Source organism: Microbacterium sp. Bi98 (assembly GCF_918698045.1).
Taxonomy (GTDB): domain Bacteria; phylum Actinomycetota; class Actinomycetes; order Actinomycetales; family Microbacteriaceae; genus Microbacterium.
Window position 1 is genome coordinate 115,343 of record NZ_CAKKLK010000004.1, and the last position, 54,693, is coordinate 170,035.

Consider the following 54,693-nt stretch of genomic DNA (forward strand, 5'->3'; position numbering starts at 1 on the left):
GAGCGCCGGCTAGCTGCTGATCGGCGAGGGGATCGATGCCCAGTGCTTCGGTGGGCGCGACGAACGAGCCGACCAGGATCGTACTGGCCATCATGAGAAACACCCCGAAGAATGCGTGGAGCGCGGCTTCGGCAAAGACGTCCAGTGCACGGGCACCATGACCCAACCTGACCGGCAGCGGATCGGAGGACAGGATGGGGATGGTGAAGAGCACGCCGGCGAGGAGGAATCCGACCTCGAGTGCGACGTGACCCCCGGGGAGAGCGAGGATGGCATCGGCAGCACCCGCAAGGTAGATGCCGTAGAACGCGAACAGGTAGAGCGGGACAGTGGCCCACGGACTGAGTATCCATTTCGCGGCCGGGCTTCGAAGAGCACCGTGGGCCGCTGTGAGGACTAACCGTCCCGCTCCATGATGCGGTGTCGCTCGCAGAAGAAGGGTGCCGGGAGAGCCCAGGACGAGGAGCGGCGGCACCATCATCATCAGAGTGAGCTGCTGGAACATGAAAACGGACACCAGCGCCTGGCCGTAGGTTTCAACGCCTAGACCAGTGACCGCCGCGAGGAGAACACACCCGAGAAGGAAGCTGACCGTTCGCCACACGGGCCACCGACGCCCGCGCGTCCACAACCGGATCGCTCCGACCAGATACAGCACAGCGAGGATCCCCGCGACTATCGGTAACACCGGAAGCGGGATGTCCGCCGGTGCGAGGAACGCCTGCAAAGATGGGGGACTTTCGAGGATCTGGCCGCTCACACGCATGGTCGTGACAAGAAGATCGCGCTGTTCACTTCCGGATCACCTTGATCGTCGCCCCCGCTGCCAGGAACGCCACGGCCGCGATGGGCTGTGCTGTGGTCCACACGACACCGGAGAAGGGGAAGGGCATTACCGGGTTCCAGAGCACGGCGATCGCGAGGAAGACCGGGATCCACCACCAGTGGCGTGCCTGCAGCGCAAACCACGCGACGATCAGCCCGAAAATTGAGGCGATGAAGAGGACGAGGGGCGCCCAATTCGCCTGGAAGAGCGCCGGGGCGAGGAACAGGATCGCGGCGGCGACGAGGCTGGGGGCCAGGGCGTTCCGCTGGTAAGTGGAGGGAACACGTTCTTTGGGACTCATGGGTGAACCGTTTCTTCGGCGGGTACAGGGTCGACGGGATCGGGGCGGGACGAGGGGTCTGGCCGGCGACGGCTTATGCGCAGACCCGCGACGATGAGGAACACGGCACCGATGCCGAGAGCGACATCGGCGAGGTTGCCGATGAACAGGTTCCCGTAGGCAAGGAAATCGGTGACGTGCCCGATCCCGAACGCGGGCGGCGAGAATAAGCGATCGATGAGGTTCCCGATCGCACCGCCCACGATGAAACCGAAACCAACCGCCGACCACACGTTGCGGGCTCGGGTAGCGGCACCGATGAGGGCCGCGGTGACAGCGAGCCCGACGACGGTGATGACCCATGTGGAGCCTTCCCCGAGCGAGAAGATCGCCCCGGGGTTGAAGGCCAGTTGAAGACCGAGCCAGTCACCGATCAGCGGTATACGCGCATCCTGTCGCAACGTGTTCAGAGCAAGAGTCTTGGTGCCTTGATCGATCAGGATAACGATGGCGGCGACGATGAGCACCACGGCCGACCGGCGGACTCGATCACGCATCGGCGTCTTCCCCCGCGGCCGCGGCATCCTCAGCAACTTCGGCGCGATCCCGCTGGTGACGGCGGCGCCCGGCCATCATCACGCCCACAACCCCGACCCCCAGGATGATAGCCAAACCGGAGAGGAAGAATAGGGGCAGCATTTCGAAGGCACCGCCTCCGGATGGTGTGCCGCCGTACGTTTGTGCCGGCGATGCGGTTTCCGTTTCTTCGCTGCTCTGTGGTGAGGCTTCAGGGGTGGGGCTTGCGGTGGTTGTGCCGGATCCCGTGTCCGTCGCGGGTCTGACGGTGTACACGTACTCTCCGCTGATCGGATGCCCATCGGCGGAGACGGTCTTCCATCGGACAGTGAAGACACCGGTCGCGGCGTCCGGGGAGAGGTGCTGCGTGATAACGTCATCGGTCGCCTGGGGGGCGTCGACTGCGACGTTTGCTCCGGTTTCATCGACCACGTCGATGACTGTTGCGCCGTCACCATCCGGAAGCAGCCCGGTGAACATCAGAGAGATCTCGTCGGGAGAGCCGTCGACGGCCGAGTCGGCGTCGGGGTACGCCGAGACGAACTCGTCGTGAGCGGCGGCCGGGGCTGTGGTCCCCAGCACGACGGATGCCGACACCATCAGGGCGGCGGCGGCGAGGGCTGTGATACGTGCCGAGAGGCGTTTATGCATGGGTGTCGTGCTCTCCGGGGTGGGATTCGGGTTCGATCTGGAAGGTGGAGTGTTCGATGCTCACGGCGAAGTGCTCGTTGACGCATTGCTGAAGTGATGTCAGCAATGCGGCGGAAGCTTCCATCGTGACGGTGTCATCGACCACGACATGGGCGGTGAGCGTGGGGAGGTCGGTCGAGACTTGGGTCGCGTGAAGGTCGTGCACCGCGACCACGTGCGGAAGGGCAAGGATGTGGCGGCGGACATCCTCGAGGTCGAGGCCGGCGGGTGTGGACTCCAACAGCACCCGACCGGATGCTCGCAACAGGATAAGAGTGCGGGGAATGATGAGCAGCGCGATCAAGACGCCCGCGACGGCGTCCGCCTGATACCAACCGAAAACGGCGATGAGGATGGCGCTGGCGATGACGCCGACGGAACCGAGGGCATCGTTGACGACCTCGAGGAACGCGGCGCGCATGTTGAGATTGCGTCCGCGGCCGCTGAACAATACGAGCATGGAGGCGATGTTGGCGACGAGACCGACGATGCCGAAGAACAGCAGACTCCCCGATGCGATCTCAGGGGGCTCGAACAGCCGCCGTACGCCTTCCACGAGCGCGAAGATGCCCACCCCGAGCAGCAAAGTTGCTTGAGCGAGCGCACCGAGAACCTCCGTGCGTCGAAGACCGAAGGTGTACTTGGGAGTCGGGGGACGATTCATCAGATGCGCAGCGGTGACGGCCATCGCCAACCCGACGACATCGGTGAGCATGTGCGCCGCATCAACAAGCAGTGCGAGGCTGCCTGTGATGATTGCGCCGATCACTTCGACGATGAAGACCGAAGAGGTGATCGCGAACGCGATGACCAGGCGATTGCGGGGAGTGGCGTCACCGATACCGTGACTGTGCCCTGTGTCTGTCATGGTGCTCCTTTACGGCCGTCCAACGATGTGCCGGGCGACGATCGCCGCATCACGACCCGCCCCAGCGAGGGTGCCCGCATCTGCCCGGGAGTAACGCGGCATGCCAACAGTGAACAGTCCCGGGATGCGTGCATTGACGTGCAAAGGCTGCCCGGGCGGCTCCGAATCGGGCAGCCATGCGTCCGCCGGCCTGTACCCGGTCGCAAGGATCACGGAATGCGGCTTCACGGACGCCCCATCGGCGAACATCACGGTGTCTCCGTGTACCTCCGTCACGGCGGCGGCATGAGTGACGTCTGTCGAAGCTACGCGGGGGCGTGACTCAGACATCGGACCCCGACGTCGCAGCCTCGACCAGATGGGCCGCTCCGACACCTCTGAGGATTCCGCTCGAGTGGAGAGGGTGACGTCGTGGGAGGAAGCGAGCTCTTCTGCAATCTCCACTCCGCTGAATCCACCGCCAACGATCAACACGCGGCCGGGAGGTATCTGGGCGGGATAGAGGTACTGGCTGGAATGCAGCACAACACCGGGTACTGCCAGTTCCAGGCGCCAGCCCGGCACGCGCGGCACCGCGGCAGCTCCCGTTGCACAGACCACATTTCGGGTTTGCACTTCCCCGGCGGAGGTCGACAGATGCAGTGTGGATCCGTCGCCCAACCGGGTGATTCCAAGAGCACGAGTGCCCCACACGGTCTTCACACCGAGGGCGTTCTCCACCGAAGACAGGTAATCGGACATCTCATCCTTACTCGGATAACGGTCTCCATCGCCCGGGAAAGGAAACCCGCGGACGACACTGTGGCGGGCCGCGCTGCGTAGCTTCATCGACTGCCACCGTGTGGCCCAGCTTCGTCGACCGGGAGGTGCAGAATCGATGATCACGAAGTCCTTCTGCGGCTCAAGCCCGGAGGACCTGAGTGCGGCGGCTGTCGCCAACCCGGAGTGCCCGGCGCCGACGATGATGACGCGACGGTGCGATAGCGAACGCGCCATCATTCAGCACCGTTCACCGCGGCTTCAATGGTGTCCTCCAGGTCATTCCACGTCTCCAGCACGACAGGCTCCCCATCGATGAAGAACGAGGGGGTACTGCTGACACCGAGCTGCTCACCCTCGTCTAGATCGAACTGGACCCGTTCTGCAGTCGCCGGATCAGCGACCGCATCATCGAACGCGGCCATATCCAATCCGAGTTCCTCCGCAAATCCCCGGAACAGGTCCGCACGAGACTCTTGAGCCTCACCCCATTGAGACTGCGTCTCGAACAGGCGGTGATACATCTCTTCCAGCCGTCCCTGCTGCGCTGCGGCTTCGGCAGCGATCGCGGCATTCTTCGAGTTGAGATGACCCGGCAACGGGAAGTAGCGGATCACGTACGTGATCTCGCCATCGAACTTGCCACGGAGATCCTCGACGAGGGGATAAAAAGCACCGCAGGCCTCGCACTCGAAATCGAGGAACTCGACCACCGTCACCGCCCCATCTCCTCCGTCATCGAGGACATGCGAGTTCTCACGGACGACCTGTGGACCATCAGCGGCCCCCGTCTCGGGTGCGGCAGCTCGACTCTGATTGACAAGGACGAACACCAGCGCAACGATCAGCAACACCACGGCGAGAGCCACGGTGACAAGTACCGCTTTCATAGAAGATTTCATAGACACTCCAGACACACACAACGAACGAGGACGACCAGGGGAGCGCCATCGAAGAGATGGCGCCGCCAGATCAGGTTCGCGACAGAGAAAGCTGTGTGAGAGAAGGAGGCAATACGAACAGGCGCCCCGTCATGGCCGCCAGTGATGGTGCGCGCGGCAAACGTTCACGAACGCGAGAAGAGGGGACGTGACGGCGGAAGATCCGCGTGACGATGAGCACCAAGAAGCAGCAGAGGATACCCAAGAGGCACCCGGCGACGCCGATCATGATGTCGTTCGCGGTATCCCCAGCCACGACATGTTCCGCAGTTGCGCCGACACCGCTTTCACCCGAACCCGCCGCGACAGGGCCAGCAGAAGACGTACCTAGTGACGACGAGGATGTCGTGCTCAGATACGCAGTCGCATCCGTCGCGTCACGATGGCCGCCCGGCCACGCTCCGACGATGAGAAGAAGTGCCAATCCGAGGGCCGTAATGATCTTCGTTATCATGAACTCGTCGGCGCGGCTAACGCATTTGTGAGCGCGACCGTGGACGACCATGACCTCAGGATGATACCAGCCCCACCAATCAAGTCTTCTTGCGAACCCGTGAGCCACGCGCCCGTTCTACGGGCGAAGCGAGAAAGCCTTGGGACGTCGTCCGCTGAGCCAGCCCATCACCCATCAACTGGACCAGTTCCAACTAACCGCCACCACACCCAACCCGCCCCGATCATGCCCGGAACGATCACCAGCCATCCCAAGTAGAAGTTCTCGGCAGGGCGGCCATACGCGTTACTCCAGAGTGCGATGAGACCGCCGTGCAGCAAGTACAGGGACAACGCCACCTGACCGCACGCGCACAGGGGAACAAAGACAGCACCCCAAAAACGCTCTGCATGCTCCCGCCTCACCGTAGCCCCCAGCACAACGCAGACGTAGACGGCGAACACCAAGCCAATATCCCTCAGAGAGTCCAGGTAGTCCCCCGATAACACCGTGCCGAAGCGCTGCCCGAAACCCCAGGCAAGATACGCCAACAGCGCCACAGCCGCCATGATCCACAACAAGCGATCGCGTTTCAAGCCGTGACGGATCAACAGGGCACCGATGAGGAACACCGGCAACAGGTTGACCACCCGATACTGAGGGCCCAGGAACATCCAGGTCGTGACCTCACGCACGGGCGGCGGCGCGGTGTAGACCCAAATCCAGGTGCGTGCGACGCTCAGCAATGGCTGACTGGCCAGGACAAGGACCGCTGTCGCGGCGATCACGACCGAGCTGCGCAGGAGTAGAAGGGGCGCGCCGAGGATGATGAGCAGCCCGAGATAGCTCAGGATGACCGCCAGCCAGGAGCCCCACGTGGCCATCCACACACCCAGGACGATGAGGAACAGGCCACGCAGAGCCTGTTGCAGCAACGTCACCCCCGCAGCGCCGCCGCGTCTCCACACAAGCTCCGCCGACATGCCCATGACGAGTGCGAAGAGCGGCGACGCGACACTACTGAAGTTCGCCGTGACGAATTGCACCGCCCACGGTGCGTTCGGCACGAACGGAGCAGCGTGCGCGATGAGCATCGCGACAATCGCGAACCCGCGGAGCGCGTCCGGAACCAGAAGACGGCTCATGTCAGAGACGCGTCGAGCTCGCCTGTGCATTCTGGGCGGCAGCGTTCTTTCGGGCTCGAAGACCATGCCCTGAGGGCATTGGCTTGACCGCATAGGAAATAGGTCAGCGGAGACTGTATAGTTCAGGTTATGCTGACCATTGCTTCTCGTCTCGACGTCATGAACCGGCTCGGCCGCGCCATGGCTGATCCTACGCGTTCTCGGATTCTCATGACTCTGCTCGGTGGCCCGAGCTACCCCGCAGTCCTGTCCCGTGAGCTAGAGCTGACGCGCTCCAACGTGTCGAACCATCTCACCTGCCTGCGTGACTGCGGGATCGTTGTCGCCGAGCCTGAGGGCCGGCAAACCCGCTACGAGATCGCCGACCCTCATCTCGCCGCGGCCCTCCTCGCGCTTGTGGATGTGACGCTGGCTGTGGACGAGCACGCGCCGTGTGTGGACTCGGCCTGCACGGTGCCGGGCTGCTGCGGAGCAGGGGCTGACGCGTGAGCGCGGCGTGCGGCTGCGAGCACGAGTCCGCCGCCCCGGCGGGAGAGGAACACGAAGAGGCTGAGCGGCCGTGGTGGAGGGACCGCGGGATCATGGTGCCGGTCCTTTCCGGCGTTGCGTTCCTCGTCGGCCTGATCCTCGAGTGGTCCGGCCTCGAGATTCCGGCGCTCGTGCTGTTCTGGGCCGGTCTGCTGCTGGGTGCGTCGACGTTCACGCCTGGCGCGATACGAAAGCTGTTCAAGGGCAAGCTCGGCATCGGACTGCTGATGACCATCAGCGCCATCGGTGCAGTCGTCCTCGGATACGTCGAGGAGGCCGCGGCTCTGGCGTTCCTGTACTCGATCGCTGAGGCGCTCGAAGACAAGGCGATGGACCGGGCCCGCGGGGGGCTACGGGCGCTCCTGAAGCTCGTCCCGGAAACAGCGACCGTGCTGCAGGGCGGCAACGCTGTGCAGGTGCAAGCGAGAGAGCTTATGGTCGGTCAGGTCATGGTGGTCCGCCCGGGCGAGCGGATCGCAACGGATGGGATCGTCCGCTCCGGTCGCTCCAGCCTGGACACCTCGGCGATCACTGGGGAGTCGATCCCGGTCGAGGTCCAGCCTGGCGATGTTGTGTCGGCCGGCGCGATCAACAGCGCCGGCGCGCTGGAGGTCGAAACGACGGCTGCGGGCACCGACAACTCGCTCACCACGATCGTCGAACTGGTAGAGAAAGCACAGACCGAGAAGGGCGAGCGTGCTCGTCTCGCGGACAGGATCGCCCGCCCGCTGGTGCCCGGCGTGCTGATCCTCGCAGCGCTTGTCGCGATCATCGGTTCGCTGCTGGGCGACCCCGAGGTGTGGATCACCCGCGCGCTCGTCGTGCTCGTCGCGGCCTCCCCGTGTGCGCTGGCGATCTCGGTGCCGCTGACGGTCGTCGCTGCGATCGGTGCGGCGAGCAAGTTCGGTGTGATCATCAAGTCCGGCGCCGTTTTCGAGCGCTTCGGGACGGTCCGGCACGTCGCCGTCGACAAGACCGGAACCCTCACCCGCAACGAGCCCGTGGTCACCGCCGTGCTCACCACGAACGGTGTAACCGAGGTCCAGGCGTTGGCGTGGGCGGCTGCCCTGGAGCAGCACAGCACACATCCTCTTGCCTCAGCAATCACCGCCGCAGCCTCGGGGACACCGGCAGCTGCAGATGTGACCGAGCAGGCCGGCCACGGTATTGACGGCACCGTCGACGGATCGAGAATCACCGTCGGCAGTCCCCGCTGGCTGGACGCCGGCGACCTCGTCGAGCGGGTCGCAACGCTGGAAGAGCAGGGCATGACCGTCGTCATCGTGCACCGCGACGGGTCACCGGTCGCCGCGATCGGCGTCCGTGACGAGCTGCGCCCTGAAGTCTCTGACGTAGTCCGGACACTCACCGGCCAGGGCGTCGGCGTGACGATGCTCACCGGCGACAACGCCCGGACCGCTCGTGCTCTGGCTGCGCAGGCCGGGATCAGCGCCGTGCGAGCGGAGCTGCGCCCGGAGGACAAGGCGACCGCGATCGCAGAACTGTCGAAGGCAGGACCGGTCGCGATGATCGGCGACGGCATCAACGATGCCCCGGCCCTCGCTAGCGCAGACGTCGGCATCGCGATGGGCGCGACAGGCTCCGACGCAGCGATCGAATCCGCCGACGTGGCCTTCACCGGCCATGATCTGCGCCTCATCCCGCGGGCGTTCGATCACGCCCGGCGCGGTCGACGGATCATCAACCAGAACATCATCCTGTCGCTGCTGATCATCACCGCCCTGCTCCCGCTCGCGCTCTTCGGCGTCCTGGGGCTCGCGGCTGTCGTCCTGGTCCACGAGGTCGCGGAGGTCATCGTGATCCTCAACGGCCTGCGTGCCGCCCGCACGCCACGACTGGAAAGCTGATGCTCGCCACCATCGGTTCAGCGATCGGCCTTTTTGCGGCGACGAACATCGACGACATCGTCGTGCTCACCGTGCTGTTCCTCGCCTCCAGTCGAGGGAATCCCCGCCCGTGGCAGATCATCGCAGGCCAGTATCTCGGGTTCATCACCCTGGTCGTGATCAGTGTGATAGCCGCGCTCGGGCTCACGATCGTTCCGGACGAATGGGTCGGGTTCCTGGGTCTGATCCCGCTCGGCATCGGCGTGTGGACGCTCATTCGCGGCTTGCGCCGCAACGGCGACAATGACGACGACGACTCCAAGATCACCGCGGTCGGACTATGGGGCGTCGCAGGGATCACGATCGCCAACGGGGCCGACAATATCTCCCTCTACACGCCAATCTTCCGCACCAGCACCCCAGTCGACGTCGCGATCATGATCGTCGTGTTCCTCATCCTCGTCGCGGTCTGGTGTGCGGCCGGTCGGCTCATCGGCACCAACAAGGCAGTCACCGAAGCGCTGGAGCGCGTCGAGCACTGGCTGGTACCGGCAGTGTTCATCGGCCTGGGCCTGTTCATCCTGATCGAATCTGGGGTCATCGTCCGTCTGATCGAGGTCCTCGCATGACCTCCTCCCGGACAGAGGCTCGCCCGCCCGCTGCGCGCAAGCTGTCGTCGGCACGGCGGTGGCAGCTCACTGGTGGAACGCTCCTGATCGCCGTGGTTGTCGTGCTGATTGATCAGGGAACCAAGGTGTTGGCCGAAGCGACCCTCACCGAGCGCGAGCGCATCCCGCTGATCGGTGACCTCCTGGGTTTGCAGCTCGCCTATAACCCCGGAGCGGCATTCTCGTTCGGGGAAGGCTTCACCTGGGTATTCGCGCTGCTCGCTGTCGCCGCCACCGTCACAGCGATCGTGTTCGCGTTCCAAGTGCAACGCCCGGCGTGGGCGATCGTGATCGGCGCTCTCGGTGGCGCTGCCGCCTCACACGCAGGCGACCGCCTCTTCCGCGACCCCGGATTCGCCCGTGGACACGTCGTGGACTTCCTCGCCTACGGGAACTGGTTCATCGGCAACCTCGCCGACATCGTGATCTTCGCCGCAGCGATCACCGGAGCAGTTTTCATGATCCGCGCAGACGAGGAGAGCACCGAGTGAGATCTCTCGTGCGGTGGTGGGACACTCATCAACTCGCCCTCTACATCGGCGCAATCGCCGTGGGGGCGGCCATCGGGCTGATAACGCCGCAGGCCGCTCCGAGCCTCGAGCACTCGATCGAACCCGCACTGATGTTGCTGTTGTTCGCCACTTTCCTCGGCGTCCCGCTTATCGAGGTGAAGCGCGCGTTCCGTGACATCAGGTTTCTGGGCACGGTGCTGGTGGCGAACTTTGTCATTGTGCCGATGCTCGCCTGGGGTCTCTCCCGTTTCGTAGTCGACGACCGGGGACTGCTCCTCGGGGTGTTGTTCGTCCTGCTGACCCCGTGCATCGATTACGTCATCGTGTTCGCTGGTCTCGCGGGTGGTGCTGGCGCGCGACTGCTCGCAGCCGCACCGCTGCTGATGTTGGTCCAGATCCTGCTGCTCCCGGTGTTCCTGTTCCTCTTCGCCGGCGGCGCTGTGCTCGGTGTGGTTGACATCGGCCCATTCATCCGGGCATTCCTGTTGCTGATCGTGGTCCCACTCTCTGCAGCAGCGGTTGTGCAGGCTCTTGCGCGTCGTTATCGGGGAGGGCGGTTTATCGAGAAGATCATGGCGGGTGCGATGGTGCCGCTGATGATGGTGACCCTCGCCGTAGTCATCGGTTCCCAGATCGCCGCCGTTGGATCGCAGATCACCGCGCTCCTGCGTGTAATGCCGCTGTACATCGCATTCGTCGTCCTCGCCGTCGCGATCGGGAAGCTCGCCAGCCGCGTCGCACAACTAGACGTTTCCGCCACCCGCGCGGTGATGTTCTCCACCGCGACGCGCAACTCGCTCGTCGTCCTACCGCTCGCTCTCGCCCTTCCCGCCTCGATGAGCATGGCCCCGCTCGCGATAGTCACGCAAACCCTTGTCGAGCTGGTCGCGATGCTCGTCCTCGTCCGCGTGGTCCCCCTTCTCGCGCGCGAACCACGGCCGAGCCTCGCCTAGCCGCAGCACTGAACTATAAATCGGAGCGGTCGTCCCATCGAAAACGATCGTTTCCGGCGGCTTGGAGGATCGCCCTGGTCAACGTCACGACACGCCGAGGATCGACCCGCCGTAACCCCCTGCCGAAACGCAATAGCACCGAAACCGGTGGTGTAGCGTTTCCGGCTGGCCAATCCGAGCGGGTTCGGCCGAACCTGAAGGCCCACGTCAGTCGCGAGCGTTGAACACCTGGAAGGCGACGCCATCCTCGTGCTGCCAGTGGGAGGCGATGCCGAGCGAGCGCTTCGTCAGCTCATGCCGGAAGGCCTCGATGTCGTCTTCCGTGAAGATCCACGCGTGCTGGGACGAGCGGGCACGGTACTGGGCGAAGGCGCGGATGTTGATCCTGCAGGCGAACGATGAGAAGTCGACGCTGCGGGGGAGAGCTCGCCCGGCTTCGCGATCGACCTGCCTGGGCGAACCGCGGTGGTCGCCGTACTCGGTGCCGGCGCGCATCATCTCGGCGACCATGTCCAGGCCCTTCAGGTGCTCCGGCGTCGGGTACGTGGGTCGCTGCGCGGCCATGAGGGCGTCGTACTCATCACAAAGACGCCGCTGGTCGACGCTGTAGATAGTCCTGAGATCCGAGAACGCGCGCTCGTTGTCGTTGATGACCTGACGCAGAGCAACCAACTCGCCGGTGTCGTGCGGGGTCGTGCTGTAGATGAGAACCATCGGTGTTCTCCTCGAGGTCGTGTGTGGGGTGAGCGTCGAGCGCAGGTCAGTCGATCTCGCCTGCCTTCAGCGCGCGCTTGATCGCTTTCATCGACCGCCAAGGGCGACCCTTCAGCGCGTCGTCCTGCGTGATGACGAGAGCTCGGATGTGCCGGGCGGTCTTCTTGTCGATCGGTTTCTGTTCAGGCATGGGGCCACTTATTCGGGGTCAGGGTCGGTCGTGACGAGCGGGGTGGAGGCTCGCTGAGCAACTGAGGTTTGTGAGGTTGTAAACACGTAAACCCCGGAATCACGCGGATCGACGAGGACTCCGCATAGAGAGGTTTCTGGGGTTGCGGTCGCCAGCCGCAGTGGCTGTCTGACCGGATCCGTCGCGCGGGGGATGACCGCGGGCACGCCGAGTCCGTAGCGTGAAGCGCATGGATATCGCTTCGATGATCATGGGCGGCTCGATCGTTTCGATCGGGTGGATCGCGTTCTGGCCGTGGGCGCAGCTGAAACGGCTTCGCGAGCTCGAGGGAACTGCAGCCGCAGGTCCGGACCCGGATTAGACCTCGTTCAGAGGCAATGCGCGCTCGGATCCGCTCGATTGCTGGGGGTCTCCGTCGAAGTGCCCAGCAACCGAGCGCAGGGGAGCGCACGAAATCCGCGAGATTCCGCGGAAGTCGGATCGGGGGTCATAGGCAGTGCCGACCCGCCGGGGCTTATGACCCCGCGCTGGCGCGCGGCTAGCCTCGAGCGGTCATCCGGCGGATCTGCTCGGCGTATCCGTCGAGGACGTCGAAGATCCCGCGGTGCTGCCAGACGCGGTTGCGTCCTTGGCCGGTCGTCTCGGTGAGCACCCCGCGATCGGTGAGTGTGTCCAGCGCGCGCAGCGCCGCCATCTCGCCGAGTCCGAGCGCGCTCATGAGGTACTTCGTGTTCACAGCCGGCTGGCCCACGAGCGCGGGAAGGACCTTCCAGACCGCAGCGTCGGAGCGGACGCCCTGGAGTAGAGCGCGGGACTCGTCCAGCTGCGCGACGAGATCGTCGACCAACTGCGTCCCCGTGGACGCGGCGATGCGACTCGCCATGGCGAACTCGCGGATGATCGGGGCGGCGTCGCCGGCTCGGAAAGCGGTCAGCGCCTGGAAGTAGCGCCCGGTGTTCACGAGTAGTCCTGCAGAGATCGGTACGGCGGTGGAGCTGACGAGACCCTTGTTGCGCAGGATCGACTGCGCGAGCGCGCGGCCGGTGCGGCCGTTGCCGTCGACGAACGGGTGGATGGTCTCGAACTGGGCGTGCGCGACAGCGACCTGAACAAGCACGGAGATGTCCTGGCGCTGCACGAATCTGACCAGGTCACCGATCGCACCGGGAATCCGGTCGTGGTGGGGACCTATGAACTCCGCGTGGCGGGGGCCGGCGTTGCCGGGGCCGATCCAGACCTGTTCTTGGCGGTAGACACCGGCTTCCTGCTCGAGGCCGGATTGGTGGCGCAGCAGAGCGTGGTGCATCTGCAGGATGGAATCCTCGGAGATCTCGTCCGAGAGCGCGAGGGCTGCCTCCATGGCGCGGACGTTCCCGATGACGGTGAGCGCGTTGGCCTTGTCGCCTTCATCGATCTCGGCGAGAGCGAGCTGCTTCGCCGACGTCGTCAGCTGCTCGATCTGTGAGCTGGACGCGGACTCTGTGCGGAGCAGGATCGCGGTCATCGGGCCCAGGGCCGGGTTGTCGGTGCCCAACGTGCGCCGCGCATGCTCGTCGAACGCGACCAGCTGGCGCGTGGCGTCTTCGACGTCAGCGGCATCTTCGCTCGGGACCTGCGGGCTCCAATGAGCGATCGGAGCTGTGACCGTCGCCTCAAAGGGCCCGGTCTGACGCACAACCTCGGCCCGTGAGAACATCCCCGGTGCCCGCGGCTTCCAGTCCAGGGTCTCGCTCGAGATGGCATCGATGGGGATGCGGGTGCTGGGCGAAGACGTGGGCATCACACCATGATACCAACACTTATGAAACTAGGTGTTTGTAGGGGGTGACTCAACCCGCGTCTGGCGCGAAGAGCTATCTGCGGCGAGATCATCTCGCCGGATGAACTCGAGCGTCTCTTGGGTCGTGCAACCGTAGAAGGCGGCCCCGCAACGCTCAACCTGGGTCCTGAAGGCCAGCCGGAGCTGGGCACGACGATTAGCGAGGCGCCCGCGTTCACCGCCTTCTACGACTACCTACGCGCACGGCACCCCGAGCACGACCACCGGTATGACACCATATGGGACGCGCTCCGCCCCACCAACGCCAACACCGCCGTCGTTCTTTCGGCATGGTCTGAAGTCGTCGACGACGCACGATCCCTCGCCCGCCTCCTTGAGGTACGCGACGGCAAATGGTCCGTCCCCATCATCACAAGCCTCCTGGTGAGCCAAGGCAAGCTCAACGCGGCCTACGAAGAGATCGCGTCCCGTCTCCAGAGCCTCCGCAACAAGGTGGGCGGCGCCACCGAACCCCCACCGACGAGGTCGTGGACGACTTCGCATCCACCACGCGCGTCGTACGAGCACAACTCCGAAAGGCAGAGAAAAGCATCCGTCTCGCGCAAGCACGCGACCAGCTGCCCACGGACCAGTCACCTCACCGCCAGGCGGGTTCTGGCCGTGAATCGGGGACGAGTGAGGCAAGCAGCGGGTGTGCTGACGATCAGTAGGCCATCGGGTCGATCTTGGTGACGATGTCGTAGCCGTACTGTTCGGCTCCGTTCATGGCGAGCTGCACGTCGCGCTTGTACACGAACACCCGGTACCACTTGGTGGCGAAGAATCGCGGGGCGTTGCGGGTCTTTTTGAGGAGGGCGGCCCATTCGTCAGCACGCCATGAGCCGTCGACGAGCACGAAGGATTCACGGTGTGCTTCCAAGAGGCGGCGGTTACGAACGTACTCGTCCATGACCTGACGGAGGTCGAGGTCCTGCTCAATCGCAGCTTTGATCGCCGCCGAGAGGCGCGGCCCATAAGGTTCGGGCCACTCCCACGCCCAGAGCGGGTCGTAGGGCGGTTGCAGCAGGCGCTTGATGTTGTGCGCGATTGCGTCCGGAACGGCCAAGAGGTCGAGGTCCGACTCGTGCTTCGTGCGCTCGGTGAAGATCGCGTCCGCGGAGGACTCGACCTCGTCGAGCAACTGCACTACCCGATAGGCGTGCACGATGCCTGGGTAACGCTCGAGTGGTTCTCCTGTCGGAACGGCTTTCACCACCGGGACCAATCGGTCGAGCTGAGTTCGACCGGGAGTTAGATCATTGCATTCTTCGTCCCAGACGATCGGATGCCGGAGCACTGCACGTGCCTTCTCGACCACCGCACCCTCAGCATTGGTTACCTCAAGACTTCGAGCGCGCTTCGATAGGCGGCGCTCGGCACCGAGCACAACGCCACCAACCAGCCCACCTGTGACCACGCCGACGAGCAGGTCGGGTAAAAACGAATCCCAATTCACCCGCTCAGTATGCCGTGCGGTGGCGAAGAGCGAAGGTCAGGCGGGCGGAAAGATCGTGTCGAAAAGACGTTGGCCTAGTACGCCCAGCAGTGCGCCGATAACGAGGAGCAGCCCTTGTATGCCGACGGCGCGGAATCGAGAGGGGCCACGTTCGCCAAGAACCACTCGAGACCGCCCCGTGAAGGCAATGTAGGCACCGAGAAGGGCTACCTGGCCGATGGCTGAAGTGAGCACGGCGGGCAGCCAGTCGGCGCCCAACGCGATCAACCCGAAGTAGATCACGGCGTTGGCCGCGAAGAGCAGACCCGTGAAGGCGAGCCACCCTCGGAACGTGGTCAGCCACGCCCACTTCGGTACGAAGCGGATGATGGCTTCTCGCGCCCACGGTTCGGTCAACCGCAGCCAGTCTTGGTCGGTCGACTGGAGCATGATCTCGACGCTCCGCTGGACCAGCGTGATGCGAATGATGCGATCCCCGAGCGTCAGCCGAAGCCCGACGTGCGCGTGAGTGCGGGGGATCTCGATCGTGGACACGACGTCCTCGACGGCAACCGTGGGATGGTCCTCCCGCCCCTGCTTGCTCTTGGTCACCCAGTAGACCGAAATCGGGGTGTCCACATCGACGTTTGCCCCGGAAGTCAGGTTGCGTTGCGCGTCGCTGATCAGTCCGACGAACTCAGTTGGGGTGATTCGCCACACGTTGGCGGTGAAGGGCACGACAGACGGCATCATCCGAATAACGTATCGGGAATCACGATCACCGCGGGGCAGCGGGGGATCGCAACACACCGATGTGATCAGCTGGAAGTGTGAGCGGAGCTCCTGTTAAGTTGTGCTTGCACCTGAACTGTGACCGAAGCCTCGCCCAACCGGCGGGGCTTTTGTCGTACCCGGGAGACGAGGTGTGTGGGCGGCCGGGGTCTGGAAAGGCCCGGACGCGCGGTCCCCAGCCCGCAGCGGCGCCCCTGGCACGAGTAAGCCGCCGCCCACGTCCCGGTCGGTTAGTCGACGAGTGTGACGGTGAATCGCTGCTGCAGGTCGACGCCGTTCACGTTCAGGCCCGCGTGGGCGCTGTCGATGCCGTCGGGCCCGACACTGGCGTCCACGAAGTGCACCGAGATCGATTCGCGAGTGATGGTGACCTTGTCGAGCGGGTAGTTCGACTGACCGCCACCCATGTGGTCGAAGACGAACGCGCGGACCTCGGGGTCTTCGGTGCCGATGAACTTCACCCCAAACTGCTTCAAGCTGCTGGCCCGACCGCCGTACACCGTGACCGAGTACATGAAGTACTCGACACCGCTGGCGGGCGCCGGGTCGCCGAGCGCCCAGGTGATGTGCACGCCGTTGTCGTCGCGGCCGACGAGCACGCTTTGCATCAGTCTGGGGTTGACTACACCGCTCGCTCGTTCCATGCCCTCACCGTATCGGAAGCCGCAGGGGAGGGCACGTGAGTAAGCGCACGCACAACCATGAGGACCAGCGGCAGCGGACCGAGTTCATTCGAAGCGGGCAAGCTGCTCGACGCGGACCCGGCGACCCGCCACCTGTCGGTGTGCTGGATCTGCACGCTGCGCATCGACTGCGAGCAGGCACCGGGTACGACGACCGACTCGCACACCCTCGACCACTACTACCCGGTCGAGGACTTTCCCGTGCTACAGAACGAACCCGACAACTTCCGCCACGCGCACTTCGACTGCAACAGCAGCCGCGGCAAGGGTGACGCCGAGCGTGGGCTTGGCGAACCAATGCCGGCGTGGTGGTGATTCGCCACCCCATCTTCCGGCTCGCTTCGCTGCGGCGCACATACCTCGCGCATGGGCTGAGCGAGCCGGACTTGACCGAACGGAGAAGCCTTGACCGCTGTCGCACCCATTGAGGGAACCGTGGACATCAGTCTCGGCGCCGGTACGCCGACGCAGGTGGCGTCGTTCACCGTGCCCGTGAGTCTCGAGGACCAGGGTGGCGGGCGCGTGGTGCTGCACGCGGCGGCGGTCGACCCGATCAAGGCCGCGGCCGGCGAGGCGCTCTCGCAGGCAGCGGACGCCCTACTCGCATCCATCCCGACCGCGATCCTCGAGGACGCCCGATGAATCGCTTCGCAGCTGTGGGACTGTTCGTGGAGGCGGCGAAGGGCAAGCGCATCGCGGTCTTCACGCCGCGCCATGCTGACATCACGGATGTGCTGCGCTGCTTCGAGCGGGTGCCCAGGGTGGTCGAGTGGCCGGGTGTTCGCATTCGCCACTACAAGGGGGATTCGCACATCGACCTGGGTGGGCGCGGCCGCATCACGCTCCACAGCGTGCGTTCGAACGTACGGGGGATCAGCGCCGACATGGTGTTGATCAACCAGGACGCGGACCGTTCACTGGACGACGGGCGTCACGATGACTTCCATCGCGACGCCCGTGCCATCGTGCTGCCAGCCCCAAGGGGGAGGTGGTCCGCGCATGAGTACCGACAAGGCCCACCCGGACCCGCGGGCGACAGTCCCACGCGTGGATGTACCGCCCGGCCAGGTGTCCAACCGCCACCGGCGCGGCTTCACGAACGCGTCCACTGCGAGGGAAAGTCGTCAGTTGTGAGCCAGCTGATGGGCTCTCCGTTGACCATCAGCACGATCCCGGCCACGCTGAGCGCGACTCCGCCGAAGGCGATGATCGCCCAGAGAATCTCTCGACGCCCAGCCATTAGGCGGCCTGCTCCAGCAGAGTCGGTTCAGCGGGGTCGACGGTGCGCGAGCTGCAGACCTTCCCGCCAACGATGTGCTCACGGATCGGGGAGGCGACAGTGCTCGAGCCGTGAGCCAGGTATCCCAAGTGTCGGGCGTCAGGAACGCTGGCATGCGGTCGTGCACCGCGCCACTGGCGTCGCGCGCTTCGCGGGAGATGACTACGAAGCAGGAGCTGAAGTTCAAGTTCGGTGCTCGTCGCTGAAGACGATCACGTCTTGCTGGAGTTCATGATCACCGCGACAATCGAATTCGGATCCCTCTTCAGGCGCAACCACTGCGCCGGGGTGACGAGCTCTAGCGCAGGGCTTCGAGTCGTCATGAATGAGTACACACGCTCAGCAGACCACGATTCTGGAAGTGCCTTTCCTAGTTGCGTGACGCCCTCGAGCACGCCGCAAAATCGGTCAAACTGCCACACGGGGTAACGCCGTTTCCGGTTCACCACAAAGTAGTAGAGGGAGCTTTGTTGAGCGCGTCGCCGGACCTGACGTGCACCGACCATGAGAAAGTCAGCAGTTTCATCGTCGCTCCAAGAATCGATGACGGCCTCGAGTCGTAGTCGGTACTCGGGACGAAGCCGAAGTCTCGGTTCAGCCGGCGAATCAATTGGAGTAGCCGTTTCGTTGCTGGTTGTGCTCGTCTCAGGAGCCGGCGACTTTGCCGATATAAACAGATCGCCTTCGGTCTCCAGCACCAGTTCGATCATCGTGCGGAGGATTGCGTCGATAAGTTTCCGATCGCGCCCGGAATCTGCTGCCGCTTGCACGAGCCGTCTGAACGCCTCGAGAACTGAATCGAGCTCCTCTTGCGTGACTGCGTCGTGATCACCAGGAGTGCTCACTCCCTTACGGCGCGACGAGGGCTCACGCTCCTGGGGGTCGCTATTCACTCTCCACCTCCAAAGTCTCGAGAAAGTCGGCGATCTGGTGTGGATCACTCCCTCGTATTAACCAGTCGGCGGGAGAGACTGAGCCGCCATCGTCGGCGAGTTCGCGGCGCGGAGTCATCATGAACGAGTTGATCGTGGCCGGCGACCAATCCTTCGGAATGGCGGGGGCGACGATATCGATTCCCGGTACGACAGCGAATCGTGGTCGCCCCGCGAACTGCCAGGACGGGTATCGCCACTCGGAGTCGCACTCGACGACGTGCAGATAGCCGCGACGAGTGAGTCGACGCAACGACGTTGGCGCGACGCGCAGTAGAGCGCGGGCTTCGACCGCGCTCAGGGAGTGCTCCGACGCGTCGGTCGCCGTGGGCGATCTCGCACCGCCTAACGCTTTATTACTCTCGCGGGGTTGCGCTTGGAGTGCACGAGACTGCTCGCGAAAGCGGTGACCGACTCGAAGACTACGTGTGACCTGTCGGTCGTATTCGATGTATCCGCGTCGGCGCCATTCGATAGCCACGTGGCTACGGAAGCTGCTGTTCCCGCGGCGTCGCTCTAAGACATCCCATTCCGTGGGGAGGCGGGCAGGAACTCCACCGGTGTCGGGGAGCAAGTGCTCGAAGAGTTCCCGGAAGGTCGGTCCCTGCGACTGACGACGGCGGTACTGGGCAATGAAGATGCCTGCTGCCAAGCCCCATTCATCGGCAGAGTCCTCTCCGGTGAAGTCCTCGAACATGTATGCCCACGAAGCGGGCGGGGGATGGCCCACACCGCGCCACCACGAACCCCAAGAACTACTCGCCACGATAACCGTCACAATCGCGGTCGCACGCATCGGCCCAGCCCTGCGGTGCGACCGCGGTGTCCGTAGGGCGGGCAGCACACGTGCAGAGTGGAGGGAGGATCCGGCGAAAGTCGATTGTTTCGTATGGCCAGAGTAATTATGCCATACGGACTAGGCCATGTCCTCTGCACCGAATCGCGAGGCTAGAGATGTGGTTCGGCGAAATGAGTTGGCGGAAGCCGAGTGGAGCGCGTACGCGCAGCAGCTCGCGGTCGCACTTCGTCGAGTTCGGCAGGAGGCTGGGCTGAGCCAAGAGGACGTGGCGTACGGCGCCGGCATGAGCCGTTACACCTATCAGAAGTACGAAAAGGGGGAGTCCCGTCCGGGGATGCCGGCGAATCCCTCACTTCGATCACTGTTCGCAATATCCCAGGCCCTCGGGGTCGGTTTGGATGCCATTCTTCCCGGAGGCGTGCCAGACCTACGCCCCCGCTAGCCGACGGGTGGTGTCCGGCGGACGGCTCGACGGGATCCGCATACGTGTTCTCGCGTTGGTCTCCCTCGAGTCTCGAAACTTGCTTGATCGACCATGCCATGAACCCTCCGCCTACAGCTTTGATGTGTCGCACTAGCGTCGGGGCGGCACACTCAAGCGCGACAACGCAGAGGATGAAGAGACGTTAGCGTTCATGCTTCAGCCCGCGCCGTGGGAGAGCCGCACCGACGATGATGCCGCTTCGACTTCGAAACTAGGCGTTCGACACGACTGAGCCGGAACGAGACTCTGCTAAATCCTCGGTGGAGGCGGAAGCGGCTACGCGACCGTTCGTAACAGCGGGGCTATACGACTCGCAGACCGCGCTCCCGCAAGCGTTCGCCCTCCGGTTTGTCGCCCGAGACGGGGGAGTGGCTGCTGACCTTGGCTCTGAACGAGAGATGTTGCTGAACAGCACCGAAGGCGCACCGGCCGACGACGTCAGGAGGTTTCATCCTCACGGTGAAATCGGCCATGCACGTACTGTTCGAAGCGGACGCCCTGGTGGATCTCATGCTGGTCCATCGCGTTGAAGCTGAATCCCATCGCCATTGCGACGAGCGGCGCTGGCATCCGGGTGACGAGGTCGTCCAGGCTGGTGTTCTTCGCTGCGAGAACGTCGATACCAAGCGCGTTTAGCTCCTCTTTCAGTTGTTGCGCGGTGATATGTCTGCCGGCTCGCATCCCGGGGAAGAGGTACGAATTGTCGTCGACTCGCTGGGTTCGGACGCGGGCACGCGCGGCGAGGTGTGCGGAAACGATACTCGCGAACGGCTCCGGCACCGGTACGTCCTTCCCGGAAAATCTGACAATCAGTTCATCGGCATCGGTGCGGGTGAACTGATCAACGCGCATTTTCGAGAGGCGCGTCAGCGGTTGACCGAACAAGAGAAACATCAATGCTGCCGTGCGGGTCGCGAGTTTCAGGTCAGTGGCGTCGCAGTAGAAGCGGATCCAGCGAAGGCGTTCGTCCGCGTCCATCCTTCGCGTGGAGCGCGCGTTGCGGCGCGGCACCGTCAGCGGGTGGGAGAGCTTGTGTTCCGTGCAGTAGTCCAGGAACAGCTTGAGGTTATAGCGTGTGGTCGGCCCAGTTGTCAGCCATTCATCGACGAGTCCCTGTCCACAATCGCCGAGGCTGACATTCTGCACCTCTAGCCATTGCAGGAACTCGCTCGCCGCCGTGATCTGCTGTTTGGCGTAATGTGCGGGGGAGTGGGCGTCCTGCCCCCGCTCGACTAGTTGTCGCACACGATTCAGGTGATGCCAGACGGCATACTGCGTGAGAGGCAGACGCTGGTTCGGCGGGGTCTCTTGGACAACACGGTTGACCCAGTTTTCAAAGGAGACGTAGGCCTCATCGCGAGTCGGGAGCAGCTTCATATCGACGAGCAGTGCTCGTATGTGTTGCACGGCTCCCGTACGCCCAGCACTGTCGAGACCTTCATGGGTGATCGAGATGGATCCGTCCGCGAGTCCGCGGAGGATGGTCTTGACCTTGGGTGAGCGCATCCAGGTAAGCACGCTTGTCGGACGGTCGCTCTCGAGTAGGCGGGTCTTGAGCGCCGACATCGTCGGATCAAACTGATCAGCCCCGTTCAGGACTTCGCTGAGATCGTCGTCAAGGGAACATCGTTCACAATTCCCGCGTCGGAAGATGGCACCCTCGTGCCCGCATCGGTGACAAATGAAGCTGCGCCCGAGGCCGCCGCAGTCAGAGCACACCGAGCGTCCCGACGAGTCGATTCCGGGCAGCAGCCTGTTGGTCGAACACCCGGGACAGTCGCCGAAGGTGTGGGTCGCTCGGTCGTAGCAGCGCCCACAGATCAGACCTTCAGGGAACCGATACTTCGTTGTCGTCTTGGGTGTCTGTTCCTGGCACCGCGCGCACGTGACCTCGCCCGGCGCCCGTGGTCGGCCCTTTGGTCTCCTCCCGTTGTCAGCGGTCATCGGCAATCACCCTCGCTCGTTTCGGTCGGGCTCGGCTCCCCACGGCGTTCAGGTTGGTGACCTCATTCACTGCTCGTTTCGCGGATGCGGCATCTGTTGCCGACGTAGTTATCAGGTCGGCAGGCGTGCAGTGAAAGATGTCGCACAGTGCGGCAAGCAGGGGCAGCGAAAGTCGTTCAGGCCTCCCAGTGACCATCCGCCAAATCTGCGCTGACGACAAGTTGATCCCCCGATCCGCTAGGTGGGGAGCGAGATCTGTGGAGTTATGCATGGCGTTGCGTGCCATCAGCTCAGACAGCTTCCAGTCGTAGTCGGTTGTGCGGCGCATTTCATCATTCCTTGGATCCGTTTCTGAGAGCGTCTCCGATAGTTCCACCGAGCATGTCTCGAACAGTCGAGGTGAGGTATTCGTCGGAAACACCCGTGTACAGCGCGGTGGTCGACGCGTACTCATGACCAACCTGCCTCTGTACAAAGTACGCTGGTGCGCCTGCTTCGATGAGGTGTGTGATGTACGAGTGTCGCAGTGAGTGCATGACGACCTCGCGTCCTAGCCCTATATCGTCCCGATACTGACGGAACCTGGCGCCTAGGGCAGTTTCGGACACGAACGTTCCACGTTCAGTTGTAAATAGCTCGGTGCCGCCTTGAGTTGCCAAGTGGGGATGCCCTCTCTCGAGCCACTCCTCGAGTATCTCGCTGCCCCACGGGAAGAGGGCGAGGACGTTGCGCTGTTTGTAATCCGATCCTCGCATCGCCTTTCCGTACCGGACGTTGAGGTGACCGTACTTACCGAACTCGGGCGCTTTTCGATTGCGACTGAAGTCGAAGGTCTCAAGATGACGGACTTCGTTCCTGCGAAGCCCGAAGCAGTATGCGATCTTGAAGAGTGTCGCGTCGCGAAACGCTGCCGCCCAGCCTTTTCGATCTGTCCGTGCTATGCGTTCGACCTCATCATCGGCACGGTCGAAAAAGGCTTGAAGCTCGGTGTGACGAAACGGTCGACGTCGTCCTCCGTGCTCCGCTTCTTGGATGTGTCGAGCGGTATTCCAGTAGTGGAAGACCGGCGCGGGATGCGTGTCGAAGAGTTCCATACAGCGGTCTATCCAGCCGTATGACTCCGAGCAGATGTAGTCGGTGAAACCCGACAGCGCGTTCTGGTAACTGCGGATCGTGGAACGTTGGTTGCCGTGGACCGCGCGACGGTCAGCGAAGAACTCATCGACCATGTCCACACTCCAGGCCCAGGGGTACTCATTCATCTCGGTAGCGAAGCGGCGGATCAGTCCCTCCCGATTCTCGACAGTGGAGAAAGCAAGATTTCGCGTCAGCTGCTGGCGCCGAAAGCCTTGCAACATCTCGGAAAACACAGTCTCTTCCGGGTGAAGCAGCACGAATCCGGATTGCTGCACGAATCGTCCTTGCTCGTCGAGACCCATGACCTATCCTTTCATTTGATGATTGAATCATGCACTTAACGAAGGATCCGCGCAACCACTAGTTCTGGCACCCATCGACGCGCGTGCTTCTGCTTGGTGGCCACGGACCCGCCACGCCCTTGATGACGAGTAAGCCGATGGCTTCTTCCCAGATCAGACGGCGCTTCTTGCTAGATTTGATCGAGCCGCCACGCACGCGCGAAGGGAACCGCGGCGGATTTCATCTGTTGAAATAAAGCTCAGTCGAACTGACATAATGTGCATTATCGGCTATTACCCATTTCGATGGCTCCCGCTGCGCCGTCGTCCAGAACGCCGCGGGACGGCCGGTGTCATTCGAGGTCGTATCCGGGTGGATACTCGATCTCCAGCGGCTGACTCGTCGGAGACTCGATAGAACGGGTGCGCTGTCGCAGTCGCTCGACGAGTTCGGGATCCTCGATCTCCGGACCCTCGCCAGTGGCCTCCTTGGACACGATCTGGCTCGCTGGACCGATGAGGAACTTCGCGACTGCTGTGCCGCCGTCGTTCTCCCGCACCGGGATCTCGACGATCTCAGCACGCTCATCGTCTCCCAGTGCTCGGCTGTAAGCCAGCAGCGCATCGGCGATCGCATCTCCAGTGAGGTACTCAGCTCCGGCGTAGATGATCTTCTGCATGCTGCTTTTCTAGAGGGTGTCGCCGTCGACAAGATCTCCCTTGATCCGCGACTCGTTGTTTGCTACGAGGACGATGCGAGCGCATCGCTAGGCTCTAGGCGTGAACGGTAGCAACATCGACATCGATTGGACGGTCGCCCGGGACGCCAATCAGGACAACTGGAACGATCGCGTCCCGCTGCATGAGGTCGCCTACGGTCTCGACGAGTTCGACGATCCTTCGCATCTCAGCGACGTCGTCAGTGCCGATCTCCCGGTGCTTCGCCGATTCCTGCCCGACGGCAGAATCACGGGACTCGACCTGTGCCATCTGCAATGCCATATCGGTACCGACTCCGTCTCGCTGGCCCGTGCGGGAGCGACCGTCACCGGCGTCGACTTCTCGGCGCCGGCCCTTGCTGCGGCCGAAGCGCTGGCCGAGCGCACGGGGGTTTCGGCGACATGGATCGAGACGGACGTCCTCGACGCACGCGCAGCCGTGACGGGTGACTTCGATGTCATCTACACGAGCATCGGCACGATCACCTGGTTGGACGACCTCGACCGCTGGGCCGCTCAGATCGTCGGCCTGCTGCGTCCGGGAGGCACGTTCTTCATCCGCGACGGACATCCTGCTCTGTACGCGCTCGACGAAGATGCGCCGACGCTCGTGACCCGCTACCCGTATTTCGGTGACGGCCGGGCGCAGCGATGGGACGACGAATCGACCTACGCCGGGGACGGCAAGGTCGCGCACCCGCGCACGTACGAATGGCCGCACCCGCTCTCGGAGATCCTGGGGTCGCTGTTGAAAGCGGGCCTTCGTCTTCTGCACTTCGACGAGGGGCGAACACTCCCCTGGCGGTTCAGTCCTCGGATGGTCGAGGTCCCCGGCGGGTATGCCTGGCCTGAAACGGAACGGAACCTTCTCCCCTGCACGTACACCGTGGTCGCACGCAAGGACTGATCGCTCGTCGCGAAGGTTCGTACTCATCTGGCGACACGGCTCGTGACATGGCGCCAGCCGCCCGCTCTACGCGCCGACGTACTCTGCCAGATGCTCGCCCGTGACCGTCGATCGCGCAGCCACGAGTTCTGCGGGGCTTCCCTCGAAGACGATGCGGCCGCCATCGTGGCCCGCGCCGGGACCGACGTCGATGATCCAGTCGGCGTGCGCCATCACAGCCTGGTGATGCTCGATCACGATCACGGTCTTTCCGGATTCGACGAGTCGATCGAGCAGTCCGAGGATGTTCTGGACGTCAGCGAGGTGGAGCCCCGTGGTCGGCTCGTCGAGCACGTACGTGTCGCCCTTCTCCCCCATCTGGATGCCCAGCTTGATGCGCTGGCGTTCGCCTCCGGACAAGGTGGACAGCGGCTGTCCCAGCGATAGGTAACCGAGGCCCACATCTTCGAGGCGTCCGAGGATCGTCGCTGCCGCCGGCAGCTTCGCCTCCCCCTCGGAGAAGAACACCCGTGCCTCGGCGACCGGGAGATCCAAGACCTCGGTGATGTCCTTGCCCGCCAGCTTGTACTCGAGGACGGCAGCCTGGAAGCGCTTGCCGCCGCAGTCCTCGCAGGGTGTCTCTATCGTGTCCATGAACCCGAGTTCGGTGATGATGACACCGGCGCCCTTGCAGGTCGGGCAGGCACCCTCGGAGTTCGCGCTGAACAGGGCCGGCTTGACGCCGTTGGCTTTGGCGAACGCCTTGCGGATCGGTTCGAGCATGCCCGTGTAGGTGGCGGGATTGCTGCGCCGTGATCCCTTGATCGCGCCCTGGTCGATCGCCACGACCCCCTCGCGCTTCGACACGGACCCGTGGATCAGGGAGCTCTTGCCGGAACCCGCGACCCCGGTCACGACGGTGAGGATCCCGGTGGGGATGTCGACATCGACGTTCTGCAGGTTGTTGGCCGAGGCGCCTCGGATCTCGATCGCGCCGGTGGCACTGCGCACCGAATCCTTCAGCGCGGCTCGATCGTCGAGGTGGGCGCCGGTGCGGGTTCCGCTGGCCTTCAGTCCCTCGATGGTCCCCTCGAAGCAGATCTCACCGCCGGCGCTTCCGGCGCCGGGACCGAGATCCACCACGTGGTCTCCGATGGCGATGGTCTCCGGCTTGTGCTCCACCACCAGCACGGTGTTGCCCTTGTCGCGCAGGCGCAACAGAAGGGTGTTCATCCGCTGGATGTCATGCGGGTGGAGGCCGATGGTCGGCTCGTCGAACACGTACGTCACATCGGTGAGAGACGACCCGAGGTGACGCAGCATCTTGATGCGCTGCGCCTCTCCCCCGGACAGCGTCCCTGATGGGCGCTCGAGGCTCAGGTATCCCAAGCCGAGCGTGACGAACGCGTCGAGGTTCGCACTCAGCGCCTCGAGCAGGGGCGCCGCCCCGGGGAGTTCCAAGCCTCTCACCCACTCGGCGAGATCGGTCACCTGCATGCGGCAGGCATCGGCGATGCTGATGCCGTCGATCTTGGAGGACCTCGCTCCTTCGGTGAGGCGGGTGCCATCGCACTCCGGGCATGTCGCGAACGTCGCCACGCGTTCGACGAAGGCGCGGATGTGCGGCTGCAGCGCGTCGAGGTCTTTCGAGAGCATCGACTTCGTGATCTTGGGGATCAACCCCTCGTACGTCATGTTGATGCCCGAGATCTTGACCTTGGTGACCTCGCCGTAGAGGAAGAGCTGTCGCTGCTTCTCGGTGAACTCCGAGACCGGCTTGTCGGCGGGATAGAAGCCCGATGCGGAGAAGCCCTTCACCATCCAGCCGTCCGCCGTGTAGCCGGGAACCATGATCGCTCCCTCGTCGAGAGACTTCGACTCGTCGACGATCTGCGCGAGGTCGAGATCCGACACCGCTCCCCTGCCCTCGCATCGAGGGCACATGCCGCCGAGGTAGATGGCGTCCTTGACGATCTTCTTCTCGCCGCCCGGCCCCGTCATCACTCCGCTGGCCTTCTGAGTCGGGATGTTGAACGAGAACGCCGTCGGGCCTCCGATGTAGGGGTCACCGAGCTTGCTGAAGAGGATGCGCAGCATGGCGTTCGCGTCGGTGACCGTTCCGACGGTGGATCGCGGATTCGCGCCGAGACGCTCCTGATCGACGATGATCGAGGTCGTGAGTCCCTCGAGCACGTCGACGTCCGGACGCGGGACCGACGGCATGAAGCCCTGGACGAACGCGCTGTACGTCTCGTCGATCATGCGCCGTGACTCGGCGGCGATCGTGTCGAAGACCAGCGAGCTCTTGCCGGATCCGGAGACTCCGGTGAAGACGGTGAGGCGACGCTTGGGAATGTCGACGCTCACCTCTTTGAGGTTGTTCTCGCGCGCACCCTGTACGCGGATGATGTCGTGGCCGTCAGCGGGGTGCGTCGTCATGGTGATCCTCGAGTAGCGACCGGGGTCAGCCGGCCTGGTTGATTCGGAGCAGGTTGCCTGCGGGGTCTCGGAAGGCGCAGTCGCGCACGCCGTAGGGCTGATCCATGGGCTCCTGCACCACATCGGCGCCGTTGTCGACAAGTCGCTCGAACACCGCGTCGAGATCGTCGCTCGCGAGAGTCAGCGCGCCGTAGCTGCCCTTCGCGATGAGTTCGAGGATCGTCTGGCGCTCGGCGTCCGTGATCCCGGGATCGGTTGCCGGCGGGTGCAGCACGATCGACGTCTCCGGCTGCCCCGCGGGACCGACCGTGAGCCACCGCAGGCCGTCGTAGCCGACGTCGTTGCGCACCTCGAAGCCGAGGGCGTCACGGTAGAAGCCGAGAGCCGCCTCGGCATCGGTGTGCGGAAGGAATGCGTAGTGGATGCTGATGTTCATGAGACTCACGTTAGGTGCGCGCTCGTGCGCGGCGCTTCTTGATTCCTGATCGGTCGGATGACGTGCTTCGCCTGGAACGTCGGAATGCCGTCGACGTCAGCGGCGCGCTCACGATACACGCGGGGTGGGACACCGACCAGTTCCGTGAATCGAGTGCTGAACGTGCCCAGCGATGAGCATCCGACTTCGAAGCACACCTCGGTGACGCTGAGGTCGCCGCGGCGCAGCAGAGCCATCGCGCGCTCGATCCGCCGCGTCATCAGATAGGAGTAAGGCGACTCGCCGTAGGTCTCCTTGAAGCGCCTGCTGAGATGGCCGGCCGACATGTGTGCTCCGCGGGCGAGCGCCTCCACATCGAGAGGCGTGGCGTACTCGCGGTCGATCCGATCCCGCACCTTGCGCATCACGACGAGCTCGCGGAGCCGCGCGTCATCGTCCGAGGTCACCCCCTGATTTTGCCATGACCGCGCGTGACGGAGTGTGAACGTCGGCGACATATCGATATCGGGTTCCCCCATCCGTCACCGGACAGCGCTACTCTGTCAGCATCCCTCACAGGATTTTCTCAGAAAGGGTCTCCACCATGACTGATTCCCTCGCTTCCGAAGCGAAATCGCTGTTCACGTCCATTCGAGTCGTCCTGGCCGTCTCCGGTGTCATCGCACTGATCGCGGGCATCGTCCTGCTCGTCTGGCCCGCCAAGTCCGCCGTCATCGTGACGGGCATCTTCGCCACCTACCTCGTGATCGCGGGCCTCGTCTACATCGGACTCGGCATCTTCTCCCGCGTGAAGGGCGGGTGGGCTCGAGTCGGCCACATCGTGCTGGGCCTCGTGTACATCGTGGCCGGCGTCATCGCGTTCGCGAACCTCGGCGTGGCCGCTGCCACTCTGGCGCTCGTCGTCGTCATCTTCATCGGCATCAGCTGGATCGTCGACGGAGTGGTCGCGTTGTCGCTTCTCGGAAAGGACGGCTCGCGAGTCTGGACGCTGCTCTACGCGCTGCTGAGCATCATCGCCGGTATCGTCGTCCTCTTCTCGCCCCTGTACGCGGCAGCCGTGCTCTGGCTGGTGCTCGGCATCTCGCTCGTCGCCCTCGGAATCGTGCAGATCGTGCGCGCGATCACACTGGGCAAGGACGCGAAGGAGTTCGTGGCATCGGCGAAGGCCGACTCCGCGCTCTGATCCTCCCCGTAACGCGAAGAGCCCCGTCCACGCGGACGGGGCTCTTTCGGTGGTATCAGCCGCTCACTCCGCGGCGAATGCGCTCACATCGCCGACGAGACGCGTGTTGTCGGCGGGGACAGCGTCGATTGCCGCGCGAGCGACCTCCGCGGCGAACTCCGACACGTTGTAGAGCTTGCCTGCGGATTCGCGCCGCTCCGCGATCGCTCCGGGGTTGGCGCGCTCGAGCAGAGTCGCGGTGATCGTGCCTTCGATCATGTCTCCGGACACCACGGTGAAGCCGATGCCCTTCTCTGCGAGGCCGGGGATCCGCTCGCGGAGCGCGTCTTCTCCGGCGCGCTTCGACAGGGCGACGGGCTCGTACTCCGGCATGGTCGGGGTGGTGCGGATGAAGTGCGCCTGGTGGCTCGTGACGAAGACGACCCGCGCGCCGTCGCCGAGCAGCGGAACAGCAGCGTCGAGGACGTTCAGCTGCGCGTCGCGGTTGAGGGTCAGGGCGTAGTCCTCGGCCATTCCCGATTCCATGCCGCCGGAGGCATTGAGGACGAGGACGTCGAGGCGTCCGAATTCGGCCTTCACCGCATCGAACATCTCGCCGACGGACGCGGGATCGGTCAGGTCGGCACCGACGACCAGCACGCGGCGGCCCAGCTCGCGCAGCTGCCCGGCGAGCTTCTCTGCACGTGGGGCCTTGTTGCGGAAGTTGATCACCACGTCGGCGCCGGCCTCGGCGAGGTAGCGCACGGTGTCCGCCCCGATGCCTCGAGACGAGCCGGTGACGAGGGCGACCTTGCCCTCGAGAGAACCTGCGGGAAGAACGTCGGTCACAGTGACTCCTCTGATGCGTGATTCGCCGTGATGACACGGCGCTTTCAGACTATCAAGCCGGCCCCGTCCAGCCGGGACCGGGCTCGACCTGCGTGATAGGTTGACCGCAAAGGAGGCCGCATGGACAACTTCGCGACATTCGTTCAGTTCATCGACCAATGGGCATGGATCGGTTGGCTGATCCTGATCGCCATCTTCCTCGTGATCGAGATGCTGACTCTCGACTTCACCTTCCTGATGCTGAGCTTCGGCAGCGTCGTCGGGCTCGTCACGGACTTCCTCGGCATCCCGGTCTGGGTACAGGTGCTGATCGCCGCCGCGGCGGCCGCGCTCTTCATCCTGTTCCTGCGTCCGCCGCTGATCAAACGCCTGCATCGAGGCGAGGACCCGACCAAGTCCAACGTCGACGCACTTCTCGATCTCCGAGGCATCGCGCTGCAGGACATCACCCAGATCTCCGGCCAGGTGAAGCTGAGCAACGGCGACACCTGGACCGCCCGCACCGCCGGAGCCGTGCCGATCCCGCAAGGATCACCGATCGCCGTCATGACGATCAACGGCGCGACCGCGACCGTCCGTCCCGTCAACGACTAGGAGAGTCTCTTGGACGATGCATCGTTCATCCCCGCAGCGATCGGGTGGATCCTCGTCATCGCGATCATCATCTTCGTGGTGGTCACGCTGGCTCGCTCCATCCGCATCATCCCCCAGGCCACGGCCGGCGTGGTCGAGCGCCTGGGCCGATATCACAAGACACTGACGCCGGGTCTGAACATCCTGGTGCCGTTCATCGACCGGCTGCGTCCCCTCATCGACATGCGCGAGCAGGTCGTGTCCTTCCCACCGCAGCCCGTGATCACCGAGGACAACCTGGTGGTCTCGATCGACACCGTCGTCTACTTCCAGGTGACCGATGCTCGCGCTGCGACATACGAGATCGCCAACTACCTGGGCGCCGTCGAGCAGCTGACGACGACGACACTGCGAAATGTGGTCGGTGGACTCAACCTCGAAGAGGCCCTGACCAGTCGCGACAACATCAACGGACAGCTTCGCGTCGTGCTCGACGAGGCGACGGGCAAGTGGGGAATCCGCGTCGGCCGCGTCGAGCTGAAGGCCATCGACCCGCCCATCTCCATCCAGGACTCGATGGAGAAGCAGATGCGCGCCGAGCGGGACCGTCGAGCGGCGATCCTCACGGCTGAGGGAACCAAGCAGTCGGCGATCCTCGAGGCCGAAGGTGCGCGACAGGCCGAGATCCTCCGCGCAGAGGGCGACAAGCAGGCCGCCGTGCTGCGCGCCCAGGGTGAGGCCGAAGCGATCCAGAACGTGTTCACCGCCATCCACCAGGGCGAGCCTGACGACAAGCTGCTCGCGTACCAGTACCTGCAAATGCTTCCGAAGATCAGCGAAGGCCAGTCGAACAAGCTCTGGATCATCCCGAGCGAGCTGACCGAGGCGCTCAAGGGCATCGGCACCGCGTTCACCCCGCGACCGGGACAGCCCCCGACGAACCTGCCGGGCGCGTGACGCACCCGTATTTCGTCAAGGCGCGTCACCCCCGAGTCCTCGCTCACCGCGGTCTGATCACCGCGGCGGGCGGGGACTCCGGTGTCTGGGAGAACTCGGCCGCCGCCGTCGCCGCCGCTCATGCCGCCGGAGCAGAGTACATCGAGACCGACTGCCGGGTGACGGCCGACGGTGACGTCGTGCTCTTCCACGACGCGACGCTGCACAGACTGGCCGACGATCCCCGTCCCGTCGGTGAGGTGCGCACCCGCGAACTCGCCGCGATCTTCTCCGACCACGGCGGGCTACTCACGGTCGCTGACGCACTCTCCGCCTTCCCGACCACGCGCTTCAACATCGACGTCAAGACCGTCGACGCGGCAGCACCCCTCGGCCCCCTCCTGGCGGAACACACGCATCGAGTTCTCGTGACCAGCTTCTCCGATGCGAACCGACGTGCGACGATCGCAGCGGTCCTGCGCGCGGGGGCTCCGCTCCGACCGGCGACGTCGGGCGGCAGCCGCACCATCGCCGCGGTCCGCGCTCTCTCCGCTCTGCGCCTCTGCCCCGGCCGCGCTCTGCTCGACATCGACGTGCTGCAGATTCCTGAGCGGCATCGCGGCGTGAAGGTGCTGACGCCTGCACTCCTCCGAGCGGCGCACCGGCGCGGCGTCGAGGTTCACGTGTGGACGGTGAACGACGCGGACTCCATGCGACGACTCGTCCGGCTCGGTGTCGACGGCATCGTCACCGACCGCGCCGATCTCGCGCTGGTCACGATCGGCCGCTGAGACCGCCACGCCGCCATTACGCTGTGGCGCTGGGATTCCGCTGTGAATAGCGCCGAGAACGCGCTCGTATGGATGAAGCGCACAGGCTGGAGCGTTATACCTGACAGCGACGAGAGGACCACACAATGGCAGATCGCAGCCTACGCGGCATCCGACTCGGCGCCCAGAGCCTACAGAGCGAAGAGGGCGTCGTTTTCATGGAGCGCCGTGAAACCACCTACATCTGTGACACCTGCGGCCATGTCACGAACCTGATGTTCTCGGCGGACGCAGAGCCGCCCCAGACGTGGGAATGCCGTTCCTGCGGAGCGGACGCGCGCCTGAACGTCGACGGCCAGGCCGTCACGCTCGATGCCACGGACGAGAAGGCCGCCCGCACACACTGGGACATGCTTCTCGAGCGTCGTACCCGCGCAGAGCTCGAGGAGCTCCTCGAGGAGCGACTCGCCTTCATCCGTGCCCGCCGCGGCGCAGGTGAAGACCCGACCCGCGAGAAGATCGGCGCCTAGCGCCTGCGGGCGCGCAACCACCCGAAGGCCAACGCGCCCAGTCCGCCCCAGACCAGAAGAACCTGGATCCAGGGTCCCAGGACGACTCCAGCAGTCAGGCCGGAGCGCAGCTCGACATCCTCGAGCAACGCTCCGGCCTTTCCTGCATCCAGGCTCGAGACCGTCGTGCCATCCGCGCGGATCACCTGGCTGGTGCCGACCGTCGAGATGTTCACGACGCTGCGGCCGGTCTCGATCGCACGCATCCGCGCGACGGCGAGTTGCTGCAGATTCTCATTCGTCCCACGGAAGTCCGCGTTGTTCGTCTGGAAGACGAGCACTTCGGCACCGTCTGCCATGCCCTCGCTGATCACGTCGTCGTAGATCACGTCGAAGCAGATCGCCAGCCCGACCTTCACACCGTCGACGTCGACGACCGGCGGATTCGAGCCCGGGGTGTACTCGCGCTGGATCAGACCGATCAGATCGGGTGCGAGTGCGCTGAAGAAGGCGCGGTCGGGGACGTACTCCCCGAAGGGGACCGGATGCCGCTTGTCATGGACCTGCCCGTCGGCGCCCTCTTCCGTCCAGAGCATCGACGTGTTGTAGAACAGACCGTCTCGTTCCGTGGCGGCATTCGCCAGCAGCGGTGCGCCGACACGCGAGGCGATCGCGCTCATTCTTCTCGCCAGAGAGTCCGATTGGAACGGATCGAAGTCGAGCGACCCCTCGGGCCAGACCAGCAGGTCGACGTCCTCGCCGTAGAGCGGTTCGGTCGCGTCGGTCTGCGCGTCGATGAGGGAGTAAGGCTCGCGCTCGTCGAAATACCCGCTCGGCCCGTTCCCCTGCACCGCCGCGATGCGCAGCGACCCGCTGGTGGTCGTGGGGAAGAGCGGTGTGAGCAGCAGAACCACGGTCACGACGACCGGTGCGATCAGCGCAGCCGGCCGGCGCCACAGTCGTTCGCGCACCACCTGGATCACGAGGGCGACGAGGAACACCATCAGGAAGCTGAGACCGCTCACGCCGGTCCAGGACGCGACGTGAGCCAGCGGGCTCTCGGCCTGGCTCATGCCCAGACGAGCCCAGGGGAACCCTCCATAGGGCCAGGAGCCGACGAACACCTCGCGCCCGACCCAGAGCGCCGCCACCACGGCCGGAAGGAGCAGGAGCCGCGCCCAGACGCTCGGGAAGGCTCGGGGCATCCAGCGATAGGCGAGGGTGATCAGGATCACGGCCACCGCCGTGAGCACGCCTTCCAGGACACTCAGCGCCGCCCAGGGCAGCGGGCCCAGGTAGCGAGACGTGAACGACACGAGCAGTCCGAAGAAGAGCACACCGTAGACGAGTCCGACCGCGAGAGCTCCGCCGGCCCGTCGGCCGATCAGCGCCACGAGCAGCAGCGCTGTGGCCGGGAAAGCCAGCACCCACACCGCAGTGGACGGATAGGACAGATTCATCAGGAGCGCGGCCATCGCCGCAGCGGGGAGGGCGAGCGAAAGCGGCAGGAGGGGGCGCTGCGGCACGCGGGGTTCGGGCATCCTTCCTATTCTCACATCGAGGAATAGGCGACGATGCCGCGACGGACGCCGTCCAGAGCCACGCGGGCGTTGCGGGCCAGCGCACCGTCTTCCGCGACGATCGAGAGCTGATCGAGCAGATCGATCGTCTGTTTGGCCCATCGCACGAAGTCGCCGGCCGCCATGTCTGCGTCCACGAGGACGCGGTCCAGCATCCCTCCTCGCGCCCACGAGTGCATCGCACCGGCGAGGCCCGCCGACAGAGGCTCGGATCCCGGCAGATGGTGGTCCTTCTCGAGGTCGTCCAGCTCGGCCCACAGGGTCGTCGTCTTCTCGTACGCTGCGCGGAAGGCACCGCGGGGCAGGTCCCGCTCCCCCGCGTTCGCCTCGTCGCGACGAGGCTCGTAGACGAGGCAGCAGGCCATCGCAGCGAGGGACGGCGCGTCGAGACCGTTCCACAGCCCCTGCCTGAGAGATTCGGCCACCAGCAGATCGCGTTCGCCGTAGATCCGGCGCATCGTCCGCCCGGCCTCGGTGAGCGTTGTCTCCCCCTCGTCGTCTCGGTGGAGATAGTCCAGGGTCTCGAGCACCTCGACGACGCGATCGAAGACGCGAGCCACCGTGCCGGTCCTCGTCTCGATCTGTCGGCGGATGCGATCGTTCTGACGCTTGAGCTTCCAGTACCGCTCGGCCCAGCGCGCATGGGCTTCGCGATCAGGGCATCGATGGCATCCGTGACGCTGCATGCGCGTGCGGAGGCTGTGGATCTGCTTCATGCGCTTGTCGCGCGATGTGCGCGGCGCGTTCGAGTCCTGGCGGTTCTTCTTCTCGAGATCGCTCAGCTCGCGGCGTATCGAGGCGTAGTCCAGGAAGTCGCCGTGATCGCAGACCATCGCCGCCTTGTACCCGTCCAGCGACTCCTCCGCTTCGCGGACCTGTCTCGCCAGTCCGACGACTGCGCGGTCGGCCTGGAACTGCGCGAAAGACGACTCGAGCACTTCGCGGGCCCGGGGCTTGCCGAACAGATCGATCAGGTTGACGGCCATGTTATACGTCGGCCGGAAGCTGGAGTTCAGCGGATAGGTGCGGCGAGAGGCGAGGGCCGCGACCGCCTGCGGATCCATGCCCTCGGTCCACTGCACCACCGCGTGACCTTCGACGTCGATGCCGCGTCGTCCCGCGCGACCGGTGAGCTGCGTGTACTCCCCCGATGTGATCGCGACTCGGGCCTCGCCGTTGAACTTCTCCATCTTCTCGAGAACGACGGTTCTCGCGGGCATGTTGATGCCCAGAGCCAGGGTCTCGGTGGCGAAGACGACCTTCACGAGCTTGCGCTTGAAGAGGTCCTCGACGACCTCCTTGAAGGCCGGCAGCAGACCCGCATGGTGCGCAGCCACACCGCGCTCGAGGTTCTCGAGCCACTCCCAGTAGCCCAGCACACCGAGGTCCTCATCCTGCAGCGAACGGGTCCGGTCCTCGACGATCGCTCGGATCTCCGCGCGCTCCTCGGTCGACGTCAGCCGCACGCCCGATCTCCGGACCTGCTGCACCGCCGCATCGCACCCGACTCTGCTGAAGATGAAGAAGATGGCAGGCAGGAGGTTGGCCTGCTCGAGCAGCCGCACCACGTCCGGGCGATCCATGCGCTCGATCCGACGCACGTTCGCGGAACGGACGGGGCGACGTCCGCCTCGTGGCGGGCGCTGCGCCTGTCGGCCGGCATGGCGATTGCTGCGATACTCCTGCGCCGAACGATTGTTGTCGTAGTTGGAGCCGGTGAAGGAGCGGATCCGCATCAGCTCCTGATTGACCTGTGCGGTCGCGATCCCCGCCCGATCGTCGAAGAGCGGCAGCAGATCATCACGGACGAGCACGTGCTGCTCGAGTGGAACCGGACGGATCTCCGAGACGATCACCTCGGTGTCCCCGCGCACGGTGTCGAGCCAGTCCCCGAACTCCTCGGCGTTCGAGACGGTGGCGCTCAAGGAGACCAGCCGGACGTGCTGCGGCAGGTGGATGATCACCTCCTCCCACACTGCCCCGCGGAAACGATCCGCGAGGTAGTGGACCTCGTCCATGATGACGTAGCGGAGGTCCCGGAGCGCGGCCGAGTCGGCGTAGATCATGTTGCGCAGCACCTCGGTCGTCATCACGACGATCCGGGCGTTGCCGTTGATGTTCGTGTCGCCGGTGAGCAGACCGACGTCGTCCGGGCCGTACACATCGACCAGCTCGCGGAACTTCTGATTCGAGAGCGCCTTCATCGGCGTCGTGTAGAAGGCCTTGTCCCGTGGAGTCTGCATCGCGAGATGGATGGCGAACTCGCCGACGATCGTCTTGCCTGCACCGGTCGGCGCGGCGACGAGCACGCTCTGGCCGTCTTCGAGTGCGTGGCATCCCTCGACCTGGAAGGGGTCGAGCTCGAACTTCTGGTTCGCAGCGAAGGCGACGGTCGCCGGGTGCCCTGCCGCCTGTCGAGCCGCGGCGTATCGTTCGGCCGGCGAGCTCATACGGCCACGGGTTCGATGCCTGCAGCGGCGTCGCGCTTGCGCTTGCGTCGGTCGAAGAGCATCGAGATGAAGGTCGCCGCGAAGTACAGCACGATCATCGATCCCATCAGCAGCAGCATCGAGAACACATCAGCAGGCGGAGTCGTGACGGCGGCGAAGATCGTGCACACCAGGATGGCGACTCGCCAGCCCTTCAGGATGTCGCGGCCCGACATGATGCCGGCGAGATTGAGTGCCACCAGGAAGACAGGCAGCACGAAGGCGATGCCGAGCACGAGCAGGAACTTGAAGACGAAGTCGTAGTAGGTGGAGTAGTCGAAGAACTGCGCCATGCCGGTGGGGACGAACGACGCCATGACTTCGATCACATGCGGAAGCACGAAGAACGCGACCGTGCAACCGCCGAAGAACAGCGGGATGGCCGCCCCGAGGAATCCCCAGGTGTACTGGGTCTCCTTCTTCGTGAGCCCCGGCATGACGAAGGCCCAGACCTGCCACAGCCACACCGGCGCGGAGATCAGGAGTCCGATCGCGAAGGCGATCCGCATGCGCAGATCGAACCCGCTCGTCACGGTGGTGAAATTCAGGCCGGTGTACTCGCGCCCCTGCTGCTCCGCGATCGTGGCGATCGGCACCGAGAGCAGGTCGATGATCGGCCCTGTCACGAAGAAGGCGATGATCATGCCGACCACCAGGGCACCAGCCGCGATGAACAGACGCTTACGGAGCTCGATCAGGTGCGCGCCGAGAGACATCCGCCTGTCACGGCCCGGCGTCTCCTGGTCGGCGGAATCGAGAGCGGACACGAACTAGGCGGATCGAGGAGGCTGACCCGGATCCGTGTCGCGAGCCGTCACCGTGGTGTCTGCGACCGAGGTCGTGGTGGTCGGGGATGCCGGATCTGCGGCATCAGTCGCGTCCTCGTTCTTCATCGCCTTCATCTCGCCCTTGAACACCCGGGCGGACTGACCGAGGCTCTTCGCCAGTGCCGGCAGCTTCGCCGCACCGAAGAGCAGCAGGATGACGGCGAGGATGATCAGCAGATGTGGCCAACCGAAAGCGCCCATGATTCTCCTTCGTCGTTTGGTGAAAGTCTAACGGGCGTTGTCGCCTTCGGGGTGGCGATACAGGGCGAGTCCGGCCGCAGCCCATTCCCGCGCCGCAGTTCGAGCGACGCCGGGATCCACCACTTCGAGGGCGCCGCCGAACTTCGCCGCCAGTCGCTTCACTCCCCGAGGGTCTGCGAGATGCAGCCGAACGGTGACGATCCCATCGCTGGCGTCGGAGTTGTCGGCCGTCAGGAAGTCTCCGAGCAGGGGCGCCATCCGCTCGGGCACCCGCACTCGCACCTCCCCCTCGTCCTCGACGGCCGAGAAGGCCTCAGGGACGTGCTCGCCCGCGTGCGTGATCGGGATGTCGGTCAGCCGGGCATCGCTCACGCGATCCAGGTGGAAGGTGCGCATGGCCTGTCGCATGTGGCACCACCCCTGCAGGTACCACTGCGCGTTGGTGATGAGCACCTGCACGGGATCCACGGTGCGCGTCGTGGGCGCGGCATCGGGAGCCTGATACGTGAACGACACGGCGACGCCGTTCTGCACGGCCCTCGACACCACCTGGCGGACCTCGTCGACGGCGCTGGGTGCGACGACGACCTCGGCCGGCGCATCGGCCGCGCCCCGCGAGAGCTTCGAGATGAGGCCGCTGACCAATCCCGAGTCGGAGACCGCCGGCACGGCCGCGACCATCTGCAGGCCCGCGAGGAGCGCGGCGGCTTCTCGGGCCGTGAATCGAGGAACCCGGCGCAGAGCGACATCGTTGGTGATCTCGATGATGTCCTCTTCGTCGAGGAGGTCCCAGTTGATGTCGAACATCTCCTGCGGCTGCTGCCAGAAGCCGGAATCACCGGGCAGGCCGATGACCGTGAGCTTCTCGACCATCTGCCGCATCTCCGTCGAGGTCACACCGAACTCGGCAGCCGCCTCGGCGAGCGAGACCTGTCCGTGCTCGAGGAGATAGGGCACCAGAGTCAGATAGACGCGGACTCGGTCGGCGGCGAGCAGCGGCTTGCCTCGGGCGCTCATCGGACCTCCCCCGCATCCGAATTCGTCGCCACGACCGCGGTCAGGCGATCGACGACGGCCGAGCGGAGCTCCGCAGGCTCGACAACCCGCACCTCGGGACCGTACGACGCGAGCTCGTCGGCGAAGATGTGCAGGTCCACGAACGGGACGAGGATGCCCTGGGTCGCCGCCGGAGTCGCCCGGCGGCCGAGCCGCAGCGACGCCTCGGTGCCGGGTGTGACCTCGAGCAGCGCAGAGTTCTGAGCGGCGACGCGCTCGAGACCGGCCAGGGCACGCTCCCCCGCGCCCTCGCGCAGCGCAGGGTCGAATGCCTTCGCCGTGATCTTCACATCGCCGACGATCCTGCTGAGCAGGAACATGCGGTCTTGCTCGATGTCCACATCGACGCCGAACACGTGCCATCTCGCTTCATAGTCGACGAGTGCGAGCGGGCGGATGCTGCGGCGCCGCGGTGCGCCCTCCCCCGGCTTGAGGTAGTCGAAGACGACCACGCGGCTCTTCTCGATCGCATCCTGCAGTGGAGGGAAAGCGGCATCGCGCGCGGTGATCCGCGGCGCGAACCCGATGATCGGTTCGTCGCCGTCGATCCCGAGCGCCCGGATCTTGCGCACGCCGGCCTTGGCGTCGCCGGATGCGGACTCGGCACTCCACACGCTCCCCGCCAGCTGCAGCACGGCGAGCTCGGCGGCCGTGAACTCGATATCGCTGGGCAGGTCGTATTCCGCCTGCGGAATACGGTATCGCGCTTCGCGGAGGTCATTCGGATCGGCCTGATCCCCGATCGTCTCGACGGGGACGCCGAGAGTGCGCAGCTCATCCTTGTCGCGCTCGAACATCTTCTCGAGTGCATCCGAGCGCACGCCCGCATCGGCGCGCTGACGGTAACCCGACACGTTGTCGAGGATCTGCTGCTTGGTGAGCCCGATCTCCGTGGCCATGAGCGCCACGACGAGATTCGTCAGGCGCTCCTCCGCGGGAATACGGGCCGCCATCACTGCTCCGGGACGGGAACGACGCCCAGGATGTCGACCACGATCGCGGTCGCCGGGTTTCCGTCTGCCTCGGGCACGACGACCAGGAGCTGGGAGCCGATCGTCGCGCCGACGAGCTCCTTCGCCGCGGGGCCGATGTTGGGCTCGGCACCCCACGTGCTCGAGGTGACCGTCTTGTCGTCCCATCCGAGCGCCATGATGTTGGTCACGATGGTCGATTCCTTCTCGACCTTCTCCCCGTCACCCTTGATGAGCGTCTGAGTGACGGTCTCGGTGGGGGCGTCGCTGTCGGGGATGATCACTCCGGGGGTGCCATCGGGAGCACGGACGACGGTCGGCAGGCCCCGGGCGTCGTTGAACTGCGATGAGCCCTCGGCATGAGCGAGGTAGACATCCTGGAGGTCGATGATGGCGACCACGTTCTCATCCTCTTCGAGACCGAAGGCCTCGACATTCGCCTCGCCGAAGTCCTCGGGGGTCAGCACCGCGACGATCCGGCTGCCTCCGGTCGCGCACTCCAGCACGGTCTCGAGACCGGCGGACCGCTCTGCCCAGTAGGAGATGCTGTGCACACGGCTCGGGTCGCCGTTGAACTCGGACTCGTAGAGCTTCTCGCCGCTCTCGCCGCCATAGAAGGCGATGTCGAGCACCATCGGCTGGGAGGTGGTGGTGAGGGTGTTTCCCTCGCCGGTCACCACGTCGGCGAAGGACGTCTCGTCCGCCTTCACCGGGCTGTACACGGTGACGTCCGGAGCCTCTCCGAGGTCGCCCTCGACGGTGACCGAATCCTTCACGGATGCGGTCGATGCCGCCGCCCGATCGCACGCATCACCGGCGAACGAGGGCGCCGAGGCGCATCCGGTCAGAGTGAGGACGGCGAGGCTGATGGTTGCCAGAACGGCGGACGTTTTACGCACGCGCTCCAGTCTATTCCGTCGGTGGCTCGGATTCGCGCGAACCGGCGGCGAGACGGGCGCCCTCAGCGGCCTTCGCGGCCTCTCTCGCCCGCTTGCGCAGATTCTTGTCGTTGATCTCGCGATCGCCGACAGCCCCCGGCGTCCACGCCTCGACATCCGCATCGCCGTAGCTGCTCTTCGATGCCCTGCGCTTCACCTGTGGGGCCACGGCGCCCGGCGCCAGCCGACGAGCCGTGAGGAGGAAGCCGGTGTGCGCCACCATCCGGTGATCGGGTCGCACGGCGAGACCCTCGACGTGCCAGCCGCGAACCATCGTCTCGGACGCCTCGGGATCCGTGAACAGGCCCGTGCTCCGGATGTACTCGGCCACCCGCGAGAGCTGCGTGGCGGTGGCCACGTAGCACAGCACGACGCCGCCGGGGGTGAGTGCGTCGGCGACGACATCCATGCATTCCCACGGCGCGAGCATGTCGAGTACGACACGGTCGACCGTGCCCGCCGGGAACTCCGCCGGCAGCGCATCCGCGAGATCTCCCACCACGACGTCCCAGGTGTCCGGCGTCTCGCCGAAGAAGGTCTCGACGTTGCCCCGTGCGACCTGGGCGAAGTCCTCACGACGCTCGAACGACACCAGCCGGCCGACCGGACCGATGGCCCGCAGGAGCGAGAGCGAAAGGGCACCGGACCCGACACCCGCTTCCACGACGACGGCACCGGGGAAGATGTCGGCCTGCATCACGATCTGCGCGGCGTCCTTGGGATAGACGATCGCGGCGCCGCGCGGCATCGACATCGCGAAGTCGCGGAGCAGAGGCCGGAGCGCGAGGTACTCGTGTCCCGAGCTGTTCGCGGCCACTGAGCCGTCGGGCAGACCGATGAGGTCGCGGTGCCGGAGCACGCCCTGGTGCGTGTGCAGCTCGCCGTCCTCTCGGAGGGTCACGGTGTGCAGGCGCCCCTTGGGGCCGGTCAGCTGCACCCGATCGCCCTCGCGGAACGGCCCGCTCGGCCGCTGTGAGGTGGTGTCGGTCATCGGGTGGCTCCCGTCATGGAGGTTTTTCGGTCGAAGAGTTCGATCAGGTCGGCGGCCGTGCGCCCCTCGAGACTCGGCCAGAGCTCATGCGCGCCCACGTGATCGAGCGAGACGATGTGCGGCACGCCGAGGGCGACGGCGCCGGATGCGATGCCCGCGCGGAGCCCGGTCGGCGAGTCCTCGATGACCACCGCATCGGCGATGTCGATCTCGAGCAGGGATGCCGCGTGGAGGTAGGGCTCGGGGTGGGGCTTCGGGTTGGTCACATCATCGCCGGCGACGACGATGTCGAAGGCCTGGAACTCGATCAGGTCGACGACGCTCAGCGCCATGCGACGCAGCGACATCGTGACGAGTCCTGTGGGGATCCCCGCTGACCTCAGGTCCTGCAGCAGCTCGCGGGCGCCGGGGCGGAAGGGCACTCCCTGCGTGCGCAGTGCATCCTGCACGCCGTCGGTGAGGAGCGAGATGATCGCCTCGGCATCCATGTCGACGCCCGCGTTCTGAAGGATGATCGCGCTGTCGATGAGTCCGTTGCCGACGAGCTGAAGCGCATCCTCGTGGGTCCACGTGCCGCCGAAGGATTCGACCAGCGCGGTCTCGGCCGCCATCCAGTACGGCTCGGTGTCGACGAGTGTTCCGTCCATGTCCCAGAGGATCGCGCGGGGCTGTCTGCTCACCGAACCATGTTACCCGTGGCTCCACCCTGTCCCCGCGCCGTCGGACTAGCCTGGAGGGATACCGATCCGGAATCCACGAAGGGAGCCCACGATGGATGGCCTCGGTTCACGCATCGTCATCGTCGCCTTCGACGGGTGGAACGACGCAGGGGAAGCCGCGAGCGGCGCGGTCGCCGCACTGCGCGAGACGACGGATTACGACCTCGTGCACTCGATCGACCCGGAGCTGTACTTCGACTACCAGTACACGCGCCCTGCGACGAAGATGGACGCCGAAGGGCGTCGCCAGCTCACCTGGCCCGAAGCCGGACTCTGGCGCCCGCGCGACCCGGGTCCCGGTCCCGAGTTCTGGATCCTCACGGGAGTGGAGCCTGCGCGCACCTGGCAGGCTTTCGCGTCGGAGTTCATCGACGTCGCTCTCCGCGACGACATCACGGGCTTCGTGACGCTCGGCGCGATGCTCTCCGACGTGCCCCACACCCGCCCCATCTCGATCTTCGCGTCGAGCCAGAACGAGCAGGTCCGCGAGGCGCACGGCCTCGAGCGCTCGCTCTACGAAGGCCCCGTCGGAATTCTCAGCGTCATCGAGCACTTCGCCGAGAGCGCCGGCATTCCGACCGCCAGTCTGTGGGCGAGCGTGCCGCACTACGTCGCCTCCGCCACACCGTCGCCCAAGGTGACCCTCGCTCTTCTCGATCGGCTCGAGGAGCTGACCGGCGTGGACGTGCCTCGCGACCACCTGCGCACCGAGGCCGCCGCCTGGGAGGCATCGATCGATGCCGCCGCCGCGGACGACGAGGACATGACCGAGTACATCCATCAGCTCGAGCGCACGCGCGACACGTGGGACTCCCCCGATGCGTCGGGCGATGCCATCGCTCAGGCCTTCGAGCGCTATCTCAAGCGCCGTGGCGACGGCCCCGGCGACCACAAGCGGTAGTCGCCGGGGCCCTCGTCATCACGCCGCGATGACGCCGGTCCCCAGCAGCACCAGGAGGACGGTGCCCAGGAGGATGCGGTAGATCACGAACGGCAGGAAGCTCCGCTTCGAGATGTAGTTCATGAAGAAGGCGATCACGCCGAGCGCCACGACGAATGCGATGCCCGTCGCCGCGAGCGTGTCTCCGAAGGAGAAGAACGACGGCTCGTCCCAGCTCTTGAACACCTGGTAGAAGCCACTGCCGAACACGGCGGGGATCGCGAGCAGGAACGCGTAGCGAGCGGCTGCGGCACGCTCGTAGCCGAGGAAGAGTCCCATCGTGATCGTTCCACCGGAGCGCGAGACTCCGGGGATCAGCGCCAGAGCCTGCGCGAAGCCGTACGCGATGCCGTGCGGGTAGGTGAGCTGATCGAGCTTGCGCCGCTTCGCGCCGACGTGGTCGGCGATCCCGAGCAGGATGCCGAAGACGATCAGCATGATCGCGACGATCCAGAGGGAGCGGAAGACGGTCTCGATCTGGTCCTGGAAGAGCAGCCCCAGGACCACGATCGGGATGCTGCCGATGATGATCATCCATCCCATGCGCGCATCCGGATCGCTGCGCGGGACCCTGCCGGTCAGCGACCGGAACCACTGCGCGATGATCCGCACGATGTCGCGCCAGAAGAACACCACGACCGCCGCCTCCGTGCCGATCTGGGTGATCGCGGTGAACGCGGCGCCGGGATCCTCACCCGAGGGCAGGAAGGTGCCGAGGATGCGCAGATGGGCGCTGGAGGAGATCGGGAGGAACTCGGTGAGTCCCTGGACGATGCCGAGGATGAGCGCTTCGAACAAGTGCATGGAGGAGCTTTCTGAGTCGTGGTGCGCGGACGTGGAGCCGAGAGCTCAATACGTGCGCAGCAGATCGGCCAGCACCCGCTGACCGAAGACAAGCGATTCTACGGGCACCCGCTCATCGACCCCGTGGAACATCCCGGTGAAGTCGAGGTCTGCGGGAAGCCGGAGAGGCGCGAACCCGTACCCGGTGATTCCGAGATAGGCGAGCGCCTTGTTGTCGGTTCCTGCACCCAGCAGGTACGGGATGACCGGCACGCCGGGGTCATGCCGGCCGAGACTCGCGACCATCGCCTCGACGAGCTCGCCGTCGAAAGGCGTCTCCATGCCGATGTCCCGCACCACCGTCTGGATCTCGATCTCGTCGCCGACGATCTGCTGCAGCTCGGCGAGCACGTCGTCTTCGGTTCCGGGGATCACCCGCACGTCGATCAGCGCCTCGGCACGCTCGGGGATCACGTTGTGCTTGTATCCGGCGGACAGGGCGGTCGGGTTCGTCGTCGTGCGGAACGACGAACGGAGGAAGGCCTCGGCGGGCCCCGCAGCCGCCGCGAGGGCATCCGGGTCGTCGACGGAGCGCCCGGTGAGATCGCTCAAGCCCTGCAGCAGTGCCTCGGTGGTGGGAGTGAGTCGCAGGGGCCACCGCGTGCGACCCAGGGCCGCCACGGCCTCCGCGAGCTTCGTGACCGCATTGTCGTCGTGGAGACGGCTTCCGTGGCCGGCGCGGCCCTTCGCCACGAGGCGTATCCAGATGAGCGCCTTCTCCCCCACCTGCAGCAGGTAGGCGCGGCGATCGTCGACCGTGATCGAATAGCCGCCCACCTCGCTGATCGCCTCGGTCGCGCCCTCGAACCACTCGGGGCGGTTCTGCACGACGAGAGCCGATCCCTCGACTCCGCCGTTCTCCTCGTCGGCGAAGAAGGCGAGCACGAGGTCGCGTTCGGGCTGCTCGCCCGCTCGCAGCAGGTCGCCGACCGCCGTCAGGATCATCGCGTTCATGTTCTTCATGTCGACGGCGCCCCGCCCCCAGAGCATGCCGTCCTTGACGACGCCCGCGAAAGGATCGACGGTCCAGTCCTCGGCCATGGCCGGGACGACGTCGAGGTGCCCGTGCACCACGAGCGCCGGCTTGCTGCGGTCGCGTCCGGGCACCCGCGCCATGACGTTCGTGCGCCGCGGGATGGGCTCGTAGTACTCGACTTCCAGGCCGAGATCCTGCAGATAGGCGCCGACGTACTCGGCCGCTTCCCGCTCGCCCTTCGCGTTGCCCCCGCCGAAGTTCGAGGTGTCGAATCGGATCAGGTCGCGCGCGATGCGAACCACCTCGGGCAGAGACACGTCAGTCATGGAGTCCAGGCTATCGAAAGGCCGTGGCGCGCCCGGGCGTCGCCGTCGGTTTCTGAGTGCCCCGAAGCTCGTGCTAATGTAAATCTTCGTTCGGCAACGAACATCCAACACCTGCGCGGGTGGCGGAATGGTAGACGCGCTACGTTGAGGTCGTAGTGCCCGTAAGGGCGTGGGGGTTCAAGTCCCCCTCCGCGCACAGACAGGCCCCGGATATCCACATGATATCCGGGGCCTTCTTCGTTTCCGATGTCGCCGTGTCGTCGGACAGGACTCGCGTGGATCGTCGAGTCCTGTCCGACGCGGTCGGGCCGGCGCCTGTCAGACCGCGCCGACGCCGAACACCAGACCGAGCACGTACGTGACCGCTGCGGCTCCGAAACCGATCGCCAGCTGACGCAGCGCACGACGCAGGGGCGGGCCTCCGGACAGGATGCCGACCATCGCTCCCGTCGAAAGGAGCGCAATGCCCACGAGCACGAGAGCGACGACCACCGCTGTGGTCCCCTCGAGCCCGAAGAGCCACGGGAGCACGGGGATGATCGCGCCGGATGCGAAGAGCAGGAAGCTCGAGATCGCGGCGGTCCAGTCGCTGCCGACGATCTCGTGGTCGTCTCCGGCATGGACGTGGACCGGCCCTGTGGCGGTGCGTTCCACGCCGGCGCGCGCGGCATCGACGATGCGCCGTGCGCGCTCCAGAGCCTCCTGCTGGCCGATCCCGCGCGCCCGGTATACCAGAGCGAGCTCGTTCTCATCGATGTCGAGGTCGGCGGCGGATGCCGCGGCATCCTCGTTGGCCTCCGTCGACGCGAGCAACTCTCGTTGAGACCGCACGGACACGAACTCCCCCGCCCCCATCGACAGCGCCCCGGCGAGCAGGCCTGCGATGCCGCTGAACAGGACGAAACCCGAACTGACGCCCGTGGCGCCGATGCCGAGCACGAGCGCGAGGTTGCTCACGAGGCCGTCGTTGGCCCCGAAGACCGCTGCGCGGAACGAGCCCGACAGGCGACGCCGGCCCCGCGCAGCGAGACCGCGAACCACCTCGTAGTGCACTTTCTCGTCAGCGCGCATCGCCGGCGTCGCGTACTGCTCCGAGTCGTACGGTGAACGTGCCTCGGCGCTCTGCGCGAGGGCGAGCACGAAGATGGATCCGAAGCGGCCCGCCATCCAGCCGAGGAGGCGGGAGCGGATGCCGGCGCGTGGCAATCGGCCCGGTTCCGCGCCGAGCAGATCGAGCCAGTGCTGCTCATGGCGCCGCTCGGCGTCGGCGAGGCTGAGAAGGATCTCACGCTCCTCCCCCGTGCGTCGGCTCGCGAGCTTCTGGTACACGTGTCCTTCGGCGCGTTCCTCGACGAGGTACCGCGCCCAGCGGCGGCGGTCTGCGGCGGTGGGCTCGGCGGCAGCGGGGGCTGTCATGAAGTCTCCTGATCGACGGTCCCCGTTCTCGGGGCAACCGTTCAACGCTAGCTTCGGGAGCCCGTCTCCATCGCACCCGGCGACGGTATTGCCAGCTTTTCGGGTATCCGAACCGACGCCAGGGTTCAGGAGCGGACGCGCTTGCGGAGCACGTCGATACGGGACTGCAGCTGCGTCACCGTAGCCTGGGCGACTGCTGGTCCGCCGCAGATCCGGCGCAGCTCGGCATGGACCGCGCCATGCGGTTCACCCTTCTGACGGGCGTACAGCCCCACGAGGCTGTTCAGCAGCTGCCGCTGCTCGCGCAGCGTGCGGTGCAGGGGCGCAGGGAGCGTCGTCGTCTCGGTGGGGCCCGCCTCGGCTTCTCTCGTCTCTCGCAGTCGCGTCTGCCGCGCCTGTCGCTGCATCAGGAGCTCGTGCACGTGCTCGGGCTCGAGAAGACCGGGAAAGCCGATGAACTCCTCTTCTTCGGGGGTGCCCGGCTCGGCCAGCTGACCGAACTCCTGGCCCTCGAACACGACGCGGTCGAAATGGGCCACCGATGAGAGCGCCTGATAGCTGAATTCCTGGGTCAGCGCGTCGGACGCGTCGTCCTCGCGGTTCGCGGAGTCGAGCAGCGAGTCCTCAAGCCCGTCGTCGTCCTTCGACTGACGGTCGAGCGCGTGATCGCGCTGCTTGTCCATCTCGTTCGCGAGACCCATCAGGACCGGCACCTGAGGGAGGAATACGCTCGCGGCCTCGCCACGGCGGCGTGCTCGCACGAATCGGCCGATGGCCTGAGCGAAGAACAGCGGCGTCGACGACGACGTGGCGTAGACGCCGACCGCGAGACGCGGCACGTCCACCCCCTCGGACACCATGCGCACCGCGACCATCCAGCGGTCCTCGCTGTTGCTGAACTTCTCGATGCGTTCGGAGGCCGTCGCGTCATCGGACAGGACGATCGTCGGCTGCTGACCGGTGATGCTGTGCAGGATCTTGGCGTAGGCACGCGCGACGGTCTGATCGGTCGCGAGCACCAGGCCGCCGGCATCCGGAACGTGATGCCTGATCTCGGTCAGACGACGATCGGCTGCGGACAGCACAGCCGGCATCCACTCGCCCTCGGGGTCGAGCGCCGTGCGCCAGGCCTGCGAGGTCACGTCCTTGGTGTTGTCCTGCCCGAGATGCGTCTCGAGCTCGTCTCCGGTGCTCGTGCGCCATCGCATCTTGCCGGCGTACATGTGGAACAGCACGGGGCGGACGACGCCGTCGGCCAGGGCGCGACCGTAGCCGTAGTTGTAGTCGGTGCGGGAGATCCGTGCACCGGACTCGTCAGGGTGATACTCCACGAACGGGATCGGTGCGGTGTCGCTGCGGAAGGGCGTTCCAGACAGCAGCAGTCGGCGCTTCGCCGGCCCGTACGCGTCTCGGATCGCATCACCCCAGCTGAGGGCGTCTCCGCCGTGATGCACCTCGTCGAGGACGACGAGGGTCTTCGCATCCTCGGTCAGATGACGGTGGACCGACGACTTCGCCGCGACCTGCGCGTAGGTCACGACGGCGCCGTGGTAATGCCGCGCCGGCGCCCAATGACTGTTGCGGAACCGGGGATCCAGACGGATGTGCACCCGCGCTGCTGCATCGGCCCACTGCGTCTTGAGATGCTCGGTCGGCGCGACCACGATGATCCGGTTGACCTCCCCCATGCGCATGAGCTCGACCGCGAGGGTGAGCGCGAAGGTCGTCTTGCCTGCACCGGGTGTCGCCGCGACGAGGAAGTCACGCTGATCCGCCTGGAAGTACTGTTCGAGCGCCTCCTGCTGCCAGGCGCGCAGCTTGTTCGCAGTACCCCAGGGGGCGCGCTGGGGGAAGGACGGAGAAAGCATCGAGTCAACGATAATCGCTGCCGCCGACACTCGGCACGCTCACGCGATCCGCCGCGCGCGTCCTCCCCACAGCCCACGCACCCGAGTAGGCTCGGTCACTGCGTGGCCGCCCCACATGGGCCGCGTTCGTTCGCGAAGGAGAGCTGGATGACAGACCAGGATTCGATCCGAACCCCGGAACTCGACAACGAGAATCCGCACCCCTGGCGGAGGTTCGTCGCGATCGGCGACTCGTTCACCGAGGGGATCGGCGACCCCGACCCGTCGCAGCCCGGCAGCCACCGCGGCTGGGCCGACCGCGTCGCCGAGGTGCTCTCGCGTCAGGTCGACGACTTCGCGTACGCCAACCTCGCCGTGCGCGGCAAGCTGATCGCCCAGATCGTGCGCGACCAGATCGAACCCGCCGTGGCGCTGCATCCCGACCTGATCTCGATCTGCGCGGGCGGCAACGACGTGATCCGTCCGGGCACCGACCCCGACGCCATCGCCGTCCAGCTGGAGGACGCCGTCGCACGCCTGTCGTCGACGGGTGCCGCCGTGCTGCTGTTCACCGGGATCGACACCGCCTTCACTCCTGTCTTCCGAGCGTTCCGCGGCAAGGTCGCGATCTACAACGAGAACGTCCGCGCGATCGCCGAGCGCCACGACTGCATCGTCGCCGACCAGTGGGCGCTCAAGGTCGTGCAGGACATGCGGTTCTTCGATGACGACCGTCTGCACTACAACTCGCTGGGCCATCATGAGGTCGCCCGCATGGCGCTGCGCGCGCTCAACGTGCCCAACGACCTCGAGTCCATGCAGCCCGAGCCGCTTCCGCTGCGCACCTGGCGGGAGGCGCGCTCCGAAGACCTCGGCTGGGCGCGGGAGCATCTGGTTCCGTGGGTGCTGCGGCGTCTTCGCCATGAGTCATCCGGTGATCACATCGTCGCGAAGCGTCCCGAGCCCTCGCCGATCATCTTCCCGTCGTCCGACTGACCATCTCATCTCATCCCGTCAGCGGCGTCCGAGCGCCCACAGCGCCACGGCCGCGGCAGACGCCACGTTCAGCGAGTCGACGCCTCCCGACATGGGAATCGTCACCACGGTGTCTGCCTCGTCGAGGGCGGTGCGTGAGAGTCCGTCGCCTTCGGATCCCATGACGAGAGCGACGCGCTCGGGACGCGACGCGACGTAGGCGTCGAGAGTCACCGCGTCGTCGCTCAGCGCGAGGGCTGCGACGTCGAACCCCGCGGCATGAAGGTCGGTGACGGCGGACGCCCAGTCCGTGATCCGGGTCCACGGCACCTGGAACACCGTTCCCATGCTGACGCGCACGCTGCGCCGGTACAGCGGGTCGGCTCCCCCGGGAGACACCAGCACGGCATCCGCTCCGAGCGCGGCGGCCGCACGGAATGCGGCGCCGACATTCGTGTGATCGCCGACGTTCTCGAGAATCAGCACGAGCGTGGCCGAGTCGATGACCTCACGCACCGTCGGCAGGTCAGGACGATGCATCGAGGCGATCGTGCCCCGGTGCACGGCGAAACCGGTCAGCGCCTCCGCCACGTCGTCCGGGACGACGTACACAGGTACATCGAGTTCTCCGACGATCGCTCGGATGTCCTCCACCCGCCGCTCCTGAACGAGGACCGATCGCGGACGATGCCCCGCAGCGACGGCTCGCGCGATGACTTTCGTCGATTCGGCGATGTACAGCCCGCCGGCCGGGTCGCTCACACTTCGGAGCGCGGTGTCGGTCAGTGCGCGATAGTCGTCGAGTCGTCGATCATCGGGATTCGTCACGCGCAGCAGTTCCACGAGCCCCAGTCTGCCATCGCTCTCCGAGTCGCCGTCGCGGTCGGCCGCGACGCGTCGAGCGGGCCTGCGCACGCCGTAGACTCGCACAGGGAGGTCCTGTGAGCGCATCGAGTCCGGTCGAACTGTCGACCACCATCGCTCGCACCGCCGAACTCCTGCGCGGTCGAAAGATCGCCTTGCTCACCGGCGCCGGGATCTCCACGGACTCGGGAATCCCCGCTTACCGCGGCGAAGGGTCGCGCAACCGGACTGATCCCATGACGATCCAGCGGTACCTGGCCGATGAGACGGCGCGGCGTCGTTATTGGGTCGGCGGGCATCTCGGCTGGCGGGCGTTCGCCCGCGCCGAGCCGAACCCCGGCCATCTCTCCCTCGCCGCCATGGAGTCCTCCGGACACGTCACCGGCGTCATCACCCAGAACGTCGACGGACTGCATCTGCGCGCGGGCAGCTCGCACGTCATCGAAGTGCACGGCACCATGCGCAGGGTTCTCTGCCTGAAGTGCGGCCAGGTCTTCGATCGCCGCGACATCGCAGTGCAGATCGAAGAGCGCAATCCGTGGATCTCCGTCCCCGAGAACGTGGCGCTCGCTCCCGACGGCGACGTTCTCCCCGAGAGCACCGACGGCTTCATCGTGCCGGTGTGCACGGTGTGCGAAGGGATGCTGAAGCCCGACGTCGTGTTCTTCGGGGAGTACGTGCCGCAGGGGCGCTTCAAGGCCGCGGAGTCGCTGCTCCGGGCGAGCGATGCGCTGATCGTCGCCGGCTCTTCCCTCGTCGTCAACTCCGGCGTGCGCCTCGTCGAGCGTGCACGACGCCGCAGCATCCCCCTGATCATCATCAACCGCGAGCCGACGCGCGCGGATGTCTGGGCCGATGCCACCATCGCCGCAGGCACCAGCGACGTGCTCCCCGCGATCCGGGAGCTCCTCGAATGACTCTGCTCACGCTCATCCGCCACGGCCAGACGGATTGGAACCTCGCCCGACGGATCCAGGGCTCCACCGACATCCCCCTGAACGAGAAGGGCCGTGCGGACGCACGCACCGCCGCGGATCGTCTCGAGGGCGTGACACATCACTCGATCTACGCCAGCCCGCTGAAGCGGGCGCGGGAGACGGCAGAGATCATCTCCGAAAGCCTGGGCCTCGGGGCTCCCGTGCTGGTGCCGGACATGCGCGAGCGCGAGTTCGGTGAGGGCGAGGGCATGCTCGTCTCCGACTACATCGAGAAGTACGGCGATTGGCTCTCGCCGGTTCCCGGCGCGGAGACCCTGGAAGGTGTCGCCGAACGGGCGCTGGTCGCCCTCGACGCGATCGCCCGCGATGCTCGCCGTCGCTCCGCACCGGTGGCGGAGTCCGTCATCGTCGTGACGCACGGCGGCGTGATCCGGTCACTGATCAACCACGTCTCGGGCGGCACGCTGCCGCGCGTCGGCGAGGTGCTCGCGAACGGTTCCGCCCACCGTTTCGAGGCCTCCCCCGGATCTCTGCGTCTCATCGACCAGGCGATCCTGGTCTGAACGACAGACCGCCACAGGTCGTTCGATCAGCGGGTGCGACCGAGCAGCGACCGAGCATGCCTCAGCACGGGCTCGTCTATCATGCGTCCGTCGAAGCGGAACACGCCTCGCTCGCTCGCTGAGGCGGCGAGAACCCGGCGGGCCCACTCGAGCGTCGCGTCGTCGGGAGCGTACGCCGCGCGGATGACCGCCACTTGACTCGGGTGGATGCACGCGGTCGCGACGAACCCGGACGCGGCAGCGTCGACAGCCTCGGCCTCCTGACCTGCGACATCGCCGATCTCGATGTGCACGGCGTCGATGGCGCCCTTGCCCTGTGCCCCCGCTTCGAGGAGAACGCGGGAGCGGGCATAGCGCGCGATGTCTCGATAGCCACCCTCCGGTGTGCGGCTCGATGTGCCGCCGAGGGAGGCGACGAGATCCTCCGCGCCCCACATCATCGCGACGACCTGCGGATGTGCTGCGATGCGATCTGCCGCGTGGATCCCCTTCGCCGTCTCGCACAGGGCGATCAACGAGAACCTCTCGTCGAAAGCGGTGAGGCTCTCAGCGCTCTCGGTCTTCGCGACCATCACGGTGCGGAAGTCGGTCTGAGAGAGCATGGCGAGGTCTGAGACGAAGGCGTCGGAACCCGGTGCGTTCACGCGGACGATCACTCGATCGGGGTCCAGGTCGGCATCGACGAGAATGTCGCGAGCTGCGGCCTTCGCCTCGGCCAGGACCGCGTCTTCGAGGTCGAGGATGACAGCGTCCGCCTTCTCGAGGGCGCCGCGGAACCGTTCGGGTCGATCGGCAGGGCAGAAGAGCAGTGCCGGTCCGAGATCGAAGCTCATCGTTCCCCCTCGGGAAGGCAGTGCACGAGCACTGTTCGGGTCGCGGTGGCGACGACTGTGCCGTCCTGGTTGCGTCCGGTATGCGCGATGGTCACGATCCCCTGCCTCGCTCGCGACGTCGAGAGCCGCTTGTCGACGACCACGCTCTCGGTGTACAGCGTGTCACCGGCGAACAGCGGATGCGGGAAGGCGATCTCGCCCAACCCGAGCTGAGCCACCAGGGTGCCTTGCGTGAGCTGCGCGACGGATGCCCCGACCATGGTCGAGAGCGTCCACATCGAGTTGATCAGACGCGCACCGAACGGCTGCTGCCCATCGGCGAAGGCGGCGTCGAGGTGCAGCGCCTGGGTGTTCATCGTGAGCGTCGTGAAGAGGACGTTGTCGGCCTCGGTCGCGGTGCGCCCAGGGCGATGAAGATATCGGGCATCGGTGACGAACTCCTCGAAGAAGAGACCACGCTGGACGATGTCGTGCATGATCACCTCACCTCCTCGGTTCGCTGAGCGGATGGCATCCTGCCACGCTACCCGGCGAGCCCCAGCGCTCGCGCGATCACGAGGAGCTGCACCTCGGTGGTGCCCTCGCCGATCTCGAGGATCTTCGAGTCGCGATAGTGACGGGCCACCGGGAACTCGTTCATGAAGCCGTTGCCGCCGAAGATCTGCGTCGCGTCCCTGGCGTTGTCCATCGCGGCCTCGCCCGCCACGAGCTTCGCGATCGCCGCCTGCTCCGCGAACGGCCGCCCGGCGTCACGGAGCCGTGCCGCATGGTGCCAGGCGAGCCGTGCCGTGTGCACTCGGGCACGCATGCGCGCGAGGGTGAACTGCGCGTTCTGTCGCGTGCTGAGGGCGCTGCCGAAGATGGTGCGACTCTTCGCATACTCGACGGCTGCCTCGAGGCAGCCCTCCGCGGCGCCGGTCGACAGCGCGGCGATCGCGATGCGGCCCTCGTCGAGGATGCTCAGGAAGTTGCGGAAGCCGCTCCCCTGCTCGCCCAGGAGGTTGCCGGCGGGGACCCGTGCCCCGGTGAAGCTGAGCGGATGCGTGTCGGACGCGTTCCACCCGACCTTGTCGTACGGCGCCTCGACGGTGAAACCGGGTGTGCCGTTGGGCACGATGATGGTCGAGATCTGCTTGCGGCCCCCCTCGTTCCCGGTGACCGCGGTGACCGTGACGAAACGCGTGATGGGCGTTCCTGAATTGGTGATGAACTGCTTCGACCCGTCGATGACCCATTCGTCGCCGTCGAGCCGGGCTGTGGTCCGGGTCGCTCCCGCGTCGCTCCCGGCCTCCGGCTCGGTGAGGCCGAAGCCCGCGAGCGCTCGGCCGGCGAGCAGGTCCGGCAGGTACTCCTGCTTCTGCTCCTCGGTGCCGAAGCGGAAGACGGGCATCGCACCGAGGCTGACTCCGGCTTCGAGCGTGATGGCGATGGACTGGTCGACGCGTCCGAGCGCCTCGATCGCGATGCCCAGCGCCATGTAGTCGCCGCCCTGACCCCCGTACTCCTCGGGGAACGGCAGGCCGAACAGCCCGAGGTCACCCATCTGGGCGACCACGTCCATCGACAGCGTGTGCGTGCGGTCCGCCTCGTAGGACTGCGGCGCGAC

General features: G+C 65.6%; 62 protein-coding genes, 1 tRNA gene and 1 pseudogene (2 of these 64 only partly in view). 20 read left to right on the plus strand and 44 right to left on the minus strand.

All coding sequences use genetic code 11. The annotated features are described in order from the left end of the window. From LQZ85_RS08825 to LQZ85_RS08865, 9 genes are all read right to left on the minus strand, one after another. Positions 1-766, minus strand: the 5' portion of a protein-coding gene (locus LQZ85_RS08825; RefSeq protein WP_042538291.1) for a cytochrome c oxidase assembly protein. 185 nt of this gene lie to the left of the window's left edge; 766 of the gene's 951 nt are visible here — the first part of the coding sequence; it begins with the start codon at positions 764-766; its stop codon lies beyond the left edge, outside the window. Between the two features lie 25 nt (positions 767-791). Further along, the gene (locus LQZ85_RS08830; protein WP_042538290.1) at positions 792-1,127 is read right to left on the minus strand and encodes a DUF6804 family protein; all 336 of its coding nucleotides are present in this window, start codon (positions 1,125-1,127) and stop codon (positions 792-794) included. After that, complete coding sequence (lspA, locus tag LQZ85_RS08835) at positions 1,124-1,636, minus strand: signal peptidase II (protein ID WP_230100799.1); 513 nt, start codon at positions 1,634-1,636, stop codon at positions 1,124-1,126. The genes LQZ85_RS08830 and lspA overlap by 4 nt, the downstream gene beginning before the upstream one ends. A 19-nt stretch (positions 1,637-1,655) precedes the next feature. Beyond that, the gene (locus LQZ85_RS08840) at positions 1,656-2,264 is read right to left on the minus strand and encodes a copper resistance CopC family protein (protein WP_162253853.1); all 609 of its coding nucleotides are present in this window, start codon (positions 2,262-2,264) and stop codon (positions 1,656-1,658) included. A gap of 61 nt (positions 2,265-2,325) precedes the next feature. Further along, positions 2,326-3,240, minus strand: coding sequence for a cation diffusion facilitator family transporter (locus LQZ85_RS08845; protein ID WP_042538288.1), 915 nt, complete (start codon positions 3,238-3,240; stop codon positions 2,326-2,328). Between the two features lie 9 nt (positions 3,241-3,249). Then, positions 3,250-4,239: an NAD(P)-binding domain-containing protein gene (locus LQZ85_RS08850; RefSeq protein WP_308418032.1), complete on the minus strand. Its 990-nt coding sequence runs from the start codon at positions 4,237-4,239 to the stop codon at positions 3,250-3,252. After that, entirely contained in the window at positions 4,236-4,901 is a 666-nt protein-coding gene (locus tag LQZ85_RS08855; protein WP_136041016.1) for a thioredoxin domain-containing protein, read from the minus strand. Before LQZ85_RS08855 ends, LQZ85_RS08850 begins: the two co-directional genes overlap by 4 nt. 70 nt (positions 4,902-4,971) lie before the next feature. Beyond that, positions 4,972-5,445 (minus strand): hypothetical protein, encoded by a 474-nt coding sequence (locus LQZ85_RS08860; protein ID WP_162253852.1) that lies wholly within the window; start codon positions 5,443-5,445, stop codon positions 4,972-4,974. A 116-nt stretch (positions 5,446-5,561) separates the two neighbouring features. Next, positions 5,562-6,518, minus strand: a complete 957-nt coding sequence (locus LQZ85_RS08865; protein ID WP_056278743.1) for an acyltransferase family protein — start codon at positions 6,516-6,518, stop codon at positions 5,562-5,564. Positions 6,519-6,647: 129 nt separating this feature from the next. Between LQZ85_RS08865 and LQZ85_RS08870 the strand changes: the two genes are divergently transcribed. The 5 genes from LQZ85_RS08870 (at position 6,648) to LQZ85_RS08890 (ending at position 11,026) form a co-directional block, all read left to right on the plus strand. Next, positions 6,648-7,007, plus strand: a complete 360-nt coding sequence (locus LQZ85_RS08870; protein WP_017201917.1) for a metalloregulator ArsR/SmtB family transcription factor — start codon at positions 6,648-6,650, stop codon at positions 7,005-7,007. Between the two features lie 92 nt (positions 7,008-7,099). Further along, entirely contained in the window at positions 7,100-8,914 is a 1,815-nt protein-coding gene (locus LQZ85_RS08875) for a cation-translocating P-type ATPase (RefSeq protein ID WP_017201916.1), read from the plus strand. Further along, positions 8,914-9,522, plus strand: a complete 609-nt coding sequence (locus tag LQZ85_RS08880) for a cadmium resistance transporter (RefSeq protein ID WP_056278742.1) — start codon at positions 8,914-8,916, stop codon at positions 9,520-9,522. Before LQZ85_RS08875 ends, LQZ85_RS08880 begins: the two co-directional genes overlap by 1 nt. After that, positions 9,519-10,052, plus strand: a complete 534-nt coding sequence (locus tag LQZ85_RS08885; protein ID WP_056278741.1) for a signal peptidase II — start codon at positions 9,519-9,521, stop codon at positions 10,050-10,052. The genes LQZ85_RS08880 and LQZ85_RS08885 overlap by 4 nt, the downstream gene beginning before the upstream one ends. Further along, positions 10,049-11,026, plus strand: a complete 978-nt coding sequence (locus tag LQZ85_RS08890) for a bile acid:sodium symporter (protein WP_056278740.1) — start codon at positions 10,049-10,051, stop codon at positions 11,024-11,026. Before LQZ85_RS08885 ends, LQZ85_RS08890 begins: the two co-directional genes overlap by 4 nt. Positions 11,027-11,233: 207 nt before the next feature. Here LQZ85_RS08890 and LQZ85_RS08895 read toward each other — a convergent pair whose 3' ends face one another. Then, a complete protein-coding gene (locus LQZ85_RS08895; RefSeq protein WP_056278739.1) occupies positions 11,234-11,740 on the minus strand; it encodes a hypothetical protein in 507 nt (168 codons plus the stop codon). A 46-nt stretch (positions 11,741-11,786) separates the two neighbouring features. Next, positions 11,787-11,930, minus strand: coding sequence for a hypothetical protein (locus LQZ85_RS08900; RefSeq protein WP_157538179.1), 144 nt, complete (start codon positions 11,928-11,930; stop codon positions 11,787-11,789). 229 nt (positions 11,931-12,159) lie between these two features. Between LQZ85_RS08900 and LQZ85_RS17865 the strand changes: the two genes are divergently transcribed. Further along, entirely contained in the window at positions 12,160-12,291 is a 132-nt protein-coding gene (locus LQZ85_RS17865) for a hypothetical protein (RefSeq protein ID WP_268776162.1), read from the plus strand. A gap of 177 nt (positions 12,292-12,468) precedes the next feature. Here the strand turns inward: LQZ85_RS17865 and LQZ85_RS08905 are convergent, their stop codons facing one another. The 4 genes from LQZ85_RS08905 to LQZ85_RS08920 form a co-directional block, all read right to left on the minus strand. Continuing rightward, entirely contained in the window at positions 12,469-13,710 is a 1,242-nt protein-coding gene (locus tag LQZ85_RS08905) for a Fic family protein (RefSeq protein WP_230100800.1), read from the minus strand. 703 nt (positions 13,711-14,413) lie between these two features. Continuing rightward, positions 14,414-15,205, minus strand: coding sequence for a hypothetical protein (locus LQZ85_RS08910; RefSeq protein WP_157538177.1), 792 nt, complete (start codon positions 15,203-15,205; stop codon positions 14,414-14,416). A 36-nt stretch (positions 15,206-15,241) separates the two neighbouring features. Further along, the gene (locus tag LQZ85_RS08915) at positions 15,242-15,922 is read right to left on the minus strand and encodes a hypothetical protein (protein WP_230100801.1); all 681 of its coding nucleotides are present in this window, start codon (positions 15,920-15,922) and stop codon (positions 15,242-15,244) included. 284 nt (positions 15,923-16,206) lie between these two features. After that, positions 16,207-16,584, minus strand: coding sequence for a hypothetical protein (locus tag LQZ85_RS08920; protein ID WP_157538175.1), 378 nt, complete (start codon positions 16,582-16,584; stop codon positions 16,207-16,209). Between the two features lie 93 nt (positions 16,585-16,677). Here LQZ85_RS08920 and LQZ85_RS08925 point away from each other — a divergent pair, with 93 nt between their 5' ends. After that, positions 16,678-16,974, plus strand: coding sequence for a hypothetical protein (locus LQZ85_RS08925; protein WP_056278734.1), 297 nt, complete (start codon positions 16,678-16,680; stop codon positions 16,972-16,974). 120 nt (positions 16,975-17,094) lie between these two features. Beyond that, positions 17,095-17,301, plus strand: a complete 207-nt coding sequence (locus LQZ85_RS08930) for a hypothetical protein (protein WP_056278733.1) — start codon at positions 17,095-17,097, stop codon at positions 17,299-17,301. Between the two features lie 451 nt (positions 17,302-17,752). Here the strand turns inward: LQZ85_RS08930 and LQZ85_RS08935 are convergent, their stop codons facing one another. From LQZ85_RS08935 to LQZ85_RS08950, 4 genes and pseudogenes are all read right to left on the minus strand, one after another. After that, positions 17,753-17,899 (minus strand): hypothetical protein, encoded by a 147-nt coding sequence (locus LQZ85_RS08935; RefSeq protein ID WP_230100832.1) that lies wholly within the window; start codon positions 17,897-17,899, stop codon positions 17,753-17,755. A gap of 103 nt (positions 17,900-18,002) precedes the next feature. Then, positions 18,003-18,125: pseudogene (locus LQZ85_RS17870) on the minus strand (SOS response-associated peptidase family protein); the annotation flags it as partial. Positions 18,126-18,150: 25 nt separating this feature from the next. After that, complete coding sequence (locus LQZ85_RS08945; protein WP_157538171.1) at positions 18,151-18,648, minus strand: hypothetical protein; 498 nt, start codon at positions 18,646-18,648, stop codon at positions 18,151-18,153. Positions 18,649-18,823: 175 nt separating this feature from the next. Then, a complete protein-coding gene (locus tag LQZ85_RS08950) occupies positions 18,824-19,567 on the minus strand; it encodes a hypothetical protein (protein ID WP_157538169.1) in 744 nt (247 codons plus the stop codon). Between the two features lie 226 nt (positions 19,568-19,793). Between LQZ85_RS08950 and LQZ85_RS08955 the strand changes: the two genes are divergently transcribed. Beyond that, positions 19,794-20,111: a helix-turn-helix transcriptional regulator gene (locus LQZ85_RS08955; RefSeq protein ID WP_082586584.1), complete on the plus strand. Its 318-nt coding sequence runs from the start codon at positions 19,794-19,796 to the stop codon at positions 20,109-20,111. A 480-nt stretch (positions 20,112-20,591) separates the two neighbouring features. Here LQZ85_RS08955 and LQZ85_RS08960 read toward each other — a convergent pair whose 3' ends face one another. From LQZ85_RS08960 to LQZ85_RS08975, 4 genes are all read right to left on the minus strand, one after another. Then, positions 20,592-21,719, minus strand: a complete 1,128-nt coding sequence (locus LQZ85_RS08960) for a hypothetical protein (protein WP_056278732.1) — start codon at positions 21,717-21,719, stop codon at positions 20,592-20,594. A gap of 367 nt (positions 21,720-22,086) precedes the next feature. Next, positions 22,087-22,425 (minus strand): helix-turn-helix transcriptional regulator, encoded by a 339-nt coding sequence (locus LQZ85_RS08965; RefSeq protein ID WP_082586583.1) that lies wholly within the window; start codon positions 22,423-22,425, stop codon positions 22,087-22,089. Between the two features lie 4 nt (positions 22,426-22,429). Then, on the minus strand, positions 22,430-23,536 hold the full coding sequence (locus tag LQZ85_RS08970; protein ID WP_056278731.1) for a site-specific integrase: 1,107 nt from the start codon (positions 23,534-23,536) through the stop codon (positions 22,430-22,432). 332 nt (positions 23,537-23,868) lie between these two features. Then, complete coding sequence (locus LQZ85_RS08975; RefSeq protein WP_230100802.1) at positions 23,869-24,195, minus strand: hypothetical protein; 327 nt, start codon at positions 24,193-24,195, stop codon at positions 23,869-23,871. A gap of 100 nt (positions 24,196-24,295) precedes the next feature. Between LQZ85_RS08975 and LQZ85_RS08980 the strand changes: the two genes are divergently transcribed. Next, on the plus strand, positions 24,296-25,141 hold the full coding sequence (locus LQZ85_RS08980) for a methyltransferase (RefSeq protein WP_230100803.1): 846 nt from the start codon (positions 24,296-24,298) through the stop codon (positions 25,139-25,141). A gap of 66 nt (positions 25,142-25,207) precedes the next feature. Here the strand turns inward: LQZ85_RS08980 and LQZ85_RS08985 are convergent, their stop codons facing one another. From LQZ85_RS08985 to LQZ85_RS08995, 3 genes are read right to left on the minus strand one after another with little or no spacing between them, the layout of a single operon-like run. Beyond that, entirely contained in the window at positions 25,208-27,559 is a 2,352-nt protein-coding gene (locus LQZ85_RS08985; RefSeq protein ID WP_230100804.1) for an excinuclease ABC subunit UvrA, read from the minus strand. Between the two features lie 25 nt (positions 27,560-27,584). Further along, a complete protein-coding gene (locus LQZ85_RS08990; protein ID WP_056279056.1) occupies positions 27,585-27,995 on the minus strand; it encodes a VOC family protein in 411 nt (136 codons plus the stop codon). A 5-nt stretch (positions 27,996-28,000) separates the two neighbouring features. Then, positions 28,001-28,441: a helix-turn-helix transcriptional regulator gene (locus tag LQZ85_RS08995; protein WP_355706103.1), complete on the minus strand. Its 441-nt coding sequence runs from the start codon at positions 28,439-28,441 to the stop codon at positions 28,001-28,003. Between the two features lie 137 nt (positions 28,442-28,578). On the opposite strand from LQZ85_RS08995, the gene LQZ85_RS09000 reads away from it, so the two are divergent. Then, positions 28,579-29,178 carry a DUF308 domain-containing protein gene (locus LQZ85_RS09000; RefSeq protein WP_230100805.1) on the plus strand — a complete coding sequence of 200 codons (600 nt, stop codon included), beginning with the start codon at positions 28,579-28,581 and terminating at the stop codon, positions 29,176-29,178. 63 nt (positions 29,179-29,241) lie between these two features. Here LQZ85_RS09000 and LQZ85_RS09005 read toward each other — a convergent pair whose 3' ends face one another. Then, positions 29,242-30,006 carry an SDR family oxidoreductase gene (locus LQZ85_RS09005; protein ID WP_056278725.1) on the minus strand — a complete coding sequence of 255 codons (765 nt, stop codon included), beginning with the start codon at positions 30,004-30,006 and terminating at the stop codon, positions 29,242-29,244. Positions 30,007-30,126: 120 nt separating this feature from the next. On the opposite strand from LQZ85_RS09005, the gene LQZ85_RS09010 reads away from it, so the two are divergent. From LQZ85_RS09010 to LQZ85_RS09025, 4 genes are all read left to right on the plus strand, one after another. Next, positions 30,127-30,600: an NfeD family protein gene (locus tag LQZ85_RS09010; RefSeq protein WP_053096071.1), complete on the plus strand. Its 474-nt coding sequence runs from the start codon at positions 30,127-30,129 to the stop codon at positions 30,598-30,600. Positions 30,601-30,609: 9 nt separating this feature from the next. Further along, the gene (locus LQZ85_RS09015) at positions 30,610-31,536 is read left to right on the plus strand and encodes an SPFH domain-containing protein (RefSeq protein ID WP_053096070.1); all 927 of its coding nucleotides are present in this window, start codon (positions 30,610-30,612) and stop codon (positions 31,534-31,536) included. Beyond that, positions 31,533-32,306 (plus strand): glycerophosphodiester phosphodiesterase family protein, encoded by a 774-nt coding sequence (locus tag LQZ85_RS09020; RefSeq protein ID WP_056278723.1) that lies wholly within the window; start codon positions 31,533-31,535, stop codon positions 32,304-32,306. The genes LQZ85_RS09015 and LQZ85_RS09020 overlap by 4 nt, the downstream gene beginning before the upstream one ends. A 125-nt stretch (positions 32,307-32,431) precedes the next feature. Next, entirely contained in the window at positions 32,432-32,815 is a 384-nt protein-coding gene (locus LQZ85_RS09025) for an RNA polymerase-binding protein RbpA (protein ID WP_053096068.1), read from the plus strand. Here the strand turns inward: LQZ85_RS09025 and lnt are convergent. Genes lnt through LQZ85_RS09070 form a run of 9 tightly spaced genes read right to left on the minus strand, consistent with a single transcriptional unit; the run spans position 32,812 to position 42,527 of the window. Beyond that, positions 32,812-34,335: an apolipoprotein N-acyltransferase gene (gene lnt / locus LQZ85_RS09030; protein ID WP_056278722.1), complete on the minus strand. Its 1,524-nt coding sequence runs from the start codon at positions 34,333-34,335 to the stop codon at positions 32,812-32,814. The genes LQZ85_RS09025 and lnt overlap by 4 nt on opposite strands. A gap of 11 nt (positions 34,336-34,346) precedes the next feature. Continuing rightward, positions 34,347-36,824, minus strand: a complete 2,478-nt coding sequence (locus LQZ85_RS09035) for a DEAD/DEAH box helicase (protein WP_056278721.1) — start codon at positions 36,822-36,824, stop codon at positions 34,347-34,349. After that, positions 36,821-37,579 (minus strand): twin-arginine translocase subunit TatC, encoded by a 759-nt coding sequence (gene tatC, locus LQZ85_RS09040; protein WP_056278720.1) that lies wholly within the window; start codon positions 37,577-37,579, stop codon positions 36,821-36,823. Before tatC ends, LQZ85_RS09035 begins: the two co-directional genes overlap by 4 nt. 54 nt (positions 37,580-37,633) lie before the next feature. Continuing rightward, complete coding sequence (gene tatA, locus LQZ85_RS09045) at positions 37,634-37,891, minus strand: Sec-independent protein translocase subunit TatA (RefSeq protein ID WP_053096064.1); 258 nt, start codon at positions 37,889-37,891, stop codon at positions 37,634-37,636. Between the two features lie 27 nt (positions 37,892-37,918). Beyond that, on the minus strand, positions 37,919-38,908 hold the full coding sequence (locus LQZ85_RS09050) for a WYL domain-containing protein (RefSeq protein ID WP_056278719.1): 990 nt from the start codon (positions 38,906-38,908) through the stop codon (positions 37,919-37,921). Next, positions 38,905-39,900 carry a WYL domain-containing protein gene (locus LQZ85_RS09055; RefSeq protein ID WP_056278718.1) on the minus strand — a complete coding sequence of 332 codons (996 nt, stop codon included), beginning with the start codon at positions 39,898-39,900 and terminating at the stop codon, positions 38,905-38,907. Before LQZ85_RS09055 ends, LQZ85_RS09050 begins: the two co-directional genes overlap by 4 nt. Then, entirely contained in the window at positions 39,900-40,817 is a 918-nt protein-coding gene (locus LQZ85_RS09060; RefSeq protein ID WP_056278717.1) for a hypothetical protein, read from the minus strand. Before LQZ85_RS09060 ends, LQZ85_RS09055 begins: the two co-directional genes overlap by 1 nt. Before the next feature lie 10 nt (positions 40,818-40,827). After that, the gene (locus LQZ85_RS09065) at positions 40,828-41,847 is read right to left on the minus strand and encodes a tRNA (adenine-N1)-methyltransferase (RefSeq protein ID WP_053096060.1); all 1,020 of its coding nucleotides are present in this window, start codon (positions 41,845-41,847) and stop codon (positions 40,828-40,830) included. Further along, positions 41,844-42,527, minus strand: coding sequence for an HAD family phosphatase (locus LQZ85_RS09070; RefSeq protein ID WP_072591272.1), 684 nt, complete (start codon positions 42,525-42,527; stop codon positions 41,844-41,846). The genes LQZ85_RS09065 and LQZ85_RS09070 overlap by 4 nt, the downstream gene beginning before the upstream one ends. 91 nt (positions 42,528-42,618) lie before the next feature. On the opposite strand from LQZ85_RS09070, the gene LQZ85_RS09075 reads away from it, so the two are divergent. Then, positions 42,619-43,467, plus strand: a complete 849-nt coding sequence (locus tag LQZ85_RS09075; protein ID WP_053096058.1) for a PAC2 family protein — start codon at positions 42,619-42,621, stop codon at positions 43,465-43,467. Between the two features lie 18 nt (positions 43,468-43,485). Here LQZ85_RS09075 and LQZ85_RS09080 read toward each other — a convergent pair whose 3' ends face one another. Next, positions 43,486-44,310: an undecaprenyl-diphosphate phosphatase gene (locus tag LQZ85_RS09080; RefSeq protein WP_053096057.1), complete on the minus strand. Its 825-nt coding sequence runs from the start codon at positions 44,308-44,310 to the stop codon at positions 43,486-43,488. Between the two features lie 45 nt (positions 44,311-44,355). Further along, a complete protein-coding gene (locus LQZ85_RS09085; protein WP_056278716.1) occupies positions 44,356-45,651 on the minus strand; it encodes a M20/M25/M40 family metallo-hydrolase in 1,296 nt (431 codons plus the stop codon). A 113-nt stretch (positions 45,652-45,764) separates the two neighbouring features. On the opposite strand from LQZ85_RS09085, the gene LQZ85_RS09090 reads away from it, so the two are divergent. Then, positions 45,765-45,847: transfer RNA gene (locus tag LQZ85_RS09090), tRNA-Leu, on the plus strand. 122 nt (positions 45,848-45,969) lie between these two features. On the opposite strand, the gene LQZ85_RS09095 is transcribed toward LQZ85_RS09090, so the two are convergent. Together LQZ85_RS09095 and LQZ85_RS09100 are read right to left on the minus strand one after the other, a co-directional pair. Beyond that, complete coding sequence (locus LQZ85_RS09095) at positions 45,970-47,067, minus strand: VIT1/CCC1 family protein (protein WP_056278715.1); 1,098 nt, start codon at positions 47,065-47,067, stop codon at positions 45,970-45,972. A gap of 125 nt (positions 47,068-47,192) precedes the next feature. Beyond that, on the minus strand, positions 47,193-48,935 hold the full coding sequence (locus LQZ85_RS09100; protein WP_072591269.1) for a DEAD/DEAH box helicase: 1,743 nt from the start codon (positions 48,933-48,935) through the stop codon (positions 47,193-47,195). 147 nt (positions 48,936-49,082) lie between these two features. Here LQZ85_RS09100 and LQZ85_RS09105 point away from each other — a divergent pair, with 147 nt between their 5' ends. After that, positions 49,083-49,910: an SGNH/GDSL hydrolase family protein gene (locus LQZ85_RS09105; protein ID WP_053096053.1), complete on the plus strand. Its 828-nt coding sequence runs from the start codon at positions 49,083-49,085 to the stop codon at positions 49,908-49,910. An 18-nt stretch (positions 49,911-49,928) separates the two neighbouring features. Here LQZ85_RS09105 and LQZ85_RS09110 read toward each other — a convergent pair whose 3' ends face one another. Beyond that, a complete protein-coding gene (locus tag LQZ85_RS09110; RefSeq protein WP_053099109.1) occupies positions 49,929-50,732 on the minus strand; it encodes an RNA methyltransferase in 804 nt (267 codons plus the stop codon). A gap of 98 nt (positions 50,733-50,830) precedes the next feature. Between LQZ85_RS09110 and LQZ85_RS09115 the strand changes: the two genes are divergently transcribed. After that, positions 50,831-51,670: a Sir2 family NAD-dependent protein deacetylase gene (locus LQZ85_RS09115; RefSeq protein ID WP_056278713.1), complete on the plus strand. Its 840-nt coding sequence runs from the start codon at positions 50,831-50,833 to the stop codon at positions 51,668-51,670. Beyond that, positions 51,667-52,254 (plus strand): histidine phosphatase family protein, encoded by a 588-nt coding sequence (locus LQZ85_RS09120; protein WP_053096051.1) that lies wholly within the window; start codon positions 51,667-51,669, stop codon positions 52,252-52,254. The genes LQZ85_RS09115 and LQZ85_RS09120 overlap by 4 nt, the downstream gene beginning before the upstream one ends. Before the next feature lie 26 nt (positions 52,255-52,280). Here the strand turns inward: LQZ85_RS09120 and LQZ85_RS09125 are convergent, their stop codons facing one another. The 3 genes in view from LQZ85_RS09125 to LQZ85_RS09135 are tightly spaced (at most 47 nt apart) and all read right to left on the minus strand, a layout consistent with a single transcriptional unit that may run on beyond the window. Further along, the gene (locus tag LQZ85_RS09125; protein WP_230100806.1) at positions 52,281-53,087 is read right to left on the minus strand and encodes a CoA ester lyase; all 807 of its coding nucleotides are present in this window, start codon (positions 53,085-53,087) and stop codon (positions 52,281-52,283) included. Next, positions 53,084-53,563, minus strand: coding sequence for a MaoC family dehydratase (locus LQZ85_RS09130; RefSeq protein ID WP_230100807.1), 480 nt, complete (start codon positions 53,561-53,563; stop codon positions 53,084-53,086). The genes LQZ85_RS09125 and LQZ85_RS09130 overlap by 4 nt, the downstream gene beginning before the upstream one ends. Before the next feature lie 47 nt (positions 53,564-53,610). Further along, positions 53,611-54,693: the 3' portion of an acyl-CoA dehydrogenase family protein gene (locus LQZ85_RS09135; protein ID WP_230100808.1), read on the minus strand. The gene runs 66 nt beyond the window's last position; only the last 1,083 of its 1,149 coding nucleotides appear in the window; its start codon lies off the right edge, out of view — the gene reads right to left on this strand; the stop codon is at positions 53,611-53,613.

Excerpts from the sequence above, each read along its gene's own strand:
- LQZ85_RS08830 (WP_042538290.1), bottom strand. The coding sequence starts at position 1,127 with ATGAGTCCCAAAGAACGTGTTCCCTCCACTTACCAGCGGAACGCCCTG.
- LQZ85_RS08845 (WP_042538288.1), bottom strand. The coding sequence starts at position 3,240 with ATGACAGACACAGGGCACAGTCACGGTATCGGTGACGCCACTCCCCGC.
- LQZ85_RS08850 (WP_308418032.1), bottom strand. The coding sequence starts at position 4,239 with ATGATGGCGCGTTCGCTATCGCACCGTCGCGTCATCATCGTCGGCGCC.
- LQZ85_RS08855 (WP_136041016.1), bottom strand. The coding sequence starts at position 4,901 with ATGAAATCTTCTATGAAAGCGGTACTTGTCACCGTGGCTCTCGCCGTG.
- LQZ85_RS08860 (WP_162253852.1), bottom strand. The coding sequence starts at position 5,445 with ATGGTCGTCCACGGTCGCGCTCACAAATGCGTTAGCCGCGCCGACGAG.
- LQZ85_RS08865 (WP_056278743.1), bottom strand. The coding sequence starts at position 6,518 with ATGAGCCGTCTTCTGGTTCCGGACGCGCTCCGCGGGTTCGCGATTGTC.
- LQZ85_RS08870 (WP_017201917.1), top strand. The coding sequence starts at position 6,648 with ATGCTGACCATTGCTTCTCGTCTCGACGTCATGAACCGGCTCGGCCGC.
- LQZ85_RS08875 (WP_017201916.1), top strand. The coding sequence starts at position 7,100 with ATGGTGCCGGTCCTTTCCGGCGTTGCGTTCCTCGTCGGCCTGATCCTC.
- LQZ85_RS08880 (WP_056278742.1), top strand. The coding sequence starts at position 8,914 with ATGCTCGCCACCATCGGTTCAGCGATCGGCCTTTTTGCGGCGACGAAC.
- LQZ85_RS08885 (WP_056278741.1), top strand. The coding sequence starts at position 9,519 with ATGACCTCCTCCCGGACAGAGGCTCGCCCGCCCGCTGCGCGCAAGCTG.
- LQZ85_RS08895 (WP_056278739.1), bottom strand. The coding sequence starts at position 11,740 with ATGGTTCTCATCTACAGCACGACCCCGCACGACACCGGCGAGTTGGTT.
- LQZ85_RS08900 (WP_157538179.1), bottom strand. The coding sequence starts at position 11,930 with ATGCCTGAACAGAAACCGATCGACAAGAAGACCGCCCGGCACATCCGA.
- LQZ85_RS17865 (WP_268776162.1), top strand. The coding sequence starts at position 12,160 with ATGGATATCGCTTCGATGATCATGGGCGGCTCGATCGTTTCGATCGGG.
- LQZ85_RS08905 (WP_230100800.1), bottom strand. The coding sequence starts at position 13,710 with ATGCCCACGTCTTCGCCCAGCACCCGCATCCCCATCGATGCCATCTCG.
- LQZ85_RS08920 (WP_157538175.1), bottom strand. The coding sequence starts at position 16,584 with ATGCAAAGCGTGCTCGTCGGCCGCGACGACAACGGCGTGCACATCACC.
- LQZ85_RS08925 (WP_056278734.1), top strand. The coding sequence starts at position 16,678 with ATGAGGACCAGCGGCAGCGGACCGAGTTCATTCGAAGCGGGCAAGCTG.
- LQZ85_RS08935 (WP_230100832.1), bottom strand. The coding sequence starts at position 17,899 with ATGGCTGGGCGTCGAGAGATTCTCTGGGCGATCATCGCCTTCGGCGGA.
- LQZ85_RS08945 (WP_157538171.1), bottom strand. The coding sequence starts at position 18,648 with ATGATCGAACTGGTGCTGGAGACCGAAGGCGATCTGTTTATATCGGCA.
- LQZ85_RS08950 (WP_157538169.1), bottom strand. The coding sequence starts at position 19,567 with ATGTTCGAGGACTTCACCGGAGAGGACTCTGCCGATGAATGGGGCTTG.
- LQZ85_RS08955 (WP_082586584.1), top strand. The coding sequence starts at position 19,794 with ATGTCCTCTGCACCGAATCGCGAGGCTAGAGATGTGGTTCGGCGAAAT.
- LQZ85_RS08960 (WP_056278732.1), bottom strand. The coding sequence starts at position 21,719 with ATGTCGGCGCTCAAGACCCGCCTACTCGAGAGCGACCGTCCGACAAGC.
- LQZ85_RS08965 (WP_082586583.1), bottom strand. The coding sequence starts at position 22,425 with ATGCGCCGCACAACCGACTACGACTGGAAGCTGTCTGAGCTGATGGCA.
- LQZ85_RS08970 (WP_056278731.1), bottom strand. The coding sequence starts at position 23,536 with ATGGGTCTCGACGAGCAAGGACGATTCGTGCAGCAATCCGGATTCGTG.
- LQZ85_RS08975 (WP_230100802.1), bottom strand. The coding sequence starts at position 24,195 with ATGCAGAAGATCATCTACGCCGGAGCTGAGTACCTCACTGGAGATGCG.
- LQZ85_RS08985 (WP_230100804.1), bottom strand. The coding sequence starts at position 27,559 with ATGACGACGCACCCCGCTGACGGCCACGACATCATCCGCGTACAGGGT.
- LQZ85_RS08990 (WP_056279056.1), bottom strand. The coding sequence starts at position 27,995 with ATGAACATCAGCATCCACTACGCATTCCTTCCGCACACCGATGCCGAG.
- LQZ85_RS09000 (WP_230100805.1), top strand. The coding sequence starts at position 28,579 with ATGACTGATTCCCTCGCTTCCGAAGCGAAATCGCTGTTCACGTCCATT.
- LQZ85_RS09010 (WP_053096071.1), top strand. The coding sequence starts at position 30,127 with ATGGACAACTTCGCGACATTCGTTCAGTTCATCGACCAATGGGCATGG.
- LQZ85_RS09025 (WP_053096068.1), top strand. The coding sequence starts at position 32,432 with ATGGCAGATCGCAGCCTACGCGGCATCCGACTCGGCGCCCAGAGCCTA.
- lnt (WP_056278722.1), bottom strand. The coding sequence starts at position 34,335 with ATGCCCGAACCCCGCGTGCCGCAGCGCCCCCTCCTGCCGCTTTCGCTC.
- LQZ85_RS09035 (WP_056278721.1), bottom strand. The coding sequence starts at position 36,824 with ATGAGCTCGCCGGCCGAACGATACGCCGCGGCTCGACAGGCGGCAGGG.
- tatC (WP_056278720.1), bottom strand. The coding sequence starts at position 37,579 with ATGTCTCTCGGCGCGCACCTGATCGAGCTCCGTAAGCGTCTGTTCATC.
- tatA (WP_053096064.1), bottom strand. The coding sequence starts at position 37,891 with ATGGGCGCTTTCGGTTGGCCACATCTGCTGATCATCCTCGCCGTCATC.
- LQZ85_RS09050 (WP_056278719.1), bottom strand. The coding sequence starts at position 38,908 with ATGAGCGCCCGAGGCAAGCCGCTGCTCGCCGCCGACCGAGTCCGCGTC.
- LQZ85_RS09055 (WP_056278718.1), bottom strand. The coding sequence starts at position 39,900 with ATGGCGGCCCGTATTCCCGCGGAGGAGCGCCTGACGAATCTCGTCGTG.
- LQZ85_RS09065 (WP_053096060.1), bottom strand. The coding sequence starts at position 41,847 with ATGACCGACACCACCTCACAGCGGCCGAGCGGGCCGTTCCGCGAGGGC.
- LQZ85_RS09075 (WP_053096058.1), top strand. The coding sequence starts at position 42,619 with ATGGATGGCCTCGGTTCACGCATCGTCATCGTCGCCTTCGACGGGTGG.
- LQZ85_RS09080 (WP_053096057.1), bottom strand. The coding sequence starts at position 44,310 with ATGCACTTGTTCGAAGCGCTCATCCTCGGCATCGTCCAGGGACTCACC.
- LQZ85_RS09085 (WP_056278716.1), bottom strand. The coding sequence starts at position 45,651 with ATGACTGACGTGTCTCTGCCCGAGGTGGTTCGCATCGCGCGCGACCTG.
- LQZ85_RS09095 (WP_056278715.1), bottom strand. The coding sequence starts at position 47,067 with ATGACAGCCCCCGCTGCCGCCGAGCCCACCGCCGCAGACCGCCGCCGC.
- LQZ85_RS09100 (WP_072591269.1), bottom strand. The coding sequence starts at position 48,935 with ATGCTTTCTCCGTCCTTCCCCCAGCGCGCCCCCTGGGGTACTGCGAAC.
- LQZ85_RS09105 (WP_053096053.1), top strand. The coding sequence starts at position 49,083 with ATGACAGACCAGGATTCGATCCGAACCCCGGAACTCGACAACGAGAAT.
- LQZ85_RS09120 (WP_053096051.1), top strand. The coding sequence starts at position 51,667 with ATGACTCTGCTCACGCTCATCCGCCACGGCCAGACGGATTGGAACCTC.
- LQZ85_RS09125 (WP_230100806.1), bottom strand. The coding sequence starts at position 53,087 with ATGAGCTTCGATCTCGGACCGGCACTGCTCTTCTGCCCTGCCGATCGA.
- LQZ85_RS09130 (WP_230100807.1), bottom strand. The coding sequence starts at position 53,563 with ATGCACGACATCGTCCAGCGTGGTCTCTTCTTCGAGGAGTTCGTCACC.